The 56,710-nt window shown below is 64.4% G+C and carries 55 protein-coding genes and 1 pseudogene (1 of these 56 cut by a window edge); 32 read left to right on the forward strand and 24 right to left on the reverse strand.

Annotated elements, in window-relative coordinates; translation table 11 throughout:
- Positions 1 to 152: 152 nt before the first annotated feature.
- A complete protein-coding gene (locus AB0P23_RS12920) occupies positions 153 to 1,295 on the reverse strand; it encodes an acyl-CoA dehydrogenase family protein (RefSeq protein WP_363797883.1) in 1,143 nt (380 codons plus the stop codon).
- A gap of 93 nt (positions 1,296 to 1,388) precedes the next feature.
- On the opposite strand from AB0P23_RS12920, the gene AB0P23_RS12925 reads away from it, so the two are divergent.
- From AB0P23_RS12925 to AB0P23_RS12950, 6 genes are all read left to right on the forward strand, one after another.
- Positions 1,389 to 1,970: a TetR/AcrR family transcriptional regulator gene (locus AB0P23_RS12925; RefSeq protein WP_230074079.1), complete on the forward strand. Its 582-nt coding sequence runs from the start codon at positions 1,389 to 1,391 to the stop codon at positions 1,968 to 1,970.
- 81 nt (positions 1,971 to 2,051) lie between these two features.
- Positions 2,052 to 3,071 (forward strand): LLM class flavin-dependent oxidoreductase, encoded by a 1,020-nt coding sequence (locus tag AB0P23_RS12930; RefSeq protein WP_027496194.1) that lies wholly within the window; start codon positions 2,052 to 2,054, stop codon positions 3,069 to 3,071.
- Positions 3,072 to 3,155: 84 nt separating this feature from the next.
- Positions 3,156 to 3,962 carry a transglutaminase family protein gene (locus AB0P23_RS12935; RefSeq protein ID WP_027496193.1) on the forward strand — a complete coding sequence of 269 codons (807 nt, stop codon included), beginning with the start codon at positions 3,156 to 3,158 and terminating at the stop codon, positions 3,960 to 3,962.
- A 114-nt stretch (positions 3,963 to 4,076) separates the two neighbouring features.
- Positions 4,077 to 4,247 (forward strand): CsbD family protein, encoded by a 171-nt coding sequence (locus AB0P23_RS12940; protein WP_027495724.1) that lies wholly within the window; start codon positions 4,077 to 4,079, stop codon positions 4,245 to 4,247.
- A gap of 88 nt (positions 4,248 to 4,335) precedes the next feature.
- Positions 4,336 to 4,593, forward strand: coding sequence for a lipopolysaccharide assembly protein LapA domain-containing protein (locus AB0P23_RS12945; RefSeq protein WP_174557318.1), 258 nt, complete (start codon positions 4,336 to 4,338; stop codon positions 4,591 to 4,593).
- A gap of 28 nt (positions 4,594 to 4,621) precedes the next feature.
- Positions 4,622 to 4,837, forward strand: a complete 216-nt coding sequence (locus AB0P23_RS12950) for a hypothetical protein (RefSeq protein ID WP_027496191.1) — start codon at positions 4,622 to 4,624, stop codon at positions 4,835 to 4,837.
- A gap of 11 nt (positions 4,838 to 4,848) precedes the next feature.
- Here AB0P23_RS12950 and AB0P23_RS12955 read toward each other — a convergent pair whose 3' ends face one another.
- From AB0P23_RS12955 to AB0P23_RS12965, 3 genes are all read right to left on the reverse strand, one after another.
- Positions 4,849 to 6,354, reverse strand: a complete 1,506-nt coding sequence (locus AB0P23_RS12955) for a UDP-N-acetylmuramoyl-L-alanyl-D-glutamate--2,6-diaminopimelate ligase (RefSeq protein WP_363797792.1) — start codon at positions 6,352 to 6,354, stop codon at positions 4,849 to 4,851.
- Positions 6,351 to 6,656, reverse strand: a complete 306-nt coding sequence (locus AB0P23_RS12960; RefSeq protein WP_027496190.1) for a membrane protein — start codon at positions 6,654 to 6,656, stop codon at positions 6,351 to 6,353. Before AB0P23_RS12960 ends, AB0P23_RS12955 begins: the two co-directional genes overlap by 4 nt.
- Before the next feature lie 154 nt (positions 6,657 to 6,810).
- Positions 6,811 to 7,602, reverse strand: a complete 792-nt coding sequence (locus tag AB0P23_RS12965; protein ID WP_032401220.1) for a hydroxymethylpyrimidine/phosphomethylpyrimidine kinase — start codon at positions 7,600 to 7,602, stop codon at positions 6,811 to 6,813.
- Positions 7,603 to 7,839: 237 nt separating this feature from the next.
- Here AB0P23_RS12965 and AB0P23_RS12970 point away from each other — a divergent pair, with 237 nt between their 5' ends.
- From AB0P23_RS12970 to AB0P23_RS13000, 7 genes are all read left to right on the forward strand, one after another.
- The gene (locus tag AB0P23_RS12970) at positions 7,840 to 8,277 is read left to right on the forward strand and encodes an SRPBCC family protein (protein ID WP_027496188.1); all 438 of its coding nucleotides are present in this window, start codon (positions 7,840 to 7,842) and stop codon (positions 8,275 to 8,277) included.
- 171 nt (positions 8,278 to 8,448) lie between these two features.
- Complete coding sequence (locus AB0P23_RS12975; RefSeq protein ID WP_094623313.1) at positions 8,449 to 9,819, forward strand: APC family permease; 1,371 nt, start codon at positions 8,449 to 8,451, stop codon at positions 9,817 to 9,819.
- Positions 9,816 to 11,405, forward strand: coding sequence for an NAD(P)/FAD-dependent oxidoreductase (locus AB0P23_RS12980; RefSeq protein WP_363797793.1), 1,590 nt, complete (start codon positions 9,816 to 9,818; stop codon positions 11,403 to 11,405). The genes AB0P23_RS12975 and AB0P23_RS12980 overlap by 4 nt, the downstream gene beginning before the upstream one ends.
- Positions 11,406 to 11,562: 157 nt before the next feature.
- Positions 11,563 to 11,913 carry an STAS domain-containing protein gene (locus AB0P23_RS12985; RefSeq protein WP_363797795.1) on the forward strand — a complete coding sequence of 117 codons (351 nt, stop codon included), beginning with the start codon at positions 11,563 to 11,565 and terminating at the stop codon, positions 11,911 to 11,913.
- A 31-nt stretch (positions 11,914 to 11,944) separates the two neighbouring features.
- A complete protein-coding gene (locus AB0P23_RS12990; RefSeq protein WP_027496186.1) occupies positions 11,945 to 12,334 on the forward strand; it encodes an STAS domain-containing protein in 390 nt (129 codons plus the stop codon).
- Positions 12,331 to 12,765 (forward strand): ATP-binding protein, encoded by a 435-nt coding sequence (locus AB0P23_RS12995; RefSeq protein ID WP_032368860.1) that lies wholly within the window; start codon positions 12,331 to 12,333, stop codon positions 12,763 to 12,765. Before AB0P23_RS12990 ends, AB0P23_RS12995 begins: the two co-directional genes overlap by 4 nt.
- A 17-nt stretch (positions 12,766 to 12,782) precedes the next feature.
- The gene (locus AB0P23_RS13000; RefSeq protein ID WP_072692246.1) at positions 12,783 to 14,063 is read left to right on the forward strand and encodes a SpoIIE family protein phosphatase; all 1,281 of its coding nucleotides are present in this window, start codon (positions 12,783 to 12,785) and stop codon (positions 14,061 to 14,063) included.
- Here AB0P23_RS13000 and dctA read toward each other — a convergent pair.
- From dctA to AB0P23_RS13030, 6 genes are all read right to left on the reverse strand, one after another.
- Positions 13,985 to 15,415, reverse strand: a complete 1,431-nt coding sequence (gene dctA / locus AB0P23_RS13005; protein WP_363797797.1) for a C4-dicarboxylate transporter DctA — start codon at positions 15,413 to 15,415, stop codon at positions 13,985 to 13,987. The two genes, AB0P23_RS13000 and dctA, sit on opposite strands and share 79 nt — an antisense overlap.
- A 154-nt stretch (positions 15,416 to 15,569) precedes the next feature.
- Positions 15,570 to 16,349, reverse strand: a complete 780-nt coding sequence (locus AB0P23_RS13010) for an ABC transporter ATP-binding protein (RefSeq protein WP_027496184.1) — start codon at positions 16,347 to 16,349, stop codon at positions 15,570 to 15,572.
- Complete coding sequence (locus tag AB0P23_RS13015) at positions 16,346 to 17,335, reverse strand: iron chelate uptake ABC transporter family permease subunit (protein WP_080729059.1); 990 nt, start codon at positions 17,333 to 17,335, stop codon at positions 16,346 to 16,348. Before AB0P23_RS13015 ends, AB0P23_RS13010 begins: the two co-directional genes overlap by 4 nt.
- Before the next feature lie 59 nt (positions 17,336 to 17,394).
- On the reverse strand, positions 17,395 to 18,441 hold the full coding sequence (locus tag AB0P23_RS13020; protein ID WP_363797800.1) for an ABC transporter substrate-binding protein: 1,047 nt from the start codon (positions 18,439 to 18,441) through the stop codon (positions 17,395 to 17,397).
- A gap of 114 nt (positions 18,442 to 18,555) precedes the next feature.
- Positions 18,556 to 19,491, reverse strand: coding sequence for an MBL fold metallo-hydrolase (locus tag AB0P23_RS13025; protein WP_363797801.1), 936 nt, complete (start codon positions 19,489 to 19,491; stop codon positions 18,556 to 18,558).
- A complete protein-coding gene (locus AB0P23_RS13030) occupies positions 19,488 to 21,152 on the reverse strand; it encodes an FAD-binding dehydrogenase (RefSeq protein ID WP_363797803.1) in 1,665 nt (554 codons plus the stop codon). The genes AB0P23_RS13025 and AB0P23_RS13030 overlap by 4 nt, the downstream gene beginning before the upstream one ends.
- A 128-nt stretch (positions 21,153 to 21,280) precedes the next feature.
- On the opposite strand from AB0P23_RS13030, the gene AB0P23_RS13035 reads away from it, so the two are divergent.
- On the forward strand, positions 21,281 to 22,483 hold the full coding sequence (locus AB0P23_RS13035; protein ID WP_363797805.1) for a helix-turn-helix domain-containing protein: 1,203 nt from the start codon (positions 21,281 to 21,283) through the stop codon (positions 22,481 to 22,483).
- Between the two features lie 113 nt (positions 22,484 to 22,596).
- Here AB0P23_RS13035 and AB0P23_RS13040 read toward each other — a convergent pair whose 3' ends face one another.
- The gene (locus AB0P23_RS13040) at positions 22,597 to 23,496 is read right to left on the reverse strand and encodes a 3-hydroxyacyl-CoA dehydrogenase (RefSeq protein ID WP_082079232.1); all 900 of its coding nucleotides are present in this window, start codon (positions 23,494 to 23,496) and stop codon (positions 22,597 to 22,599) included.
- A 159-nt stretch (positions 23,497 to 23,655) separates the two neighbouring features.
- On the opposite strand from AB0P23_RS13040, the gene AB0P23_RS13045 reads away from it, so the two are divergent.
- A complete protein-coding gene (locus tag AB0P23_RS13045) occupies positions 23,656 to 24,021 on the forward strand; it encodes a DUF1330 domain-containing protein (RefSeq protein WP_032372979.1) in 366 nt (121 codons plus the stop codon).
- Between the two features lie 41 nt (positions 24,022 to 24,062).
- Here the strand turns inward: AB0P23_RS13045 and AB0P23_RS13050 are convergent, their stop codons facing one another.
- The 4 genes from AB0P23_RS13050 to AB0P23_RS13065 form a co-directional block, all read right to left on the reverse strand.
- Positions 24,063 to 24,887: a dienelactone hydrolase family protein gene (locus AB0P23_RS13050; RefSeq protein WP_032364700.1), complete on the reverse strand. Its 825-nt coding sequence runs from the start codon at positions 24,885 to 24,887 to the stop codon at positions 24,063 to 24,065.
- A gap of 30 nt (positions 24,888 to 24,917) precedes the next feature.
- Positions 24,918 to 25,253: a DUF2834 domain-containing protein gene (locus AB0P23_RS13055; protein WP_135046238.1), complete on the reverse strand. Its 336-nt coding sequence runs from the start codon at positions 25,251 to 25,253 to the stop codon at positions 24,918 to 24,920.
- Between the two features lie 70 nt (positions 25,254 to 25,323).
- On the reverse strand, positions 25,324 to 26,616 hold the full coding sequence (locus AB0P23_RS13060; protein ID WP_032372980.1) for an MFS transporter: 1,293 nt from the start codon (positions 26,614 to 26,616) through the stop codon (positions 25,324 to 25,326).
- Entirely contained in the window at positions 26,613 to 28,250 is a 1,638-nt protein-coding gene (locus AB0P23_RS13065; protein WP_045842015.1) for an AMP-binding protein, read from the reverse strand. The genes AB0P23_RS13060 and AB0P23_RS13065 overlap by 4 nt, the downstream gene beginning before the upstream one ends.
- A gap of 153 nt (positions 28,251 to 28,403) precedes the next feature.
- On the opposite strand from AB0P23_RS13065, the gene AB0P23_RS13070 reads away from it, so the two are divergent.
- From AB0P23_RS13070 to AB0P23_RS13080, 3 genes are all read left to right on the forward strand, one after another.
- Positions 28,404 to 29,033 (forward strand): TetR/AcrR family transcriptional regulator, encoded by a 630-nt coding sequence (locus tag AB0P23_RS13070; protein WP_032373097.1) that lies wholly within the window; start codon positions 28,404 to 28,406, stop codon positions 29,031 to 29,033.
- Positions 29,034 to 29,115: 82 nt separating this feature from the next.
- Entirely contained in the window at positions 29,116 to 30,324 is a 1,209-nt protein-coding gene (locus AB0P23_RS13075) for an acyl-CoA dehydrogenase family protein (RefSeq protein ID WP_206498284.1), read from the forward strand.
- Positions 30,321 to 31,340, forward strand: coding sequence for a phosphotransferase family protein (locus tag AB0P23_RS13080; RefSeq protein ID WP_206498285.1), 1,020 nt, complete (start codon positions 30,321 to 30,323; stop codon positions 31,338 to 31,340). Before AB0P23_RS13075 ends, AB0P23_RS13080 begins: the two co-directional genes overlap by 4 nt.
- A gap of 14 nt (positions 31,341 to 31,354) precedes the next feature.
- Here AB0P23_RS13080 and AB0P23_RS13085 read toward each other — a convergent pair whose 3' ends face one another.
- Together AB0P23_RS13085 and AB0P23_RS13090 are read right to left on the reverse strand one after the other, a co-directional pair.
- A complete protein-coding gene (locus AB0P23_RS13085) occupies positions 31,355 to 32,257 on the reverse strand; it encodes an arabinofuranosidase (RefSeq protein WP_206498327.1) in 903 nt (300 codons plus the stop codon).
- 112 nt (positions 32,258 to 32,369) lie between these two features.
- Positions 32,370 to 33,977 (reverse strand): diguanylate cyclase, encoded by a 1,608-nt coding sequence (locus AB0P23_RS13090; protein ID WP_206498286.1) that lies wholly within the window; start codon positions 33,975 to 33,977, stop codon positions 32,370 to 32,372.
- Positions 33,978 to 34,168: 191 nt separating this feature from the next.
- On the opposite strand from AB0P23_RS13090, the gene AB0P23_RS13095 reads away from it, so the two are divergent.
- Complete coding sequence (locus AB0P23_RS13095; protein WP_032368854.1) at positions 34,169 to 35,326, forward strand: beta-ketoacyl synthase N-terminal-like domain-containing protein; 1,158 nt, start codon at positions 34,169 to 34,171, stop codon at positions 35,324 to 35,326.
- Between the two features lie 56 nt (positions 35,327 to 35,382).
- On the opposite strand, the gene AB0P23_RS13100 is transcribed toward AB0P23_RS13095, so the two are convergent.
- Together AB0P23_RS13100 and fdhA are read right to left on the reverse strand one after the other, a co-directional pair.
- Entirely contained in the window at positions 35,383 to 35,589 is a 207-nt protein-coding gene (locus AB0P23_RS13100) for a zinc-ribbon domain-containing protein (protein WP_032368853.1), read from the reverse strand.
- Between the two features lie 108 nt (positions 35,590 to 35,697).
- Positions 35,698 to 36,915, reverse strand: coding sequence for a formaldehyde dehydrogenase, glutathione-independent (gene fdhA / locus AB0P23_RS13105; RefSeq protein WP_363797808.1), 1,218 nt, complete (start codon positions 36,913 to 36,915; stop codon positions 35,698 to 35,700).
- A gap of 207 nt (positions 36,916 to 37,122) precedes the next feature.
- Between fdhA and AB0P23_RS13110 the strand changes: the two genes are divergently transcribed.
- The 9 genes from AB0P23_RS13110 to araA all read left to right on the forward strand — a co-directional run bounded on the left by AB0P23_RS13110 (position 37,123) and on the right by araA (position 47,904).
- On the forward strand, positions 37,123 to 38,133 hold the full coding sequence (locus AB0P23_RS13110; RefSeq protein ID WP_206498288.1) for an aldose epimerase family protein: 1,011 nt from the start codon (positions 37,123 to 37,125) through the stop codon (positions 38,131 to 38,133).
- Positions 38,134 to 38,249: 116 nt separating this feature from the next.
- Complete coding sequence (locus tag AB0P23_RS13115) at positions 38,250 to 39,251, forward strand: ABC transporter substrate-binding protein (RefSeq protein ID WP_027496166.1); 1,002 nt, start codon at positions 38,250 to 38,252, stop codon at positions 39,249 to 39,251.
- 10 nt (positions 39,252 to 39,261) lie between these two features.
- Positions 39,262 to 40,893, forward strand: coding sequence for a sugar ABC transporter ATP-binding protein (locus AB0P23_RS13120; RefSeq protein WP_283542419.1), 1,632 nt, complete (start codon positions 39,262 to 39,264; stop codon positions 40,891 to 40,893).
- Complete coding sequence (locus AB0P23_RS13125; protein ID WP_206498289.1) at positions 40,890 to 41,954, forward strand: ABC transporter permease; 1,065 nt, start codon at positions 40,890 to 40,892, stop codon at positions 41,952 to 41,954. Before AB0P23_RS13120 ends, AB0P23_RS13125 begins: the two co-directional genes overlap by 4 nt.
- Before the next feature lie 8 nt (positions 41,955 to 41,962).
- Positions 41,963 to 42,988, forward strand: a complete 1,026-nt coding sequence (gene yjfF / locus AB0P23_RS13130; protein WP_080731055.1) for a galactofuranose ABC transporter, permease protein YjfF — start codon at positions 41,963 to 41,965, stop codon at positions 42,986 to 42,988.
- The gene (locus AB0P23_RS13135; RefSeq protein ID WP_283542418.1) at positions 42,985 to 44,046 is read left to right on the forward strand and encodes a LacI family DNA-binding transcriptional regulator; all 1,062 of its coding nucleotides are present in this window, start codon (positions 42,985 to 42,987) and stop codon (positions 44,044 to 44,046) included. Before yjfF ends, AB0P23_RS13135 begins: the two co-directional genes overlap by 4 nt.
- A complete protein-coding gene (gene araB / locus AB0P23_RS13140) occupies positions 44,036 to 45,709 on the forward strand; it encodes a ribulokinase (protein ID WP_206498290.1) in 1,674 nt (557 codons plus the stop codon). Before AB0P23_RS13135 ends, araB begins: the two co-directional genes overlap by 11 nt.
- Entirely contained in the window at positions 45,706 to 46,383 is a 678-nt protein-coding gene (locus tag AB0P23_RS13145; protein ID WP_032368851.1) for an L-ribulose-5-phosphate 4-epimerase, read from the forward strand. The genes araB and AB0P23_RS13145 overlap by 4 nt, the downstream gene beginning before the upstream one ends.
- A 36-nt stretch (positions 46,384 to 46,419) precedes the next feature.
- Entirely contained in the window at positions 46,420 to 47,904 is a 1,485-nt protein-coding gene (gene araA / locus AB0P23_RS13150) for an L-arabinose isomerase (protein ID WP_363797811.1), read from the forward strand.
- A gap of 18 nt (positions 47,905 to 47,922) precedes the next feature.
- Here the strand turns inward: araA and AB0P23_RS13155 are convergent, their stop codons facing one another.
- The 4 genes from AB0P23_RS13155 to AB0P23_RS13170 form a co-directional block, all read right to left on the reverse strand.
- Positions 47,923 to 48,861: a TAXI family TRAP transporter solute-binding subunit gene (locus AB0P23_RS13155; RefSeq protein ID WP_206498292.1), complete on the reverse strand. Its 939-nt coding sequence runs from the start codon at positions 48,859 to 48,861 to the stop codon at positions 47,923 to 47,925.
- A gap of 25 nt (positions 48,862 to 48,886) precedes the next feature.
- The gene (locus AB0P23_RS13160) at positions 48,887 to 50,251 is read right to left on the reverse strand and encodes an MFS transporter (RefSeq protein ID WP_283542416.1); all 1,365 of its coding nucleotides are present in this window, start codon (positions 50,249 to 50,251) and stop codon (positions 48,887 to 48,889) included.
- Between the two features lie 123 nt (positions 50,252 to 50,374).
- Positions 50,375 to 51,790: a HAMP domain-containing sensor histidine kinase gene (locus AB0P23_RS13165; RefSeq protein WP_231578259.1), complete on the reverse strand. Its 1,416-nt coding sequence runs from the start codon at positions 51,788 to 51,790 to the stop codon at positions 50,375 to 50,377.
- 1 nt (position 51,791) lies between these two features.
- Positions 51,792 to 52,451 (reverse strand): response regulator transcription factor, encoded by a 660-nt coding sequence (locus AB0P23_RS13170; RefSeq protein WP_032368848.1) that lies wholly within the window; start codon positions 52,449 to 52,451, stop codon positions 51,792 to 51,794.
- Positions 52,452 to 52,623: 172 nt separating this feature from the next.
- Here AB0P23_RS13170 and AB0P23_RS13175 point away from each other — a divergent pair, with 172 nt between their 5' ends.
- The 3 genes and pseudogenes from AB0P23_RS13175 to AB0P23_RS13185 all read left to right on the forward strand — a co-directional run bounded on the left by AB0P23_RS13175 (position 52,624) and on the right by AB0P23_RS13185 (position 55,330).
- Positions 52,624 to 52,911: a hypothetical protein gene (locus AB0P23_RS13175; RefSeq protein WP_032372989.1), complete on the forward strand. Its 288-nt coding sequence runs from the start codon at positions 52,624 to 52,626 to the stop codon at positions 52,909 to 52,911.
- Between the two features lie 69 nt (positions 52,912 to 52,980).
- Positions 52,981 to 54,378, forward strand: a pseudogene (locus AB0P23_RS13180) (LLM class flavin-dependent oxidoreductase); the annotation flags it as partial.
- A 478-nt stretch (positions 54,379 to 54,856) separates the two neighbouring features.
- A complete protein-coding gene (locus AB0P23_RS13185) occupies positions 54,857 to 55,330 on the forward strand; it encodes a hypothetical protein (protein ID WP_032372991.1) in 474 nt (157 codons plus the stop codon).
- A gap of 25 nt (positions 55,331 to 55,355) precedes the next feature.
- Here AB0P23_RS13185 and AB0P23_RS13190 read toward each other — a convergent pair whose 3' ends face one another.
- Positions 55,356 to 55,922, reverse strand: coding sequence for a TetR/AcrR family transcriptional regulator (locus AB0P23_RS13190; RefSeq protein WP_032372992.1), 567 nt, complete (start codon positions 55,920 to 55,922; stop codon positions 55,356 to 55,358).
- Between the two features lie 79 nt (positions 55,923 to 56,001).
- On the opposite strand from AB0P23_RS13190, the gene AB0P23_RS13195 reads away from it, so the two are divergent.
- Positions 56,002 to 56,710, forward strand: the 5' portion of a protein-coding gene (locus tag AB0P23_RS13195; protein ID WP_032364794.1) for an SDR family oxidoreductase. 86 nt of this gene lie beyond the right edge of the window; 709 of the gene's 795 nt are visible here — the first part of the coding sequence; it begins with the start codon at positions 56,002 to 56,004; its stop codon lies beyond the right edge, outside the window.

Raw genomic sequence — 56,710 nt, forward strand, 5'->3', positions numbered from 1 at the left:
CCCGCTCCACCGCCGCCTCACCCGACGGCATCTCCGCAGCCCCCAGACGTTTACGAAGATCGGCCAATTTACCCGCAGTGGTATGGATATCGGGTTCGGTTGTCGTCATGCAGATGTCCCCTACGTGTGTGTGGAAAGCAAGGTGCGGATGGTCAGTTGGTCGCGAGTGATCGGGCGATGACGAGACGCTGAATCTGGTTGGTGCCCTCGAAGATCTGCGTGATCTTGGCGTCGCGCATGTAGCGCTCGACGCGGAAGTCTCTGGTGTAGCCGTACCCGCCGAACACCTGCACGGCGTCGGTCGTCACCTTCATGGCCGCATCGGTAGCGATCAGCTTGGCCACAGAAGCGTTGCGGGAGTAAGGAAGTCCGGCGTCCCGACGGCGAGCCGCGTCGAGATAGGTCGCGCGTGCGGAGTCGACTGCGGCGGCCATGTCCGCCAGCACGAACCCCAGACCCTGATGGTCGATGATCTTCTTGCCGAACGCAGTGCGTTCCTGCGCGTACTTCACGGCATCGTCGAGTGCAGCCTGGGCGATTCCGACTGCGACAGCGGCGATTCCGAGCCTTCCGGCGTCCAGCGCACTGAAGGCGATCTGCAGTCCTTGACCTTCCGCTCCGATGCGCCATTCGGTGGGAACGTGCACGTTGTCGTAGTGCGCCGACGTGGTCGGGATCGCATGCAACCCCATCTTCTCCTCGGGCTTGCCAAAACTGAGGCCTTCGGTCCCGTCGGGAACGAGAAAACACGAGATCCCTTTGGAGCCTTCGCCGGTGCGGGCGAACAGGTTGTAGAAATCAGCAACACCGCCGTGGGTGATCCATGCTTTGGACCCGTTGACCGTGTACCCACCGTCGGCCGCGCTCGCCTTGCAACCCAGGGCCGCTGCGTCGGAACCGGCCTGCGCCTCGGACAGCGAATAGGCACCGATCTGCGACCCGCCGAGCATGTCGGGAAGCTTCTCGGCCTTCTGCTGATCGGTACCGAACGCCATTACGGGATAGCAGGCCAAACCGTGCACGCTCACCGCGACTGCAACGGCCGCCCATCGTGATGCCAATTCCTCGAGTACTTGGAGGTACACCTCGTACGGCTGACCTCCGCCGCCCCATTCCTCCGCGTACGGCAGGCTCAACAGTCCGGCTTCGCCGAGAGTGGCGAACACTCCCGTCGGATAGGTCTCGTTGCGCTCGTGTTCGTCGACGATCGGGTCGAGCACCTTGTCTGCCACATCGCGGGTCAGCGCGAGAAGGTCGCGCGCTTCGGCGGTGGGCAACAGACGAGCGACGGGCACTAGAACCTCCGGGATGTTCGGCATCAGTACTGAAGAATGATCCGCAGTACTGATGCACAGTACTGCACAAGACGATGCAGTACCATCCTGGATGTGAACGCACCCGTGACCTCGCATGCCACGGCTCGCCGTTCGGAATTGTTCGACCAACTCGTCAGCCTGTTCTTGGCCGAGGGGTTCGCTCACCTGACGCTCGACACCATCGCGGCTCGCCTCCGCTGCTCCAAATCCACCTTGTACACGTTGGCGTCGAGCAAGGATCAGCTGGTGGGCGGCGCAACCGTGCACTACTTCAAGTCCATGACCACCCAGGTCGAGAATGCGGTCGCCGAGGTCGACGGAACCCGCAACCGCATCACCACGTATCTCACCGCAGTCGGTGCCGCTCTGGAATCGGCGTCCGAGCAATTCATGACCGATCTCGCGTCGCTCGAATCGGCCCGTTCGGTGTACGAACGCAACACCGCAATCGCGGCACGACGGGTCCAGGAGCTGATCAGCGAGGGTGTGGCGAGTGGCGAGGTACGCGACGTCCATGCGGCATTCGTCGGTGACGTCGCATCCTCGGTCATGGTGCGCATCCAGACGCGCGAGGTGTTCCGCCTGACCGGTCTGAGTGACGGCGACGCCTACCTCGAACTGGCGAAGTTGTTGACGGCGGGTATCGGGGCGTAGTGCCGGCACCGGGGAATGAATCGACCCGGCTGAGCGCTGAGTCGTACGAACATAGTTGATCCTTCAACGAAAGAGCGCACGATGAAGAAGATCGGATTTCTGTCCTTCGGACACTGGTCACCGTCCCCGCAGTCGCAGACCCGATCGGCATCGGATGTGCTGTTGCAGTCGATCGACCTCGCGGTCGCGGCCGAGGAACTCGGAGCCGATGGCGCGTACTACCGCGTCCATCACTTCGCCAATCAGCTCTCGTCACCGTTTCCGCTGCTCGCCGCCGTCGGAGCCAGGACGAGCACCATCGAAATCGGTACCGGCGTCATCGACATGCGGTACGAGAATCCCTTCTACATGGCCGAGGATTCCGGCTCTGCCGACCTCATCTCGGGCGGGCGGTTGCAACTCGGCGTGAGCCGGGGATCGCCCGAACAGGTCATCGAGGGGTACCGCCACTTCGGATACTCCCCCGCGGAGGGCTCCGACCACGCAGACATGGCTCGCGAGCACACCCGCATCTACCTCGACCTGCTGGAAGGCAAGGGCTTCGCTCAGCCGAACCCGCGGCCGATGTTCCCCAACCCGCCTGGCCTGCTGCGCCTCGAACCTCACGCACCGGGTCTGCGCCAACGCATCTGGTGGGGCGCAGGCACCCGCGAGACGGCCGAGTGGACGGCGCGCCAGGGCATGAATCTGATGAGCTCCACACTTCTCAGCGAAGACACCGGGGTGCCTTTCCATCAGTTGCAAGCCGAACAGATCGAACGCTTCCACAAGACGTGGAGCGACGCGGGCCACGACTTCGCTCCTCGAACATCCGTGAGCCGCAGCATCTTTCCGATCGTCAACGATCTCGACCGCGCCTACTTCGGCCGAGAGGGCAGCGGCGACGACCAAGTCGGCTACCTCGACGGCGGCAAGGCTCGTTTCGGCAAGACCTACGCGGGTGAGCCCGATCGGCTGATCGAAGAACTGGCAGCGGACGAGGCGATCGCCGCCGCGGATACTCTGCTGCTCACCGTCCCGAACCAGTTGGGTGTGGAGTACTGCGCACACGTTCTGGAGACGCTGCTGCGCGACGTGGCCCCCGCACTGGGGTGGCGTTGATCACTCGGTGACCAGGGGCGATTGGTTTCGGCGGATACGGGTACTGGCAGCTCGTTCACCCGCCCCCACCTGCCAGGAGTCCTCATGCTCAAACGCGACGTATCCGCGCGCCTCGATGTAGACATCACCGCCGCCACCACTCTCGAATTTCAGATCGCCATCGCACCGCATCCCGGTACGACGGTCACCGAGTCACTCTCCTTTGTTCTCGACGGCAATCCCGTCGAGGCGAAGGAGGTCAGCGGACCGCACGGCAACCGCATTCACGTCATGCCCGCCGACGTCGGCAACTTGCAGGTCTCGTACGACGCCACCATCCTGGGCAACACCACCCCGGCCCCCGTCACCGACTACGACATGTCGCTCTACCTTCGGCCCAGCCGTTACGCCGAGGCCGACAAGTTCTACGGTTTCGCCGCAACAGAATTCGGCGACTACGCCGATTCCGAGGAACTGCTGGCCAAGATCTCCGCCTGGGTGGGCGCGCGCCTGAATTACGTTCCAGGAAGCAGTGATCCGATCGACGGAGCCGTCGACACGCTGCTTGCAGGCCAGGGAGTGTGCCGCGACTACTCGCATCTGGTCGTCGCGATGCTCCGCGCTGTCAATGTTCCTGCCCGCCTCGTGGCCGTGTACGCGCCCGGATGCGATCCGATGGATTTCCATGCCGTCGCCGAGGCGTTCGTCGGCGGCCAGTGGCGTGTCGTCGACGCCACGTGCCTGGCACCGCGGTCCACTCTGGTTCGCATTTCGGTAGGCCGCGATGCCGCCGATACCGCATTCCTGGACAACCACAAGGGTGCCATCACGCTGAACAGTTCCGTCGTCACAGCCGTGGTCGACGGCGAGCTTCCGCACGACGACATCACCGAGCTGGTCTCCCTCACCTGAACGCCGCGGTCGCTCGAGTGATGTAGATCACTTTCCCGTGACGTTTGCTTTCGGCGTCGAAAACCGACTAAGTATCCGTTACCAACAATCACAGCCACCCGAAAGGTGCACACCATGAGCTTCATCGACAAGGCCAAGAACGCAGCAGAAGACGCCATCGGCAAGGCGAAGGAAGTTGTCGGCGACGCAACCAACAACAAGGACCTCGAAGCCGAGGGCAAGAAGGATCAGGGTTCGGCCGGCGTCAAGAAGGTCGGCGAGAACATCAAGGACACCTTCAAGTAACCAGCAGCCCCGCATCGAGTGCCGCCGGTCACCGCGATCGGCGGCACTTGGTTTCTGCTCACCCCCCACTTCTCGGAACGGAACCCTCATGATTGCAACATCGGACACCACAACCACCAAGCGCCGCGGCGGATTCGCCTCGAAGTTGGCCCTCCTCGTCACGGTCGTGCTCGTTGCGGCACTGGTCATCTTCGTGCTGCAGAACACCGTTCACAGCACGATCAACTTCCTCGGCTGGAACTTCGATCTCGGGCAGGGCGTCGCAATGCTCGGTGCAGCCGTCGTCGGAGCGATCATCGCGCTGACGGCAACAGCAGCAGTCAAGGTTCGACGGGCCGTCCGCTGACAACCTCCCCCACGACAGGACTTCCCGCATGATCCCGCTGCTGGCCCGCAAGTATCTTTACCGCTACCTTGTCGTCGCGATCGGCTTGCCCATTGCTGCCCGGCTCCTGGCATTTGCCGGCGTGAGCCTCGAAAAGCGAACGGGCAGAGCCAATGTCGTATCCAAGGCCCTCAAGTCCGCCGGCAGGTTCGCGCAGCGTCGAGCAGACAAATCCGCTCGGAAACGTACGTCCGCAGCGCAGTAGCGGTAACGCGTTCAACTCCGCGCGACGTGGGCGGCGAGGACGTCGCGCAACACCTCACGGTCGTCGAATCGCAGGATGTGGTCGCCGTACACTTGTTCGGCATCGCAGCCCCGGCCCGCCACGACCACGGCATCCCCGGGCTGAGCAATGGCCACAGCATGCTCCACGGCACGCCGGCGGTCGGCTTCGACTACCACCACCGCTGAGCGTGCAGCCCGAGCGCCCTCTTCCACTGCGGCTCGGATGGTGCCGGGGTCCTCCGACAGCGGACTCTCGTCGCTGACGATCACCACATCGGCCAACGTGGCTGCCGTTCGCCCGAGTGGAAACCGCTTACCCGGGTCACGTTCGCCCGTTGCCCCGACGACGACGATCAGTCGACCCGAGACCACGCTGCGGACGAACGGCAGCAGCGCCCGCTGACCTGCCGTGTTGTGCATGTAGTCCACGACGGCCAGGAAAGGCTGTCCGACGTCGACACGTTCGAGGCGGCCGGGAACGGCGTCGAGGCGTTCGAGTCCTGCCGCGACTGCTGCGATGTCGCGGCCGGCCGCCAATGCCATGGTCAGTGCGGCCAGAGCGTTCTCGGCCTGGTGCGGACCCAGCAGAGGTAGGCGGATCTCGACATCGCCCATCGGGGTTCGCGCTGTCAGGGACGTTCCGACGTCGGTGCACTCGATGTTCTCGCCGCGAACATCGGCACCGCGATCGGCCGTGGACCACGTCCAACAGGGAATATCGAGGCGTCCCGCCAGGATTTTGCCGTGCGGATCGCCGACGTTGACCACAGCGCGTGTCGATCGGTGCGCCGAGAACAGTTCGGCCTTCGCGGCGAAGTAACTGTCCATGTCTCCGTGGTAATCCAGGTGATCCGGCGTGAGATTGAGGAACCCCATTACCGCGAAACGGAGGCCGTCGACGCGGTGCTCGGTGACGGCGTGAGAGGACACCTCGAGGGCAACCGCCGTGGCACCCTCGTCCCGGAAACGGCGCAGAGTCCGATGCACGGTGGCGGCCTCGGGTGTGGTTCTGGCCGATTCTTCCGCGCCGCGCGGGCCCGCCAAACCGATTCCGGTCATGGTCGCCACGGAGTCGCCCGCCGCAGCGAGCCCGGCTCCGAGCAGCAGGGTGGTGCTCGTCTTGCCGTTGGTCCCGGTGACCCCGTACAGATCGAGGTCTCGGTGCGCGAACCGATGAATTCGAGCGCACACCTCCCCGACCCGGCGGCGCGGGTTCGGCACGACGAGTGTCGGCAGAACCGTCGAGGCCCGGTCCGACAACGCCGCCACTGCCCCTCGGGCCTTGGCCTCGAGCTCGAAGTCGAGGCCGTGCGCTCGGCGGCCGGGCAACGCCACGTACAGGTCACCGGGACGAACCGTTCGCGAGTCGTCGCTTGCCCCGGTCACTCGCACGGAACGAATCGACGGCGCAGCGCCGATCGAGAGTGCCAGCTCGTCCAGTTCCACGCCGACGCCGATCGACGACGTGCCACCCCTGCCGAGATCGGGCTCGATCAATGCCCCGCAGGGTCGGTGAGGCTCTTGCCTTCCTGTGCCTTGACCCGGCGACGCTCGAGCAACACCAGAACCGTGCCTGCGACGAGCAGAACGGGCGCGAGGACCGCGCCCGTCCACGCCCACCCCTCGAAACCGTAGCCGGCCGCAGTCAAGGTCAGACCGAGGCTGACCAGCGCGAGACCGATACAGATGTAGCCGGGCCAGTTGCGCGCGTCGACGATCGCTTCCCCGGCGTGCCCGCGCATCGTGCGGTCGTCGTCGTTCGCTTCGGCACCGGAGCCGGCGGGGTCATGTTGGGCCATGGTGTCTCCTCGACTGCTGTTCGCTTCACCGGCGACGCATTCCGGGCCTGCAGGAACACGTCGATTACGTCAGTGTCCCCGCGGCGAACCCGTCCAAACATGAAGCCTCGCAGCACTCGAGGCAGACCCGTGATCGATATCCGGGCCGGCGGGCTCAGTTCTGCCAGGCGACGGCAGCGAACGGAGCGTGGCTCGACAACCGGCCGACGATGCCGGCATGCGCGAAGTCCTTTGCCGTGGCCACTGCGTCGAGCACGCCGGATCCCTTGGCCAGCTCGGCGGTGATGGCAGCTGCGAACACGCATCCAGCGCCGGACACCCTCTCGTCGCCGATCTTCGGGGCGCGCAGGACGGTGAGGTCCTGTCCGTCGAACACGACGTCGACGGCTTCGTCTCCGGGTAGGCCGGCACCACCCTTGACCACGACGTACTGGGGGCCGAGGTCGGCGATCCTCCTGGCTGCCTCACCGAGATCCTCGACGGTGTCGATGGAGTCCATTCCGGACAGCGTCGTCGCCTCGAACAGGTTGGGTGTGATGACGGTGGCCAGCGGAAGAACGTCGCGACAGAGCGCATTGTCGGTGTCGAGAGCCGCACCGGGTTCCTGCCCCTTGCAGATCAGCACGGGATCGACCACGACATGACGCCACGGCTGCAGGCGCAGTGATTCCGCGACCGTGGCGACGGTGGCGGGGGTGCCCAGCATGCCGATCTTGACGACATCGAGATCGTGAGCGGCGGTGGCCACTTCGATTTGATCTGCGATCACCGAACTGTCGATCGGCACGAAGCGGTGGCCCCATTCGGCCTTCGGATCGAAGGACACGATGCACGTGATGGTGCCGACCCCGTAGACCCCCAACCGCTCGAACGTCTTGAGATCTGCTTGCAGACCGGCCCCGCCGGTGGCTTCCGAACCTGCGATCACGTAAGCGATTGTCGACATCGGCCCATTATGGCAACCGACGCCCCATACCGCGCCGGGTGGTCGAGAAGCCGCGTGCGCCGGGCCCGCTGCCGCGTTGTGCCCCGGCTCAGCGGCAGGTAGCGTCACCGATATCCGAGTCGAGTCCAGGCCGGTCCCCCACTGCGCAACCGCCGTACGTGTGCCCCGAGAACGGCGGCATACCAACGCTTTTCGTTCGGCGTAGCGGCGTACCGAGATGACGACGGAGGTCCGAGCGTGACGACGAAACGCGACACCACAGCTCGATGCGAGGACGTGTGGAACGTTCTTGCCGATGGCTGGTCCTACGCAATGTGGGTGGTCGGTGCATCCCGAATCAGAGCGGTCGACGCGGCGTGGCCTGCTCCTGGCAGTGTCATCCACCATTCGGTCGGGGCCTGGCCGCTCGTGCTCAGCGACGTCACGCGCTCGGTCGCCGTTCACGAGAACCGCGAATTACAGCTGGAAGCCAGGGCCATGCCGTTCGGACGCGCCTCCATCACCGTCCGGTTGCACCCGACAGCGACCGGCTGCACGATCGAAATGATCGAGCACGCGAGCACACCGCCGTTCGAGCTCGTGCCCAACCGGGTTCAGCATGCTCTGTCTCACCCCCGAAATTCCGAGGCACTGAGGCGTCTCGCACTGTTGGCGGAGCGCGCATCGAACCCGTAGAACCTGCCGGGTCGGGCACGGCCCGCTCACCGAAACGTCTGTGCCGCAACGGAACGGCCGAACACGGTTGAAGACCGAATGCAGCGGGCATGCGATTGCCATGACTCCCCCACTTCGTCGATCGATTCGATCTGTCTCCAGCACCGGCCCCCGAAGCGGGAATCGGCACTGATGGCGTCCGACCACAGTCCGAGCGTCCACCCGGACGGCTCCGAGTCCGACGGGTCGTCGACGCCACTGCGCCGGGCGATCTCGGGCAAGTTGTTGTTCGTCTTCATTCTCGGTGACGTGCTGGGTGCCGGGATCTACGCTCTCGTCGGGGAAATCGCGGGTGAGGTCGGCGGAGCGATCTGGCTGCCGATGCTTCTCGCTCTCCTGATGGCGTTGCTCACTGCGGCGTCCTACGCCGAATTGGTGACCAAGTACCCCCGAGCGGGCGGGGCGGCGGTGTTCGCCCAGCGAGCCTTCGGGCGACCGATAGTGTCGTTCCTCGTCGGATTCTCGATGCTCGCGGCTGGCGTGACGAGCGCGGGAGGTCTGGCGCTGGCCTTCTCGGGCGACTACCTCGCAGTGTTCCTCGATGTGCCCGCCGTGCCTGCGGCGGTCGTTTTCCTACTTCTCGTCGGACTTCTCAATGCCCGCGGGATCACCGAATCTCTTCGGGCCAACCTCGGTATGACGGTGATCGAGGTGTCCGGTCTCGTCGTGATCATCGCCCTGGCCGGGCTCGTTCTGAGCCGCGGCGACGGCGCGCCGTCACGGGTGCTCGAATTCACCGACGACACCACGCCGACGCTGGCAGTGCTGGGGGCGGCTCTGCTCGCCTTCTACTCGTTCGTGGGGTTCGAGACTTCGGCCAACATCGCCGAGGAGGTCGAGGATGTGCGGCGGGTGTATCCCCGGGCTCTGCTCGGAGCCGTCACGACGGCCGGAGTGGTCTATGTGCTGGTCGGTCTGGCAGTCTCGACGGTCGTTCCGGCGGATACGCTGGCCCAGTCCACCGGTCCGCTGCTCGAGGTCGTCGACGCCGCCGACGCCGGAATCCCACCGTGGGTCTTCAGTCTGGTCGCCCTCGTGGCCGTCGCCAACGGTGCCTTGCTGACGATGATCATGGCGTCGAGATTGACCTTCGGCATGGCCCGCGACGGATTGCTTCCGGTCGCCCTGGCCAAGGTGCTGCCCGGCCGCCAGACTCCGTGGGCGGCCATTGTCGCGACCACTGTGGTCGCAATGGTGTTGTGCACCACCGGCTCCGTGGCCGCACTCGCCGAAACGGTGGTGCTGCTTCTGTTGTTCGTCTTCATCAGTACCAACATTGCTGTGCTCGTGCTGCGTCGAGACCGACCCGACACCGACCACTTCCGAACGCCGACGGCGCTTCCCGTCCTGGCGTTGATCACGTGCGCCGTGCTGCTCACTCAGCAGTCCGCGGCCACGTGGCTCCGCGCCGGGCTGCTGCTCGCAGTCGGAATCGCGCTGTACTACGTCGGTAGGGTTGTGAGCAACAAGACCGCGACCGAGCCCAGGAGCATCACCCGATGACCACAGAGGTCGACGCAGTCGTCATAGGTAGCGGTCACAACGGATTGGTCGCCGCCGCGGCGATGGCCGACGCGGGGTGGGACGTCGTGATTCTCGAGGCGGCCGAACTACCCGGCGGTGCCGTCCGCAGTGCCGAACTGGTTCCTGGATTCACCAGCGACCTGTTCAGCGCGTTCTATCCGCTGGCTGTGTCCTCGCCCGCCATGACAGCACTCGAGCTCGAGCGTCACGGACTGACGTGGTCTCACTCTCCGACGGTCTACGGCCACGCGCGATCCCCGGAGGACACCGACGCTCCGGTCGTCCATCACGACGTCGAGGCGACCGCTGCCCTGTTGCGTGAGCACGACGTACGCGACGGTGACACGTGGCTGCGCCTGTTCGAGCAGTGGGAACGTATTCGCACTCCCCTGCTCGGTTCGCTCTTCGGGCCGTTTCCACCGGTACTGCCGGCAGCACGATTGGCGCGCACTCTCGGCGTCGCCGAGACACTGCGCTTCGTCCGGTTCGCTGCGTTGCCTGCACGGGTGATGGCCCACGAGCTGTTCCACAGCGAGGCCGCGCGGTGCCTGCTCCTGGGCAATGCGATGCACGGCGACGTACCCACCGATGCGCCGGTGAGCGGAATGATGGGATATCTGCTGACGATGCTCGCGCAGGACGTCGGGTATCCGGCACCCGTAGGTGGATCGTCGGCATTGACCGACGCGTTGATTCGCCGGGCCCAGGCCTCGGGTGCTGTGCTGACGTGCAGTCGACCCGTCGAGTCCATCGATGTGCGGGGCGGTCGTGCACGCGCCGTGCACACGACAGGTGGCGAGACGTTTCGCGCTCGTCGAGCGATCGTTGCCGACGTGTCGGCCCCCGCGCTGTACGGGTCGTTGCTGCCCTTCGATGCGGTCCCGCGTCGCGTGCACGACGACTTACGTACGTTCGAGTGGGACACCCCGGTGGTCAAGGTCAACTACGCTCTCGACCGTCGAATACCTTGGCGCTCGGCATCTTTGGCCGACGCAGGCACCGTCCACCTCGGTGCGGACGACAACGGCCTGGTCCATTGGGCGGCCGATCTCACGACCGGGGTTCTCCCGCAGAGCCCGTTCATGTTGTTCGGCCAGATGACCACAGCGGACCGGTCCAGATCGCCCGAGGGCACCGAAAGCGCTTGGGCCTACACACATCTGCCGCGCGGCGTCGTCGACGACTCGGCCGCCGAGACCGTCGCCGACCGCGTCGATCAGGTGTTGGAACAGCACGCCCCGGGATTCGCCGATTCGGTGGTGGGACGGGTGGTGCAGAGACCGAGTGATCTGCACGGCGCCGATGCCAACCTGCACGGCGGTGCGGTCAACGGTGGTACCGCACAACTGCAGCAGCAGTTGATCTTTCGTCCCACGCCAGGATTGGGGCGCGCGGAGACCCCGGTGGAAGGATTGTTCCTCGGGTCCGCGTCCGCCCACCCCGGGGGCGGAGTCCACGGTGCGGCCGGGGCCAACGCCGCTCGGGCCGCACTCGGCCAGCGAGGGGCGCGCGGATGGGCGCGAAAGAAAGTCACCAGTGCACTGATCGAATTCCTGACCCGATGACGGCGTTATCGAAACGAGATCTTTCGTTACCGACTCGAGATCGTCGACATCACCGTCCGACATCTCGCACTGGCATCGTTGACTACACAACAAACCAGCGAGCAGGCGGAGACACCAGCCGGCCGCGCACTTCTCCGGAAGAGGTCTCGACATGTCGATGAGCATTTCCACCATGGACAACGCCGTTCGCGACGACGAAGCCGAGTTCCGACTCGACACCATCGTCCGTTCCGACGGGAACAACATCCTGCGCGCCTTCGGTGAACTCGACATGTCGACCCGGGCCGAGTTCGTCCACGGCCTCGATCGCCTGGCCGCCGTTTCCTCCGTGGTCACGATCGACTTGTCCGAGGTGTCGTTCGTCTACTCGGGAGTCGCGAATGCCATCGTCGACGCGACATACACCCACCCGGGCAAGATCGTCATCCACGCACCGGCCCGTTCGGTGCGCATGGTCCTCGCCGTACTGGGTGCAGGCGACCTGTTCGTCGACGCGCCTGGATCGTGAATCGGACACGATGACAGGTAACCTCGGCCGTATGTCTGACGACCCGACCGGAGGACAGTTCGAGATCGTTTCGGATGTGCACGACGCGACAACCGTCATCACAGTCAGAGGCGAACTCGACCTGGATACCATCCCCCACTTGTCCGCCGCTGCGTTCCCTGCGGCCGACGCCGCGGAACGCGGACTGGTGGTCGACATGACCGATGTGAGCTTTCTGTCGTCGAGCGCCATCACCGTGTTGGTCCGAGTGTCCGACCGGCTGCCCGAATCGTCGCGAATGGCACTGGTCGCCGTCGACGGGGTGGTCGTTCGCCCGGTTCAGCTCAGCGGAATCGACCGGGTGATGGCCACCTTCACCACCGTTCCCGAGGCTGTGGCGCACGTGCAGTCGAGCGCGGTCGACAGTGAGGGTGGCCGATGACGTCCCACTCACAGCCCGCCAGTCGGTGGAGTCACACTGCGACCGCTGAGGCTGCTGCTGCCAGCGCCGCTCGGCGCCGACTCCAGGGTTGGGCGCTCGACCTGGGAGTGCATCGGACTCTCGTGGACGACATCGCTCTCGGGGCCTACGAAGCCCTGGCCAACGTCGTCGAACACGCCTACAGCTCCGCGCCCGAACCGGGGACGATGACGATCACGGCAGCGTACGAACGCGAGACACTGACCGTCACCGTCTCGGACACCGGCACGTGGCGTCCGCCGGCACCGACGACCACACGAAGCCACGGGCTTCAGCTCGCCGAGGCAGTGTCCGACGACCTCACCGTCGACCACCGTCCAGGTCTGGGCACCGTGGTCACCGCAGTGTGGCGGAACCCAGTCACGGCCGAATCAACCGGCCGCCCCTCGTAATCTTGGTAGGAGAAGCCATGACCGCCTCGGCTGCCGAACTACTCGACTCCGCACCGTGCGGGGTTTTTTCGATCGACGTTGCGTCCGGCGACATCCTTTACGCCAACGCGGCGGCCGCTCGCATCACGGCACTGAGTCGGGACGATCTGGTCGGCACCGCAGTCACGGATCTTTTCAGCCCCGAGTTCGCACCGGTTTTGCGCGAACTGCTCGCGGCAGCCACGTCGTCCGACTCCGACTCGCCCATCGGAGTGACGGCGCAACTCACCGGCGCACCCGCATCGGGCTCACAGACGGCGGTGTCGATGCTCGCCAACAGTTTGCGAGCGGTGTCCGGTGCGACGACGGTGACCATGACGCTGCACAACGAGACCGAGCGCCGAGTCCGCGAGCAGCACCTGATGGATGCGCGGATATATGCCGAGGCAGCTCAGGACGACGCCGAAGCAGCTCTCGACCGATCTCAGGATGCATTGGGCGCGTCGGAGGAAGCCCGCAAGTTGGCGGAAGCAGAGAAGACTCAGGTACAGATTCTGGCGTCGACTCTGCAACGCACACTGTTGCCGCCGATCCTGTCCGCGCCGACGGGCATGCAGGTGGCGGCCCATTACCACCCCGCGTCCATCGACGAAGTAGGCGGCGACTTCTACGACGTGTTTCCCCTCGACAACGCGACGTGGGGTTTCTTCCTCGGCGACGTGAGCGGAAAAGGAGCGGGCGCGGCTGCCGTCACGTCCCTGACTCGATACACGCTGCGGGCCGCAGCGGTCTTCGATCGGGATCCGATCGCCGTACTCGAGAACCTCAACACGGTGCTCCACCACGAGTTTCACGGCGACGATCCGCGTTTCTGCACCGTGGTCTTCGGTACCGTCGCGCCGGGACCCGACGGTGCCGTGGTGCACCTCGCCAGCGGAGGCCACCCGCCGGCTCTTCGTATCGCGCACGACGGCGTCGTCGAATTCGTGGACACCACCGGGGGGCAGTTGGTCGGAGCCCTCACCGAACCGCACTTCGCCTCGGCGACGGTGACGATGCAGCCCGGTGACGTGTTGGCGTTCTACACCGACGGGCTGACCGAGGCGATCGTCGGCCCGGGCCGAACTCGTTTCGACGACGACGGCAGTCTGCACGCATTCGCCGCCGAACGAGGCCGGACCTCCGCGGCGAAGATCGTCGACGATCTGACCGAATTGTTGGCCTCGTTCGGTGACGGACTTCAGGACGACGTGGCGTTGCTCGCCTTCGAGGTTCCCCCGATCGATACCGATTCCGGCTCGGATCCGACCGGTTCGTAGTCCTTCGACTCCTCGATCGCCTCCAACGGCGGTACCTCCTCACCGTCGAGCACTCTGCGCATTCGGTCTTTGTCGAGTTGGCCCTCCCAGTTCGCCACGACGAATGTCGCGACGCAGTTGCCGAGAAGGTTCACCGATACTCGCATGTAGTCCATGATCCGGTCGGCACCGAGCAGCAACGCCACGGCCGCAACCGGGATGGACCCGTGCCCGATGGCCGCAACGGTCGCCGACAATGCGAGGAACGACGAACCCGGTACTCCGGCCATGCCTTTGGAGGTCAGCATCAGGATCAACACCGCAGCGATCTGCTCTCCGAGTGTCAGGTCGACGCCGAGAGCCTGCGCGAGAAAGAGAATGCAGATCGACAGATAGAGGGTTGCTCCGTCGAGGTTGAACGAATATCCCGTCGGAACCACCAGACCGGTGGTCGTGCGGGAGCACCCTGCCTCGGTCAGCTTGACCATGATGCGCGGCAGTACCACCTCCGTCGACGCCGTTCCGAGGGCGAGGAACAACTCGTCCTTGATGTACCGCAGGAACTTCCAGAGGTTGACTCCGGCGAAGTACCGCGCGACGGCCGCGAGAACGAGAATGAACAACACGGCAGCCAGATAGCAGCACGCGATCAGTTTCCCGTAGCTACCGAGCGACGAAATGCCGTACTGGCCGACGATGTATGCCATCGCCCCTAAGGCACCGATGGGTGCCAGGCGCATGATCCAACCGATGATGGTGAAGAAGATGTGGCTGATGTGATCGACGAGTTCGAGCACGATCGGCGGGCCCTTCTCACCGAACTTCGCCAAGGCCAAGCCGAACAGCACGGCGAAGAACAGCACCTGCAGTAGCGCGTTCTCCGCGAATGCCGACACCACAGAGGTCGGAATGATGTTCAGCAAGAAGTCCACGGTGTGCGGCAATTCGCCGCTGCCGGTCTTCTGGTCGACGGCCTCGGCACCGGTGGCCAAGGTCTGCGGGTCGATGGAGAACCCGGAGCCCGGCTTGACGATGTTGCCGACCACCAGGCCGAACACGAGCGCGAACGTCGTGATCAGCTCGAAGTAGACCAGGGCCTTGACGCCGATGCGGCCGACGGACTTGAGGTCGCCCACATGGGCGATGCCGATGACGACGGTGCAGAAGATGATCGGGGCGATCAGCATCTTGATGAGCTTGATGAAGCCGTCGGCCAGTGGTTTGAGGTCTGCACCCAGGCCCGGCCAGAGCCACCCGATCGCAATGCCTCCGACTATGCCGATCAGTAACTGCACGAAAAGCGATGCATACCAAGGCTTTCGGCGTACACCGGGTTCGGCTTCCCGGTCCGTTGCGGTCGGTCGTTCTGTCATGCGCTCACCGTTCGATCGAGTTTCCGTCGTGCTCGGCGACATCTCCGTCGCATCGCACCATGTTTCGGCGCGACCATCGTGCGCGAGAAATGTTTCGGCGATGTTGACGGTGATGGTCGATGGTGAAACCAGTCGACTCGATCGGCAGGTCGAGTTACACGTGCGCCCCGAGGCCGGGCTCGAATCGGATCGACGGACTGTTGTTCGGTCCATCGAGGGTCACATGGGCACGCACGCGGTACACCCGCGCGATCAACTCCTCGGTGAGTACGTCGGCGGGTGCGCCTGCTGCCACCACCCGGCCCTCGGACAACACCACGAGTTGCGTGCAGAACATCGCCGCCAGGTTCAGATCGTGCAGTGCGATGACGCTCGTGATGGGTAACCGTGCGACCAGCGCCAGCAATTCGAGCTGATGATGGATGTCGAGATGGTTGGTCGGTTCGTCGAGCAGCAGTTCCCGCGGCTCCTGAGCCAGGGCGCGCGCGATCTGCGCGCGCTGCCGTTCTCCGCCGGACAGCTGATGCCACAGACAATGAGCCTTCCCTGCCAGACCCGTATGCCGCAGTGCAGAATCCACGGCCGCCGCATCTGCAGCTGCGTCTCCGCCGAACGCTCCTCGATGGGGAATGCGGCCGAGCCGTACGACGTCGGCGACGGTGATGTCGAAGTCGGTGTCGGCGTGCTGACTCACCACGGCCACGATCTTCGCGACGTCCTTGCGCCGCATCGCGGACAGCTCGGTTCCGTCGAGGGTCACCACGCCCGACGTCGGCCTGACGGCACCGTTCATCAGATGCAGCAGCGAGGACTTGCCGGATCCGTTGGGCCCGAGCAGCCCGACGGTATCGCCCGGGCCGGGCTCGAGGGACACCCCGTCGACGACCAGCGCACCGCCGCGACGCCACGTGACATCGGTTGCCGAGAGTGTCATGACGCCTTCTTCCGTCTGGACAGGATGGCGATGAATGCCGGGACGCCCACCAGTGCGGTGCCCACGCCGACCGGCAGCGGCGTCGGCGCGAACGCGACGCGTGACACCGCGTCCACCCAGACCATGAAGACCGCCCCGATCAAAGCCGTGACCGGAACGAGCCGACCGTGCCTCGAGCCGACGAGGAACCGCGCTGCATGCGGCAACACGAGCCCGAGGAATCCGATCGCCCCTGCCACACTCACCAAGGTGGCCGTGATGAGGGCGGTCACGACCAGAAGTGCGATGCGAGCCTTGCGTACCGGGATGCCCAGTGAGGACGCCACCTCGTTGCCGAACGAGAACGCGTCGAGCACGAATGCATAGTAGAAGCAGACGGCTGTCCCGACCGCGACGACTGCCGCGCACAGAATCACGTCGTCCCAGCGAACACCCTCGAGCGAGCCCAGCAGCCAGAACATGACGCCGCGGGTCTCGTCGGAATCGGCGAACGCGAAGATCACCAACGATGTCAATGCCGAGAACAACTGGGTCGACGCCACTCCGGCCAGAATCACGCGGTCGTTGTTGCCGCCGGAGAGTTGAGCGAGCAGCAGCACCAGTCCGAATGCCACCAGTGCCCCGATGAACGCGCCACCGGACAGTCCGAGCGCGGCCCCACCGACTCCGAGGATCCCGACCAGCACCGCTCCCGTGGACGCGCCGGAACTGATGCCGAGCACGAACGGGTCGGCGAGCGGATTGCGGAGCAGCGACTGCATGATGACCCCGCAGATCCCGAGGCCGCTGCCGCATGCAGCTGCCACGAGGCTGCGGGGGAGACGTTCTTCCCACACGATCGCGTTCTTGGACACCCGGACGGGGATGTCCGCCAGTCCCAGGTGGTTGAGCACGACGTCACGCACGTTGACCAACGAGATCTGCGCCGGCCCGAGCGTCATCGCGATCGCCACGGAGACGACCAGAAGAAGAACCCCGCCGATCATGACGGCGGGCAGGCCGATCTGTCGTTTCGCCGAGACGCTCGGCTCGGCCGTGGTGGCGCTCAGGACCGAGGCCCGATCTGGTTCAGTCCTGCGGTCAGCTTCTCGACGGCGTCGACCAGCCGAATCGAGGGGTTCATCTCGGCGCCGTGCAGCGAGATGTACCGCTTGTTCTTCACCGCGTCCATCGTGCTGGTGACCGGGTCCGATTCGAGGAACGCAATCTTGTCCTCCAGCTTGTCCCCGGGGAACCGATTGCGGAGTAGGTCTCCGAGCACCAGCACGGACGGATCGCGGTCCACCACTGTTTCCCACCCGACCGCTTCCCAGTCGTCCTGCAGATCGGAGTAGACGTTGGTGGCACCGACCTGATCGGCGAGGAGGGCAGGCGCTCCGGAGCGGCCGGCGAAGTACGGGCTCTTGGTGTCTGCGAACCAGAACGCGATGCTCTCACCGGTCTTGTCGTTGCCCGATGTGGCCGCGCCCAGACGGCCTTGCAGTTCGCTGATCAAGCTCTCACCGCGTTCCTGGACGTCGAACACCTCGGCCGTTTCGCGAATGGTCTGATACAGCGCGTCCATGGTCAACGGGGTCGTCCGGGGATTGCCACCGTTGACGCTCAGGCCGTTGTCACAGTCGGTGGGTGCGAGATACGTCTCGATGTTCGATTCGGCGAAGCGGCTACGGTCTGCGACACCGCCCTGCTTGTAATGGCGGCCGAACGACGCGGTCACGAAATCCGGGTCGGTGTCGAGCACCACCTCGTAGGTCGGCGCGTTGTCTGCCAACCGCGGAACGGATGCGTTCGCCTCGGCGAGATTCTCGCGGATCGGATCCGTCCACGACGCTGTCCCGACCATGCGATCCTGCAGACCGAGCGACAGCAGGATCTCGGTGGAATCCTGATCGAGAGACACCACTCGCTGCGGCGGAGCATCGACGGTCACCGACTGGCCACAGTTGTCGAGTACGAGCGGGTAGACGGTCTTGCCGTCGCCGCCCGTGGCCGCGGTCTGCGACACCTCCTCGGACTCACCACATGCGGTGATCAGACCTGCAGCAAGAACCAGCGACGAGAGGGCAGCGACGCGCCTCGTACCTTTTTTCACGGGGTGACCGAACTTTCTCGACGTACTGAGCGGGAGGACGAACAAGAGGAGAGGATACCCTGCCCTATCTTGCTCGACGACCGCCGCGCATTTCGGTCGCTCCCGTTCGGTGCCTCAGACCATGTCTGCCCAGGGGTCCGCACGCCGCCACAGCGTCGGCAACTGCAGTTCGACCCCATCTCTGCGTGCACAGGCGGTCAATACGTCGAGCGAGGTGCGCATGTCGTCGAAGGCGTAGGGCAGCGGCCGCAACGGCCTGTCGAGGGGCCGGAAGAAGTCGTCCCAATGCGTCAGCACGACGCGCCGAGCCACCACCGACAACACCGTCTCCCGCCAATACTCGTCGATGTACTCGCGTGTTCGGTGCCCCAGCTGACCGATGGACAGGTACACCACCTCGGCGGAAAGGCCGTCGAGCATGCCCGCTCGGAACCCGGCGCTGCTGTGGACGAGAGCTCGCCTGCCGCTCGGACGGTGTTCGACTGCCATCGACCACGCCTCACCGCACCGGAACGCTCGCACCCGAGCAGGCTGCCGCAGTGGCCGGTCGATCGTCCCGTGAGCTCGGTCGGGATACGAGTGAACCGACTCGACGAACGTGACGGTGAAATGACCCAGCTCGACTGCGGAACCGTCGGCGACGACGGTGATGCGACCCTCGGGCATCTGCGCGCCCCGCCCGATCTGTGCGGTCGAAGCACCACCGACCAGGGCAGCGCCGGTGCGCAGTGCCACCGCTGCGGAGTCGAGGGCATGATCGAAATGAGAATGCGCGCACACCACCGCGTCGAGCGTCCCGATGCCCGCCCTACGCAACGCACTGTCGATTCTCGGGCCGTCCGAACGTAGCGGCAGCAGAAGGGTTTTCGGCAGGGACGGACGCGAGAAGAAGCCGTCGGTCAGGATCGCCGACTCGCCGTCGTCGAACAGCAGCGTGCTCACCCCGAGAAACGAGACCGACACCGGGGAGCGGGGATTCGCCGATGCCGTGGTGGCGATGTCGGCCGCACCGGGCAGTGGGGGTCTACCGAGCGAACGCGGCACTCTCACGCCTGCGCCGCCAGGGCTCGCCCTGCCTGCCGTCCGCCGAAGATGCATCCACCGAGGAAGGTTCCTTCCAAGGACCGGTAGCCGTGCACACCGCCGCCGCCGAATCCGGCGATCTCACCGGCAGCCCACAGCCCCTCGACGGCATTGCCCATCGAGTCGAGAACGCGACCGTCGAGATCGGTTTGAATGCCGCCCAACGTCTTTCGAGTGATGATGTTCAACCGCACCGCGATCAGCGGACCCGACTTGGGATCGAGAATCTTGTGAAGTGCAGCGGTCCGCGCGATGCGTTCACCGCGCGAGCGCCGGGAATTGTGGATGGCAGAGATCTGCAGGTCCTTGGTGAAAGGATTGTCCACCTCACGGTCTCGCGACTCGATCTGACGCCTGAGGTCGACACCGTCGATCAAGTCCTCGCCGGTGATTCGGTTCATGCCCTGGACCAATTCTTCGAGAGAATCTGCGACGACGAAGTCCTCGCCGTTCTTCTTGAATGCCTCCACCGGTTCGCTGGCACCGGGCAATACCCGCCCGAGAACGAGCTTGAGGTTCTTGCCGGTGATGTCCGGGTTCTGTTCCGACCCGGACAACGCGAATTCCTTCTCGATGATCTTCTGGGTCAATACGAACCACGAGTACTCGAAACCGCTGTCCTGGATCGCTTTCAGCGTTCCCAGCGTATCGAATCCGGGGAAGTTCGGAACCGGAAACCGTTGCCCGCGGGCATCGAACCACATCGACGACGGGCCCGGAATGATTCTGATGCCGTGGTTCTTCCAGATCGGATTCCAGTTCTTGATGCCTTCGGTGTAGTGCCACATTCGGTCCTTGTTGACCAGGCGGCCGCCGGCCTTCTCGGTGATGCCGAGCATTCGGCCGTCGACGTGTTCCGGCACTCCGGAGATCAACGACTTCGGCGGCGTCCCGAGCCGCGCCGGCCAATTCTCGCGCACCAGATCGTGATTGGCCCCGATTCCACCTGCCGTCACCAGCACGGCACCGGCGCGGAGCTCGAACTCACCCACTTCGACGCGGGTACTTCCTGCCCCTCGCTCCGCTGCACTGGCTTCGAGCATCGCACCGCGAACTCCGACCACCGCTGCCCCGTCGACGACGAATCCGTCGACCCGATGCCGAAAACCGAAGCGCACCAGTCCTTTGTCGGCAGCCTCACGTACGCGGCGCTCGAACGGCGCGACGACACCCGGCCCGGTGCCCCACGTCAGGTGGAATCGCGGAACCGAATTTCCGTGCCCCTCGGCCAGGTAGCCGCCGCGCTCGGCCCATCCGACGATGGGGACCCATCGCATTCCCTGAGCGTGGAGCCACGACCGCTTCTCACCTGCCGCGAAATCGAGGTATGCCCTGGCCCACCGATGACCCCAGTAGTCTTCCCCTGCAGGGTCGTCGATGCCGCGATCGAACGTCGCTGTGCCGAGCCAGTCCTGCCACGCCAGCTCCGCAGAATCCTTGATGCCCATTCGACGCTGTTCGGGCGTGTCGACCATGAACAGTCCGCCGAGGGACCAGAAGGCCTGACCACCCAGGTTCTGCTCGGGTTCCTGGTCGAGGAGCAGCACGCGCTTTCCCGCGTCGGCCAGTTCGGCGGTTGCCACCAGTCCGGCCAAGCCGGCCCCCACCACGATCACGTCTGCGTCCATTGCCCCACTCTTCTGCTCGACCCGGGTGTCTCCCTCGACTGTGCTGTCGTCGGCGTCGGAACTCAAGGAAATCGAGTCGAATGAGTATAGGATTTATCAGGTGCTGATAAAGAGTGCGAGGTAGATCGATGTACCCGGCGCGGGTCGCCGTGGTCGCGAAGATCGAATCGGATCTGGGCCCCGTCGTCGCATCCGCAGTACACGCGATTCGCGACGCGATCCCGGTCTACCAGTCACTGCAGGGTCCACAATTGGCCGATGTCGAGGCCATCGCGTATTGGTCACTGAGGCGGCTGATGGCCCTGTGGGCGCACGGCGATCGGACGATCGACGACCGCGACCACAAGAGATTCCGAGCCATAGGTTCCGCACGCGCGGCAGACGGGCGGCCGCTGGCCGATGTGCTGCGCGCGTATCGAGTCGCGTCGAGCGTGTTCGTTCGGCACGTGACAACGGAGTATCTGGAAGTACTCGACCCGCCGGACATCGCCGAACTCGGCCTGGGCGTGCTCGACGCGATCGACGCCATATCCGAGGAGATCATCGGTGCGTATGTCATTGCGCGCGAACAGCTCACATCCAACCGTGCGCAGGCGCACGCCGCGTTGCTCGACGACTTGCTGGCTGCCAGACACAACTCACCCGGGACGGTGTCGGACCGTACTCGCGAACTCGACCTGAAGCTGCCCACGCAACCGAACCTGCTCGTGGTGCAGTCCACCGATCCGGGCCGACCCATGTCCGACGACACCGTCGAGTCTCTGGTGCTTGCGATGGGCCTCGTCCCTCCGGACCGCACCACAACGGCGGATCAACGGACGCACTTGTGCACTCGGCGCGAACAACGCGCGATCGCGCTGCTGCCGCCGTCGATCCATCGCGCCGAGGTCGACCTCGCGTGTCGGGATCTGCTGCTGCGCGGATGCCTCGTGGAGAGATCGACCGTTACCGATATCAGCAGTTCGTGGCGACTCGCCTCGGAAGCGCTCGAGACCGCACCGGATCACGCGTTCGACGGCCGGGCACTGCTCGATCAGGGCGACGGTCAGCTGTTGGCACTGTTGACAGCGCGCCCGACCGCCGACACGAGCGAGGTGGTGCGTAGCGTGCTCGGCCCGCTGACCGAGGCAGCGAACGAGCATATCCTGCACGGCCTTTCGGCCTTCATCTCCACCGGCACAGCAACGGCTGCAGCCGCCCGACTGCAGGTGCACCCGCAGACTTTGCGCTATCGACTGCGCCGGGCTCAAAAACTGACCGGACGGGATCCGCGTTCGGCGTGGCATCGGTTGGCGCTGGACACCGCGATACAACTACGCCAACTCGGTTGACCCGGCTCGGCTGAATTCGGCGTCGCCGGTGGTCATGCGCACATGCGCCCATGTCCGATTACTCGAGCCCGGGTCGTCGATCCCAGGATCACCGACAGGCGGGATCGAGCGATTCAGTTGATGTTCCACGACTCGACAACATCGAGTCGCCGGCCTTCGGAGTCGTACGTGTAAAAGCCTTCACCGTCCCCGAGACCGGTCTTTCCCGCGTCGATACCCTTTTGCAGTATGTCGGCAAATTTGACCTGATCCTCGCCACCGTGTGCGCGCGCGATATGTGCTGCGACGTTGAAGCCGACAGTGTCGTATATCTGGAACGGACCGGCGGGTGCCCCGGTGGCTATGCGCCACACGTTGTCGATGTCCGCCGGATTGGCAACCCCGCCGACGTAGAGGTTGGCTCCCGCTTGCAGCAGCGGGATCAGCAGACTGTTCAGCACGTATCCCGGAATTTCCTTTCGGACCGGAACGGGAACGAGACCGATCTCCGAAGCAAAGCTCAATACGACATCGAAGTAGACAGGATCTGTTGCAGCAGTTGCCATCACCTCACCGGTGTTGTATCGCCACACGAGATTGGCGAAATGCAATGCGAGAAACTTTTCCGGCCGCCCGGTGGCCTCGGCGAAACTGCTGGGCAGTAGCGATGACGAGTTGGTCACGAAGATAGTTTTCGGCGGGGCGGACGCGCCGATATCAGACCAGACCTTCTTCTTCAGGTCGAGATCCTCCGGAACTGCTTCGATCACCAGGTCGGCGTCCGAAACAGCCTCCGCGACGCTGGTGGTGGTCGTGATGGATTCGATGGCCTTGTCGAAGCGCGCCTCGTCGAAAGTCTTCAGGTCACGCTTGTAGTATCCGCGCATCCATTCCCAGCGGTCCGGCAGCTTGGCTAGAAGTTCGTCGGAAATGTCGTATCCCACAACGGTTTTTCCGTGGTAGGCAGCCTGCATCATGATCTGTGAACCGAGCACTCCGGTTCCGAATACGGTCACGTTCTCAACATCGGTCATGGACGACACACTTCCCTTGATGGAGTCATTGGTTTCGCGCTCTCCAAGTTCTACCGCTGAGCGCGGAGCGACCGCCTCGTGGGGTCCAACAGTGGATCGACTCGACCGACGACAACGCTTTACACTCCACAGGATCCACGGTTCACGCATACTCGAACGATGGCTGTCGATCCCCGTGGAAGAGACCTGAAGCGCTACCTCGAAGAAGACCCCGGTGGTCCGGTGGTGATGCTCAACCTGCTTCGTTTCGCCGAGGGCGGTCGCGACTCCTACGCAGAATATGCGAAAGCACTGGACGAGACTTTCCTCCCGCGCTACGGCGCGACGGTGCTGTACGCGGGCGACGGTTCGACCGCACTTGCCGCCGAGGACGGGCAGGCCTGGGATGCAGTCCTCATGGTCCAGTACCCGTCACGTAAGGCGTTCAGCGAGATGGTGGCCGATCCCGAATATCAGACGGTGACGGCGTTACGGACCGCCGCGCTGAAGGAGGCGGTTCTGCAGGCCACGATTCCGTGGTCGTGAATTCGACCTTCGGCTTCGCATCGTGTTCGCGCCGCGGGGCTTCACGGCGTTGCGAGCAACTTACTGCGGAACAGATCGAGTACCTGGTCCAGTGCCTGCCGCGTCGGCTGACCCGGCTCGTCGATGAGTCCTTCCGTCACGACGGAGTGCGGCGGTCCGAAGGCTTCCGGATTGAACGAGGAGTCGGGCAATTCCACGGAGACGAATGCGTCGCCGAGTTGTTCCCTCAGAAACTCGAACCGTGCAGGGGGACACATCGTGTCGCCCTGGAACCGCATACCGAGAACAGTGAGATCTCCCGCAGCACAACGGCTTTTCACCTTCGAAAGGTCGCCGGCACTGATGTCGATGGAACGACTGCGTGACTTCGATGCCGCGAACGGAAGTGACGGTTGCGACAGCACCGGTGCGATCAATCGATCGTCGGCGGCCATGGCCAGGGCGAACCCGCCCGTGAAGCACATTCCGATGGCACCGACGCCCGGTCCGCCGCACCGCTCGTGTTCCTCGGCCGCCAGAGCACGCAGCCACACCACGACTCGCGACGACTTGCCGGTGGCCAGGATGGTGAATTCTCGACTGATACACGCCGGCACGATGGCGCGAGAGATCGTTGCCACCGTCCCGAGCACGCCCAGGGGCGCGGTCGAAGGATCTTTACCGTCGACGCCGAACAGGTGCGGCACGATCGCGGTGCATCCGATCCCGGCGACGGTGCGCGCGAAATCCGCCACTCTCGGCGTGATGCCCGGCATTTCGGACATCACGATGACCGCCGGCCCGGTGCCGATTCGATAGACAGGCGCCGTGCGCCCGTCTGCGGTGAACTCGGTTCGCTCGAAGTCGGCAAGGGCGTCATCTGTCATCGAAGCGGTCCTCTTTCTCGATCGGCGACATCACTGCGAATACTCACGCAGCAACAGGTACAGCGGAAGCGCGAAGCAAATTCCCACCGAGCCGGTACCGACGGGAACCAGCCACCAATGTTTGACGCCGTGATCTTTCGCATCCCCTCTGGACCAGATCCCGAAAGCGATACTGGTGATACCGAGATCGGCGGTCAAGGCTCGCGTCGGCGTGGACGCCACCCATTCGGAGAAGAACTTCGCTGCGCTGCCCGCGCTCACCCCGTGCTCGCGAAAGTAGCCGACGACGTAGGCATTGGGGACGACGAAGCCGATGACGGTCAGCAGCAGCAGGAGGCGTCGACGAGTGGCGTCTGCGGTTCTCATGACCTCAACGTAGAGCACCGCGCAACACTACCGGCGTGTCGTTCGATTCGACCGAGTCGGCCGGTCCGAGTCAGACGTCCTCGAGCCGGATGCCTTTGGTCTCCTTCATGTAGAAGCAAGCGACTCCGGTCAGGGCAGCGAGGAACATGATGTACACGCCGAAGACCCAGCCCAGATCCAACCCGAGGAACAGCTGGTTGAGATACGGTGCCGTTCCACCGAACACCGCAACCGAGAACGAGTAGGCGAATCCGATTGCCTGCGTTCGGAGTCGGGTGGGAAAGCTCTCCGACAACGTCGACGACAGAATCGAGGCCGGGACGGCGATGACGAGCAGGGCCACCGTCGACGGCAGCAGCAATGACCACCACTGCGTGGAGATCAGCATCGTCAGCGGGATCTGCAGCACGAACATCAGCACTGCGAATGCCGCCAGCATCGGCCGCCGACCGATCGAATCCGAAAGGCGACCGAAGAACGGTAGCGACACCAGCGCTATCAACTGCGCGACGACGAGCATCCAGTAGGCGGTGTCCGGGTTCATCCCGCGCTGCGTGATGGCGAACGTCGAGACGTAGGAGGTCCAGGTGTAGTGCGCCGCCGTGATTCCCGACGTCATTCCGATCATCAACACGATCGCTTTGACGACGGTCTTACGCGCGATCGGTTCTTGTTCGACCTTGTTCTGCTCCGAGTCGAACACCTCGCTCTCGTCCATGTTCTTGCGCAGGTAGAGAGCGAACAGCGCGAGGAGCGCGCCGAGGAGGAAGGGGATGCGCCAACCCCATTGCCCGACAGCAGAGTCCGACAGGGTGGAGGTGATGACGCCACCCACGGTGTATGCCAGAGCCGATCCACCGAAGATGGCGACGAACGCGACGCTGCCCCACATGCCACGTCGGTTCGGTGGTGCGATCTCGCCGACGTAGGAGTACGCCGTTGCCGACTCGCCGCCGTGCGCGAAACCCTGCATGACGCGTGCGAGCAACAGCAGTACCGAGGCCCACGCCCCGATCGCACCGTAGGTGGGCATGATGCCGATCAGCAAGCTGCCGGTTGCCATCATCAGCATCGTGGTGACAAGAACGAACTTGCGGCCCTTCTTGTCCGCGATGCGTCCGAACACGATGCCGCCGAGAGGCCGCATCAGGAATCCGACGGCGAACACCGCAAGCGTGGACAGCAATGCCGAGACAGGATCGGCCTGGCTGAACATGGCCGCCGCGATGAACGGCGCGAACACTGCATAGGCACTCCACTCGTACCATTCGAGTACGTTGCCTATCGTGCTGGCGAACAACGATTTCTTCCGTGAGGAAATATCCGGTGTCGAGCGGGTGTCGTGCGATGATCCGACAGTCATGGAGTGCCACTTTCGATCGAATTTTTTTTCACAGGAACAGGTTTGAGTGCTGCACGTCGAATCTTCCCGGTTTGGGTTTTGGGAAGTTCGTCGATGATGTGGATGGATTTCGGACGCTTGTACGCGGCCAGTCGTTCACGCGCGAAGGCCATCAGTTCATCCGGCGTCGTGGTAGCGTCGCGCCGGAGTGACACGTACGCAACCACCGATTCCCCTTGATAGTCATCCGGCCTGCCCACCACAGCGGCCTCGAACACCGCTGAATGTTCGTAGAGTGCATCTTCGACCTCTCGGGGCCACACTTTGTATCCCGACACGTTGATCTGGTCCTTGAGCCGGTCGACGAGATACACCCAGCCGTGTTCGTCGATGATCGCCACGTCGCCTGTGCGCAGACGTCCCTCTGGCATCGTCGACTCGGACGCGTCCGGATTGCGCCAGTAGCCCGACACCACCTGCGGACCCGAGATCTCCAGTTCCCCTGCAAGTCCTGGGGGTGTCGGCCGGCCCGAAGGGTCGAGCGTTCGTAACGTCACGCGCGGAAGAGGCAACCCGACGGACAGTGAACCGCTGGCCGCGTCCACCGGCGCGCGCACGCCAGGTGGCACGGCAATGACTCCCGCCGTGGTTTCGGTCATCCCGTATGCGTTGTGGATGTAGCAACCGAATTGGGACTCGAACGCGGCGACGGTGGCGGGCGGAATAGGTGCGCCTCCGGAATACAACGCCTTCACCGACTCGAAGTGGGCCCTCGTCGCACCCTCGGTTGCGGAGATCGCGTTGAACACCGTGATCGAACCGATGGTGTAGGTGACGCGATGCTCGACGACAGCGTCGAGAGTGACTGCCGCGTCGAAACGATGCGCGAACACGAGCATGCAGTCGCGGATCAGGGCCACCGCCGCGTCGAGCATCGCGCCGGTGATGTGAAACAGCGGTGCGACGGCAAACACGACGTCGCCGTCGTCGAGACCGGCCCGTTCCCCGAAATCGAGGGCAGTCGCGAAGGCGTTCGCGTGCGAGATCTGCGCGCCTTTCGGCGGACCCGTGGTTCCTGACGTATAGGCCAGTAGCGCCAGATCGTCCGGCTCGGGATCGATTTCGGGGAAAGATCGACCACGGTAGCGGTCGATCAGACCCATCAGATCGTCGTCGGGCCGGGGTGTCACGCGTGACGTCGACGCAAAGACTCGTGGGTCGTCGCGTGTCTGCAGGTCCAGTCCGCTGGTGCTCACGAGCAGTCGAATCGAACTGCCGCGCAACGTCGCCCCCACAGAATCGAGATCGTGTTCGTCGCAGACGAGCGCGACAGGTTCTGCATCGTCGATCAAGGTGCGAAGTTCACGGTTGCGGTACATCGGGTTGAGGATCAACGCGACCGCCCCGATCTTCCACAACGCGAGGAACGTCAAGGCGTACTGCGGAATGTTCTGCAGATAGATGCCGACGCGATCGCCCTGTGACACTCCTCGATCGAACAGTGCGGCGGCAAGTGCATCGGACGCCTCGTCCACCTCGCGCACCGTGAGCACGGCGTCGAAGTACGCCAGCGCCGGCCGGTCCGGGGTGTCGGCGACTCGGCTACGCCAGGCGTCGAGAACAGTCGCAGGCCCGGTCGCGCTGTCGAGGGTCATGAACGGCCCTTCCGCTCGAGCAGACTTTCGGCCCACGTGGACCGACCGAACACTCGTTCGGTCTGCTGTCTCGCTAGTGTTGCGGATCACAACTTTGGTGTCAACCCGGTGCGAACGCCCGGCCCAGTTCGCTCTGCCCTCTACGGTGATCGCATGACCTCGATCGGCGACTGGCGAACATACGAGGGCGCGGCACTGTCCCCAGCGCTGGCGTCGGCCTTGCGCATCTTCGTCGAGCAGGGCTACCACGGCACGTCGGTGCGGCAGATCGCCGCGGGTGCCGGCTTGTCGGTTCCCGGTCTGTATCACCACTTTCCGTCGAAGCAGGCCCTCCTGGTCGGCATCATGAATGCGTCGATGGACGAACTGTTGCACCGGACTCGATCGGCCATGGACGGGGCCGGTTCGTCGCCGAAGGACCGATTCGACGCGGTGGTGGAGTCCTTGCTGCTGTTCCATATCCATCGCCGCGATGCCGCGTTCGTGTGCTCCACCGAGATTCGCAGTCTCGAGCCGGCCAACCGCACCGCCTACATCGCCAAGCGCGACGAAGAGCAACGACTGCTCGACGCCATCGTCACCGACGGAGTCGAGTCCGGGGTCTTCGACACCCCGCACCCCGCGGATGCCAGCCGGGCCGTCACCACGATGTGCATCGGAGTGGCCACCTGGTACCGACCCGATGGCCCGCTGACGCCGGCCGAACTGGTCGAGGTGTACCTCGATATCGCACGCCGAACGGTCGGTGCTGCTACCGGCCGAGGCACTGTACAGAGGACGTGAGTTCCTTGACCGAAACCTGCGTGTATGCCAGTCTTCAAGAGACCGAGCGAGTGTTCGGTCGGTATCGACCAGGGAGTGCAGAATGGCCATCGACCTCACCTTCGACGCAGACGTCGAGAAGCTGATCGACCGAACGCGTACGTTCACTCGCGAATACGTGCTCCCGATCGAGGATCGATTTCTGGGCAATATCGCCGACGCAGGCGGCGACGGCCTCCGGGTCGAGATGCAGTCCGCAGCCAAGGAAGCGGGCGTGTTCGCACCGCACGCACCCGTCGAATACGGTGGGCACGGTCTGTCGATGAGCGACCGCGCACCGGTGTTCGAGGAAGCGGGCTACTCCCTGTTCGGCCCCATCGCACTCAATCTCGGCGCACCCGACGAGGGCAACGTCCACATGCTGGCGCACATCGCATCGCCGGCACAGAAGGATCAATTCCTCGCCCCTCTCGCCCGCGGCGATCAACGATCTGCATTCGCGATGACCGAGCCGGCACCGGGTGCCGGCTCCGATCCCTCTGCCCTCACCACTGCGGCCGAACGGACCGACGGTGGATGGAAGATCAACGGACACAAGTGGTTCATCACCGGAGCCGACGGCGCAGGGTTCTTCATCATCATGGCCCGTACATCCGGAAAGCCGGGTGACCGAGGCGGAGCCACGATGTTCCTGGCCCCGGCCGACACACCGGGCATCACGGTCGGCCGTCATATCGGCACCCTGGACAAAGCCATGATCGGCGGGCACTGCGAGGTGTTCTTCGAGAACGTCTTCGTGCCAGACGAGAACGTTCTCGGGGCCGTCGACGAGGGCTTCGCCTACGCCCAGGTGCGATTGGGACCCGCCCGCATGACCCACGTGATGCGGTGGCTCGGAGCCTCGAGACGGGCGCACGACATCGCCGTCGCCCAGGTGGCCCAGCGCGAAGGGTTCGGCGACAAGCTCGGCGATCTCGGCATGATCCAGAAGATGGTCGCCGACAACGAGATCGACATCGCCGCATCCCGTGCCCTCTTGATCAAGGCCTGCTTCGAGCTGGATCGCGGCGGCCACGCGAGCAACGAAACCTCCATCGCCAAGACGTTCGCAGCCGAGGCCATCTTTCGCATCGTGGACCGCAGCATCCAGATGTGCGGCGGGCTCGGGGTATCGGACGACCTGCCACTGGCACGGCTTTCGCGCGAAGTACGTCCGTTCCGGGTCTACGACGGCCCGTCGGAAGTGCATCGCTGGGCCATCGCAAAACGAGCGGTCGGGGCAGCGAAGCGCGCCGCACAGGAGCAGTCATGAGCGACCTACCGGGCATGAACCGCGTTGCTCTGGAACGATTCCTGCGTGCCGAGGGCATCGATGTCGACGGTGAGCTGACGGTCGAGATGATCAGCGGCGGTCGCTCCAACCTGACGTACAAGGTGTACGACGACACCTCGACGTGGGTGGTTCGTCGGCCCCCGACCAGTGGCCTGACCCCGTCGGCGCACGACATGGCCAGGGAGTGGGCAGTGACCGACGCGCTCGCGTCCACCGCGGTGCCGGTGGCCGAGACCGTGGCCTTCGACCGAGAAGGTGACGTACTCGGTGCTCCGATGACGGTGGTCCGTTTCGTTCCCGGGCACGTCGTGCGCACACGCGAGGATCTGCGCGATCTGACCGACGAGCAGGTCACAGACAACGCCGCCGAATTGGTGCGAGTGCTCGCCGAGCTGCATGCCGTCGATCCTGCGGCCGTGGGTCTCGAAAAGTTCGGTCGCCCCGACGGTTTCGTTGCTCGACAGGTAGCCACGTGGGCGCGTCAGTGGCAGACGGTGAAGACACGGGAACTACCCGACGTCGACCGACTTCACCGCGCCCTCGAAGCCGCGGTGCCCACCCGATCGGCGGCGTCCATCGTGCACGGCGATTTCCGAGTCGACAACACTATTCTCGATGCCGAGGACGTGAGTTCTGTTGCAGCCGTGGTGGACTGGGAGATGTCCACACTCGGCGATCCGTTGACCGATGTGGCGCTGATGTGCGTGTACCGGCAACCCGTGTTCGATGCCGTTCTCGGTGCCGACGCAGCCTGGACGAGCGACCGCTACCCCTCGGCGGCGGATCTGGTGCAGCAGTACGCTGTTCGATCGGGCCGCGAGGTGGACAACTGGGGCTTCTATGTGGCGTTGGCCAACTTCAAGCTCGGTGTGATCGGTGAGGGCATCACCCACCGCGCACTGTCGGGCTCCGATACCGGTGCCGGAGCACGCAACGCCGCCGAAGCAACTGGAGAATTCATCGCGGCCGGCCTCCGAGCACTGTCGGAGGCCTGACCGCAATACTGTTGCTACGCAGCTTCTCTCATGATGCCGATGTGGCGAACGATTCCGGACAGCGCCGGAAGCTCCTGAGGTGCGGACCAGCCGCTCAGGTCGGCGCTGTCGGAGTAGAAGTACTTCTGGTTCGTGTAGTCGTCGTAGTACAACCGCCAGGTGCCGTCGGGCAACTCGACGACGGCGGGCCCTTCCTTGAAGGGACCGAAATCGCGGAAGGTGAGGTCCCGAACGTAGGGACCGCCCAGAGCGGGCGCGATCCAGTGTTCGATGACCTTGTTGCTCTCACCTTTGGTGAATGCGTGGTAGATCGACCCGTCCTTCACCACCGTGGTGTCGATGTGGTCGTTGACGATTCCCACCAACGGAACCGGCGAACTCCACGTCGTCAGGCCGGGATCGGTCGCCGTCATGAGATACGGCACGAACCCTCCGCCGGCAGACAACGACACGATGATGCTGACGCGGTCGCCCTCGACGAACCACTCCGGTGCCCACGCCTTGGTGGTGAACGGGGACAGAGACGGGAGTTCCGAGGACCCGGCCGAGCCGGTACCCGCCCCGGTCCCGGGCAGAAGCAGACAGCAGAACGGGATCGGAAGGTTCTGCAAGAATTCCCAATCCACCCGATTTGCGCTGCGCGCAAAGCCGATTTCCGCGCCGCCGCCCGTCGTATATGTCACGTAGTACATACCGTCGGCGGCTCGAAAGATGCTGGAGTCACGAACCACACCGGAGGGCGGCGTGTACGCGGCAGTCTCGACCGTGGTGAAGTCCGTTCCGTTGCTGGACTGGTACACGTCCATGTTGCGATCACTGTCGTTGCTGAAGGCCACCATGGTGTACGTGACCGCAGGCGCAGCGCTACCCGTACCTGCTGCGCCGAACAGCAGTCCGACGGCGGCGACGAGCGTCATGGGAATGGCGAGGGCGTGCTTGCGCAGGGTCCTGATCACCGCTGAAGTATGTACGACGCACGAGCCCCACGAGTAACAACAGTGCACAGTCGTGCCTGTTCGTTACCGAACGCTACGACTGCGCCGAGTATTGCGACACCGGCTTGGCCTGATACATCTCGTGGTCGGCATCGTCGAGAATGTCCAAGGCAGTGCGAGGATCACCACTGCCGACGGTCACGCAACCGATACTGGCGGTCACCGTCAGTTCTCGGTCTGCCGTCGTGATCGGGGTTGCGAGTTCCGCCCGGACGTCGTCCGCCTCCGACCCCACACTGCACGGCACCACAGCCACGAATTCGTCACCGCCGATGCGTCCGACGAATGCGTCGTCCGGCAGAGCCCGCGTCAAGCGCGCGGCCACGATACCGAGTACGGCATCACCGACCGTATGTCCGTGCAGGTCGTTGATGGTCTTGAAGTTGTCGAGGTCGATGAACAACACCGCCATGGCATCCTCCCGACTCGACCGGGACAGCTCCTGGTCGAGCCGCGCCAGAATCAGCGGGCGATTGGGAAGCCCGGTGAGGTCGTCGTGTGTTGCAGCGTGTTCGAGCTTCATGCTCGTCCGATAGGCATCGGTGACGTCGACGAACGTTGCCACGATCGAGGGTGACGGGCCGCCGAAGTTGAGCATGGTCGCAGTCAGAGACAGCCAGAAATGTCGTCCGTCCCGACGACGTTCGACTCCGATCACCGACTGGCTCGGCTTCCCGGTTCTGCCGGTGACGGCCACGGGGTGCTCGAGTCGCCGAATGGGTTGCTGATCGGTGCCGTACACCCGGAACGGCAGCACAGCGGACTGTCCCGTCGTCGCCGATCCCACCTTGATGTCGAGGATCGTCTTCGCCGCGAGGTTCGCCGACGTGATGCGACCGGCGTGGTCGAGTACGACGACACCTGCCTCCAGCGATTCCACCACGGCGGTGTAATGCTCCTCGGCCCGGCGGACGGCACTCTGGTCGGCGCAGACCAACACGTACCCGTCGGGCATCTGGGCCGCGGCGACCACCATCGCCAACGCCGTCCCGTCCGCGCGCAGATGCGAGTCCCACAGCCGACCGCCGGCCGCGAGAATGGCCACCGGGTCGCAGGGCACCCCCACCGCATTCGATACGGAGAGGCCGAGCACATCTGCTGCGCGCCGTCCGTAGACCGACTCCGCGGCAGGATTCCAACTGGACACGACCCCGTCGGAGGACACCCCCACGATGGCGTCGCTGACGTGCTCGACCAACGCGGCTTGATAGTGCAGCGCCTTCTGTGCGGCCTTGTGTTCGGTGAGGTCGCGAAGGATGACCTGAAATGCAGGTTCTCCGTTCCACACCGTGCGGACCGAGACCGCCTCCATGGTCAGAGTCGATCCATCGAGGGCGAGTACCTCCGCCTCGGAGGCCGAACTGGCGGTTCCGTGCACGTCCAGGGCGGCGATGCGCTCGAGCATCGGCCCGATCGACGCGGCCGCGATGAAGTCGGTGATCGGACGGCCCACCACCGCACCGAGACTGTCGGCGCGCAGATACCGGAGCCCCGCAGGGTTGACGTAGACAAGGTTGCCTCGCCTGTGGACGACGATCGCGTCGGGCGAGTGTTCGATCAGAACCCGATAACGATCTGCGAGACCGGGCGACCCGGGATCGGCTTCGGGGTCGCCGACGACGTCGCGCTCCCCTGGGGCCATCTGCGGTCCTCGCGTTCGTAGGCGGTCTGTCGACACTCGATTCAACCACTTTTGTGGGCCGAGCCGGAATCTTCTGCACGGTTCGATGCTTATGTCCGTTTTCCGACTGGACCCAGTGCTTGTTTGCGGGGCTAAATCGAGGAACCAGCCGAAAACGGCTCGTACAACTCGAGAAGGAACGGGAATCGATCATGACATCTCACGGCATCGACATCAGTGGGATCGGCGCAGTGTCCGGCTACGGCTGGGGTACGGCCGCATTGTGGACCGGTCTGGCCAGCGGTAAGGCTGCCGCCACCTTGCACCACAACCGGTCACACCCGGGCCGCAACCCGGTGTGGCTTGCCAAAGTGCCCGACGGCGGGCAGACCGACGACGGCACCAGCCGCTTCGGCCGCGCACTGCGCGGCGCCGCACGCGAGGCCATCGACGACGCACTCGCTCGTGGCTGGCGTCCCGGTCGGCGGGTCGGTCTGGTCCATGCGGTCGTCCTGGGTGAAGTGGACGAGTGGCGCAACTTCTATCTGGAGGACGGCGGTGTGCGGCGGGTGCGCGACTACCTGACGCTGATGCCGTCGACCCCGGTATCACTGCTGATGCAGGAGCACGGCTTTCACGGCCCGGCGATGAACGTCTCGGCCATGTGCGCGTCGGGCAACGCCGGCCTTCTCACCGCCAAGATGTGGCTCGATACCGGCTTCGTCGACGACGTCGTCTTCGTCGCCACCGACCTGTCTCTGACGCCGGAGAACATCGACCATTTCGTCGCGCTCGGCGTCGGGGTGGTCGACGTGGAACCTCAGGAGGGCTGCCGACCGTTCCAGGAAGGTAGTCGTGGGTTCGGAATGGGCGAAGCAGCAACAGCTTTCGTACTCACCAACCGTAGCGATGCTGCGTACGCGCGGGTACTGGGCGGTTCGATGACTCACGACGCGTTCCACGCGACGTCCATCGACCCGGCCCTGACGCAGGTACGAGACTGCTTCGAAGCCGCCTTGACGGACGCCGGTGCCACGGCGCGCCAGGTGCGCTACCTCAATGCGCACGGGCCAGGCACCGCTCAGTGCGATGCCGCAGAAACGGAAATGCTGGAGACGGTGCTCGGCTCACACGCGCAGGTGTATTCGGTGAAGCCGCTCACCGGGCATTGCCAAGGCGCGGCGTCGGCCGTCGAAACCATCTCTGCCGTCATGGGATTCGATCGCGGACTGGTTCCTGCGGCCCCACAGGTCTCCGACGGACACCCGCAGTTGCTCGACGGATTCACCGCAGCCGAGCCAGGTCTGACGATGAAATCCTCACTGGGAATGGGAGGACACAATTCGGTGGTGGTGCTGGCTCCTGCGTGAGCGACGGTCTGCCGGATGGTTCGCGCGCCCGCACCGTCACGGGCGCGCGAGCCCGTTCAGATCGACACCCCAGCCCCGCAGATCCCGCATTCCTCGAACTCGACGCGTTTCCACCGCGCAACCGGGACGAAGAACAGCGTGAATTGCTGGTACTGCTTCATTCTCGCCCACTGGGTCGTGTTGTGGCACCGCGGGCAGTTTCGCGTTGCGCCAGGGCCGACGTGTTTGCGCTTGCTGCCGAAACCGAAGAGGAGGAACATCATCCCAGCATAGGTGGCTCGAACAGGTGCCGGACTCGGCGCAGCAGTCGTTCGAGCCACCCTCGCGTTTCGAGACGTCGGTGGCTCGAACGAGTGCTGGGCCGAACGCCGTCAGCTCGAGATCATGCCGTGCGGGTCGATGACGAATTTCTGAGCGACTCCGCTGTCGAATTCCCGGTAGCCGCGTGGTGCGTCGTCGAGAGTGATGACCGTTGCGTTCACCGCTTTCGCAATCGAGACTCGTTCTTTGAGAATGGCATTCATCAGTTCTCGGTGATAGCTCATCACCGGGCACTGCCCGGTGGCGAACGAGAGCGACTTCGCCCAACCGGTGCCGAGGCTGAGCGAGAGAGCGCCACGTTGTGCGGCCTCGTCCACGCCGCCCGGATCACCGGTGACGTAGAGCCCGGGAATTCCGATGCCACCGCCCGCGGTGGTGATGTCCATCAGCGAATTGAGCACCGTGGCCGGTGCTTCGTGGGACGAGTCTCCGCCGTGGCCGCGAGCCTCGAATCCCACCGCGTCCACCGCAGCGTCGACCTCCGGGACACCGAGGATCTGTTCGATCTGATCTTGCGGCGCGCCCTTGCCCACGTCGACGGTCTCGCAGCCGAACGTTCGTGCCTGCGCCAGCCTGTCGGCGTTCATGTCGCCGACGATCACCACCGACGCGCCCAGCAATTGTGCGCCGACCGCGGCCGCCAGACCGACCGGGCCCGCACCCGCGATGTACACCGTCGCACCGGGTTTCACTCCCGCGGTGACCGCGCCGTGATATCCGGTCGGGAAGATGTCGGAGAGCATGGTCAAGTCCAGGATCTTCTCCATCGCCTGATCCCGGTCGGGGAACTTCAGCAGATTGAAGTCCGCGTACGGTGCCATGACGTATTCGGCCTGGCCGCCCACCCATCCGCCCATGTCCACGTAACCGAACGCAGAACCGGGTCGATCCGGGTTGACGTTGAGGCAGATACCGGTCTTGCGCTCCTTGCAGTTTCGGCACCGTCCGCAGGCGATGTTGAACGGAACGGAGCAGATGTCGCCGACCTTCAAGAATTCGACGTCTCGTCCGACCTCGACGATCTCGCCGGTGATCTCGTGGCCCAACACCAGACCCTCGGGTGCCGTCGTGCGTCCACGGACCATGTGCTGGTCGCTGCCGCAGATGTTGGTCGAGACGACCTTCAGGATCACGCCGTGTTCGCATTTGCGGCCGACATTGGCCGGATTCACGCCGGGGCCATCGGTCAATTCCAGGCCCGGAAAAGCGATGTCCTGAACCTCTACACTGCCTGGTCCGGCGTACGTCACTGCTCTGTTGCCTGCCACGATTTCTCCTGTTCGACGGTGTCCGGCTGCGTTCGACAGACCGAGATCGACTGCGCGATAGCTATTTTCATCTCATCGAGACGATCAATGCGCAGTGACGTGGCCTGCATCACACCATAGTATGCGCACCTACGAATACACGGTGCGTCGCCCGCCGCACGAAGCAATCCGGGGACCGATCTCACTCCCCGGAGCTATCGTCGACCGGTGCCCACCGACGACGATCACAACGAGACCATCACCATCGGACGTTCGCCCGGGGTGGAGGTGGAGGTACTCCCCTACGGCGCGACCCTGCAACGAATGTCGGTGACCGGAGGAGACGGCGAGCGCCGCGACGTTCTCGTCGGCGTGGCGGGCGAGCGTGAGCTTCGTTCGTCCACCGCCTATTTCGGCTCCACCGTCGGCCGGTACGCGAACCGGATCGAGGACGGCCGGTTCGAGATCGACGGGCAAGCGGTGCAACTGACGATCAACGACGGCACCAACCATCTGCACGGCGGAACCGACGGCTTCGACTCACGACACTGGACAGTGGTCGGCCGATCGACGGATTCGGTCGAATTCGAGTTGATCAGCCCCGACGGCGATCAGGGCTACCCGGGCGAAGTCCGTGCGCGGGCCCAGTTCTCCGTCACGCCCGATCGCGTGCGGTTGGAGTCGACGGCAACGACCACCGCGCCGACGGTGGTGAACCTGACGTCGCACGCATATTTCGACCTCGACGGCCATGGCATCGACAATCACACCCTGCAGGTGTTCGCCTCGACGTACACCCCGGTCGACACCGAGGGAATCCCGACCGGTGCCATCGAATCCGTCGACGGCACCGCGCTGGATCTGCGCAGGCCCGGACGAGTCGGAGACCTGGCCCGAGCCACTCATCCGCAGTTGCTGACCGCCCGGGGTGTCGACCACAACTTGGTCGTCGACGGTACGGGGCTTCGGCGTGCGGCGATCCTGAGCTCCGAACGCAGTCGAACGACACTGGAATTGTGGACCGATCAGCCCGGAGTGCAGGTCTACACAGGCAACTTCCTGGACGGCAGCGATGTGTCTCGACGCGGCTCGATGCTGCGCCAAGGCGACGGCATCGCACTCGAACCCCAGCTGTTCCCCGATTCACCGAATCACCCGAACTTTCCCTCTGCGGTGCTGCGACCGGGCCAGACGTACCGGTCCGTGATCGAGTGGAGATTTTCTGCACTTCACGCTTGAGTGAGCGCTCACAAAATTTTGGAATTCAAACGTGTCAAGTCTTGACGCGGCCCGATGTTAACGCTCACACTGTGTTGCACACGTCACAGTGGAGTGGCGACATTGAGGAGATCACCATGGCGTCGAAGACAATTTTTGCGGCGAGCGCGCTCATTTTGAGTGGTGCGATCGTCCTGAGTGCGTGTAGTAGCGGAGGCGGCGGCGACGCGTCCGGCGGCGGTGACGGCGCAACGGTGCTGGGCTTTTCCCAGGTCGGTGCCGAGAGCGGATGGCGCACGGCCAACACCATCTCCATCCAGGACGCGGCCAGCGCTGCCGGCATGGAGTTGAAGTTCTCCGACGCTCAGCAGAAGCAGGAAAACCAGATCAAGGCGATTCGCACCTACATCCAGCAGAAGGTCGACGTCATCGCTTTCAGCCCCGTCGTCGAGACGGGATGGGAGCCGGTCCTCCAGGAAGCCAAGCGCGCGAACATCCCGGTGATCCTCACCGACCGCTCCGTCGACACCACCGACGATTCGCTGTATGCCACGTTCCTCGGCTCCGATTTCGTGGAAGAGGGCAAGAAGGCAGGCGATTGGCTGGTGCAGAACAGCGCCACTGCGGACACCACCGGCGACGGAAAGATCAACGTGGTCGAACTGCAGGGAACCACCGGAGCCGCTCCCGCCATCGACCGGGCCGAGGGATTCCGCGACGCCATCGGGGGCCAGTCGAACATCGCGATCACCGCTTCACAGACCGGCGATTTCACTCGTGACGGCGGCAAGCAGGTGATGGAGTCGTTCCTCAACTCCAACCGAGGCCAGATCGACGTCGTCTTCGCCCAGAACGACGACATGGGCCTGGGCGCAATCCAAGCCATCGAAGCAGCCGGGCTGGTACCCGGAAAAGACATCAAGATCATCACCGTCGACGCCGTCAAGGACGGAATGCAAGCACTGGCGGACAAGAAGATCGACTTCATCGTCGAGTGCAACCCACTTCTCGGACCGCAGCTGATGGAGCTCACGGACAAGGTCGTCAAGGGCGAGGACGTTCCCAAGAGGGTCGTCACCGAGGAGACCACCTTCACGCCCGACCAGGCGGCAGCAGTACTCGCCGACCGCCAGTACTGAGAGTCGACGCATGCGTACCGACACCGTTCTCACCGCGGAGCCGATCCCCAGCACAGAGCCGACTCCGCTCGTGGAGATGAAAGTAATCTCGATCACCTTCGGTGCCGTCCGAGCCCTCGACGGGGTGTCGTTGCGGCTCTTCCCCGGCGAGGTGCATTCGCTGATGGGTGAGAACGGTGCCGGTAAATCGACGTTGATCAAGGCACTGACCGGGGTCTACTCGATCGACAGCGGAACGGTCACGATCGACGGAACCGAACACGAGTTCGCGACGCCGAGCGCGGCCCAGGCTGCAGGTATCAGCACCGTCTACCAGGAAGTGAACCTACTTCCGAATCTGACTGTCGCAGAGAACATGCTCCTGGGCCGCGAGCCCCGACGCCTACCCGGAAAACTGTTGGGGGCCATCGGCGGTATCGACACGCGAGCGATGAACCGCCGTGCCAGAACGACTCTCGACCGGCTGGGGCTCGACATCGAGCCGTCGTCGGTCCTCGGGGACCATCCGATCGCCGTGCAACAGCTCGTCGCCATCGCCCGTGCAGTCGATGTCGACGCCCGCGTACTCATCCTGGACGAGCCGACCTCGAGTCTGGACAAGGACGAGGTCGAAACCCTGTACTCCGTCATCGAACGGCTGAGGGAAGACGGAACCTCGATCGTCTTCGTGTCGCACTTCCTCGACCAGATCTACCGGATCTCCGACCGAATGACGATCCTGCGCAACGGAAAGCTCGTCTCCGAGCGCCTGGTCGCCGACACTCCGCAGTTCGAGCTGGTCGAGTTGATGATCGGTCGGGAACTGGACACCTTGCGCGAACTCGACAGCCGCGAGCCGGTCATGGTTTCCGACGAACAGACGCCCGTCGTGGAAGTATTGGGCATCGGACGCAAGGGCGCACTGGAAGCAACCGATCTGCGTCTTCATGCGGGACAGGTCGTCGGCATCGCCGGTCTGCTCGGGTCCGGCCGTACCGAGCTTGCTCGCCTGCTCGGTGGAGCCGATAGATCGGACTCGGGATCGATCGAAGTGCATGCGACCAAGCACCGCATTCGCAGTCCACGCCAGGCCGCCGATCAGCGCATCGCCCTCACCAGCGAGGATCGCAAGGCCGACGGTGTGGTGGCCGATCTGACGGTGGCCGACAACATGCTGCTCGCTCTGCAGGCCAAGCGTGGATGGCTTCGTCCCATCCCCCGTGCCACCCGCACCAAGCTCGTCAAGCAGTACATCTCTGCACTCGACATCAGGCCCGCCGATCCGAACGCGTTGATGCGCAACCTGTCCGGCGGCAACCAACAGAAGGTGCTCCTCGCCCGCTGGCTCATCACCGAACCCGAACTTCTGATTCTGGACGAACCGACACGCGGAATCGACATCGGTGCCAAAGCGCAGATCCAAACCCTGGTGGCCGATCTGGCCGCGCGCGGAATGTCGGTGGTGTTCATCTCCGCCGAGCTCGAAGAGATCCTGCGCCTCAGTGACCGCATCGTGGTCATGCGAGATCACCGCAAGATCGACGAACGTATCAACGACGGTGTGTCGGTCGGCGACGTGCTCGCCACCATCGCAGCCGGGGTGCGCACCGACGAACCCGTCGCGGCCGCCACTTCGACCACCGACAGGAATGTCGCATCATGACCGAAACCCTCGAACCACCGGCCGGCGCGCCCGCTCGCGCACGTGCCGCCCTCGCCCAGCCGGTCGTCTGGCCGCTGCTGGCTCTGATAGCTCTGATCGTCGTCAATGTCGTTGTGACACCGGACTTCCTCGACATTCGAATCGAGAACGGTGGCCTGTTCGGAAACATCGTCGATATCGCACGCAACTCCGCGCCGCTCATTCTGGTGGCCGTCGGCATGACGCTGGTGGTGGCAACCCGCGGCATCGACCTCTCCGTGGGCGCAGTGGCAGTCATCGCTGCCGCCGTTGCGTGTACTCGCATCGTCGCGGCACCGGACGAGGGTGCCACCACGACGATGATCATGGCTGTCGTCTGGGCACTGGGAGTATGTCTGCTGCTGGGTCTGTGGAACGGCCTTCTGGTGTCGGTCTTCGGGATTCAACCCATCATCGCGACGCTCATTCTGATGGTCGCCGGACGTGGCCTGGCCATGTTGATCACCGACGGAAACATCACGACAGTCAACAACCCGGCCTTCAGCACGCTCGCGTCGGGCACGCTTCTCGGACTTCCACTGGCACTGATCATCGCCCTCGTGGTCGTGGCAGCAACCGCACTGTTGACCCGGCGGACCGCACTGGGGATGCTCGTCGAAGCCGTCGGAATCAACCCGGAGGCAAGCAGATTGGCAGGCGTCCAGTCGCGGACGATCGTCTGGACGGTCTATGTGTTCGCCGCGGTGTGCTCGGGAATGGCTGGTCTGATCATCGCTGCGAACACCAACTCGGTGAACGCGAACAGTCTGGGCCAGTGGATCGAGCTCGACGCCATCCTCGCTGTCGTCATCGGCGGCACTGCTCTGACCGGTGGTCGATTCTCCATCGCCGGCACCGTCGTCGGTGCCCTGCTCATCGGCACACTCACGCGCACCATCACCAATGTCGGTATCCCCTCCGAGGCCAACTACCTGTTCAAAGCGGTCGTCATCATCGTGGTCTGCCTGTTGCAATCACCACGAGCCCGCGCATCACTGCGGACGTGGTTCCGCACCGACTCCACCAAGGCGGTACGACCGTGAGCGACCTCATGACTGCTCCCCCCACGACTACCGCGGCAGCACCGGGCCCCGCGCCCTCGACCTGGGACCGCGTGAAGCGGTACTCCCCACCGTCTCGGTTTCTGCCGGTCATCGCCACGTTCGCGCTGTTCGTCGGTCTGTTCGGACTCGGCGAATTCCGCTACAGCGGCTTCGCCGATCCACAGGTGTTCCTGTCACTGCTGATCGACAACTCGTTCCTCATCGTCCTCGCGGTAGGGATGACCTTCGTCATCCTCACCGGCGGAATCGATCTCTCCGTCGGGTCCGTCGTCGCACTCTCGACGATGATCGCCGCGCGCACACTGCAATTGGGCTGGCCACCGCTGCTGGTCATGGCCGTGGTGTTGCTGTGCGGTGCCGTGCTCGGCACCGTCATGGGTGCCCTCATCCACTATCTGCAGATTCAGCCGTTCGTCGCCACACTCGCGGGGATGTTCCTCGCCCGGGGCCTGTGCTACATGATCGGTGTCGAGTCGATCCCGATCACCGACGACACGTTCTCCTCGATCGCATTCGCCGTCATCGAACTTCCCGGCGGCTACACCATCACCTGGAGCGTGGTGATCGCGCTGGCCACGGTGGCGATTGCTGCATACGTGTTGGCCTGCACTCGTTTCGGACGTTCGGTCTACGGCATCGGTGGCAACGAGGCGTCCGCGCTGCTGATGGGGCTCAAGGTGGCGGCCGTGAAAGTCGGCGTCTACACGATCAGCGGATTCTGCGCGGCGCTCGCCGGCCTACTGTTCTCCTTCTACGCACTGTCGGGCTACAGCCTCAACGCCGTCGGCATGGAGCTCGACGCCATCGCCGCGGTGGTGATCGGCGGAACGCTGCTCACCGGCGGGCGCGGGTACGTCCTCGGCTCGCTGGTGGGAGTCCTGATCCTCGGTGCCATACAGACTTTCATCGCCTTCGACGGAACCCTGAGCTCGTGGTGGACGCGAATCACGATCGGAGTGCTGCTCCTGGTGTTCGTTCTCGCCCAACGTCTGCTGACGGCGAGAAAGAGGTGACCAACACAGGGATCGACGGTAAGGCACCGGTCATGACCGACGTCGCCCGATTGGCCGGGGTATCCCATCAGACGGTCTCGCGGGTCATCAACGGTCAGAACAACTTACGCCCCGAAACCCGCGACCGGGTACAGAATGCCATCGACCAACTGGGCTATCGTCCCAATCGTGCCGCCAGGGCACTGGTCACCAAACGGTCCGCCTCGATCGGAATCATCGGCTCCAAAGGCGGGTTCTGGGGGCCGAGCACCACGCATCGCACCGTGCAGAGCGCGGCACGTGATGCCGGATTCTCCGTCAGCGCAGTCAGTCTCGCAACGCTGACACACGACGAACTCGTCGGCGCACTGCATCACCTGCACGACCAGGGCGTCGAGGGCATCGTGTTGATCGCCGCCACCGACGACGCTGTGGCAGCGGCTCGATCCGAGGAGTCCGTCGTTCCCGTCGTGGTCGTCGAAGGTGACCCCACCACCTCGACCTGGACCGTGGGCATCGATCAGGTCGGCGGCGCTCGATTGGCCACCCGACACCTGATCGAGGCAGGTCACGAACGCATCGTGCATCTGTCCGGACCGCAGGGATGGACCGAATCCCGCGGCCGTGAACAAGGGTGGCAGGATGCGCTCGACGAGGCCGGGCTGGCGTGGACACCGGTCCTGCGCGGCGACTGGTCCGCACGCAGCGGCTACGAGAACGGGCTCCGCCTCGCCGAGGACCACACCGTCACGGCCGCGTTCTGCGCCAACGACCAGATGGCCCTCGGCTTGCTGCGCGCCTTCCACGAGAGCGGCCGCCGTGTGCCCGAGGAGTTCGCCGTCGTCGGATTCGACGACATCCCCGAGGCTGCTTTCCTGATCCCACCACTGACGACGGTCCGCCAGGACTTCACCGAAGTCGGCAGACGCGCGATCGACGTCCTGCGCGCGGCACTGGACAACACTGCCGCACCCGAGGCGCTCATCGATCCTGAACTCGTCGTTCGATCGTCCAGCACCACTGCACCCAAACCGACCACAACCGTTGCACCGCAACAAGGAGAATCGCATGTCCAATGACCGCTACACGGTAGGAGTGGACTACGGCACTCTCTCCGGCCGTGCCGTAGTCGTCCGTGTGTCCGATGGTGCCGAAATTGCATCTGCCGTACACGAATACCGCCACGCCGTACTCGAGGAGACTCTGCCCGGCAGTACCGTACGACTACCCGACGCGTGGGCTCTGCAGGTGCCGGACGACTATCGCGACGTCCTACGCCGCGCCGTCCCCGCTGCGATGGCCGCCGCGGGCATCGCGCCGGAGCAGGTGGTGGGTATCGGGACCGACTTCACCGCATGCACCATGGTGCCGACCTACGCGGACGGCACGCCGCTCAGCGAAGACCCGCGGTTCGTCGATCGCCCACACGCCTACGTCAAACTGTGGAAACACCATGCGGCGCAGGGACAGGCCGACCGCATCAACGAATTGGCCGCCCGACGCGGCGAGAGCTGGCTCCCCCGCTACGGCGGCTTGATCTCCTCGGAATGGGAATTCGCCAAGGCGCTGCAGATTCACGAGGAGGACGCCGAGATCTACGAGGCCATGGACCGGTGGGTCGAGGCGGCCGACTGGATCGTCTGGCAACTGTGCGGAAACTACGTGCGTAATGCCTGCACCGCGGGATACAAGGGCATCTATCAAGACGGCAAGTACCCTTCCGTCGATTTCCTCACCGAGCTCGCGCCCGGGTTCGGTGGGTTCGTAGCCGAGAAGCTCGACCAACCGCTGGGCGAATTGGGCTCGCGTGCAGGCACGTTGACCGCCGAGGCGGCGGCATGGACGGGATTGCCCGAGGGCATAGCCGTCGCGGTCGGAAACGTGGATGCCCACGTCACGGCCCCGGCTGCGGGTGCCGTCGAATCGGGCCGCATGGTCGCCATCATGGGAACATCCACCTGCCACGTCATGAGTTCGACCGTGTTGAACGACGTTCCGGGTATGTGCGGCGTCGTCGACGGCGGCATCGTCGCGGGGTCGTACGGGTACGAGGCCGGCCAGAGCGGGGTCGGCGACATCTTCGGGTGGTTCACCCGCACCGGAGTTCCCGCGTCCTACAGCGAAGCGGCAACTGCCGCAGGCGAGTCCGTGCACGAATACCTGACGCGGCTCGCGTCGGCCCAAGAGGTGGGCGAGCACGGTCTGGTCGCGCTCGACTGGCACAGCGGCAATCGGTCGATCCTGGTCGATCACGAACTGTCCGGCCTGGTCATCGGATCGACGCTCGCGACGCGGCCCGAGGACACCTACCGCGCACTGCTCGAGGCAACGGCGTTCGGTACCCGCGTCATCGTCGAGACGTTCCGCGGCAGCGGCGTTCCCGTCGAAGAATTCGTCGTGGCGGGAGGGCTGGCCCGCAACCCACTGCTGATGCAGATCTACGCCGACGTGCTACGAATGCCGCTGTCCGTCATCGCGTCCGCGCAGGGCCCCGCCTTGGGCTCCGCCATCCACGCGGCAGTGGCCGCAGGCTGTTACCCGGACGTGCCGGTGGCGTCGAAATCGATGGGCAAGGTTCGCCGCGGTGCATTCGTTCCGGACGAGTCCCGGTCGAAGGCATACGACTGGCTGTACGAGATCTACCTGGAACTGCACGATCGCTTCGGTCGGGACGTACCGACCATGCGCCGGCTGCGATCACTGCGTCGCGCAGCCCTGACGAGGAAGCTGGAAGCGAAATGACAGTTGTCGACGATGTTCGCGAGGTCGTCGAGGAGATTCGCAAGGACGTGTGCGCACTGCATGCGGAACTGGTGCGCTACGGACTGGTCGTGTGGACGGCGGGCAACGTGTCCGCGCGCGTTCCCGGTCGAGACCTCATGGTCATCAAGCCGAGCGGCGTCTCCTACGACGACCTGACACCGGGCAACATGGTGGTGTGCGATCTGCACGGTCGAGTGGTCGAAGGAGACCACGCGCCGTCCTCGGACACCGAGGCGCAGGCATACGTCTATCGGCACCTCGACCACATCAACGGTGTGGTGCACACTCATTCGCCCTACGCGGTGGCGTGGGCCGCGCGAGGAGAACCCATTCCGGTCGTGACCACGATGTGCGCCGACGAATTCGGCGGCGACATTCCGGTGGGTCCGTTCGCCGTGATCGGCGACGACTCGATCGGGCGCGGCATCGTCGACACCCTCGCAGACAGCCGCTCTCCGGCAGTACTCATGCAGAACCACGGCGTCTTCGCGGTTGGCCCGTCGGCCCGATCTGCGGTGAAAGCGGCGGTCATGTGCGAGGACGTGGCCCGATCGGTGCACCTGTCATATCAACTGGGACAACCACTTCCCATCCCCCGCGCGTCGGTCGACGCACTCTACGACCGCTACCAGAACGTCTACGGCCAGCGCTGATCAGCGCCACATTTTTCCACGGAAGGTACATTCTCCATGTCCGAAGTATGGTTTCTCACCGGCAGTCAAGGCCTCTACGGTCCCGAGACGCTCGAGCAGGTGGCAGTCCAATCACGGGAGATCGCAGACAAACTCGACGGCGCACTACCGGTATCCGTCGTCTGGAAGCCGGTGCTGCTCGACGCGTCCGCGATCCTGCGGTGCATGCGCGAGGCCAACGCCGCCGAGGACTGCATCGGCGTCGTCACCTGGATGCACACTTTCTCGCCGGCCAAGATGTGGATCGCAGGCCTGGACGCGCTCGATGTTCCACTGCTGCACCTGCACACGCAGGCCGGAATGTCGTTGCCCTGGTCCACGATCGACATGGAGTTCATGAATCTGAACCAGGCTGCGCACGGTGATCGCGAGTTCGGGCACATCGAGTCCAGGGTCGGCGTACTGCGCACCACCATCGCGGGCCACGTCGACAATCCGTCGGTACGGACGCGGGCGGAGCAGTGGGCGCGCGCGGCACTCGGCCGGGCCGAATTGCGTTCGCTGAAACTGGCCCGCTTCGGCGACAACATGCGCGACGTCGCGGTCACCGAGGGCGACAAGGTGGAGGCGCAGCTGCGGTTCGGCGTCTCCGTGAACACCTACGGCGTCAACGATCTCGTGGACGTTGTCGACAGCGTCAGCGAGTCGGCCGTCTCGGAACTCGTCGACGAGTATCGGTCGCTCTACGACATCGCACCGAGCCTCGACAAGGACGGGGCTCGTCACGACTCCCTCCGCTACGGCGCACGCGTCGAAGCGGGAATGCGGCAGTTCCTCACCGACGGCGGGTTCAAGGCGTTCACCACCAATTTCGAGGACCTCGGCGGCCTGCGTCAGTTGCCGGGATTGGCGGTGCAGCGACTGATGGCCGACGGTTACGGCTTCGGCGGCGAGGGCGACTGGAAGACGTCGATGTTGTTGCGCGGTATGAAGGTCATGGCCGAGGGACTGGAGGGCGGTACGTCCTTCATGGAGGACTACACCTACCACCTCGTCCCCGGTGAGGAGAAGATCCTCGGTGCACACATGCTGGAGGTGTGCCCGTCCATCACGACGTCCCGCCCGACACTGGAAATTCATCCACTCTCGATCGGCGGCCGCGAGGATCCGGTGCGGCTGCGATTCACCGCCGATCCGGGGCATGGCGTCGTCGTCGGACTGTCCGACGTCGGTGAGCGATTCCGATTGACGGCCAACGTGATCGACGTGGTCGAGCCCGACGAGGCGCTGCCGAAACTACCCGTGGCATGCGCAGTGTGGGAACCGCAGCCCTCGCTGTCGGTGTCGGCCGAATCGTGGTTGACTGCAGGCGCACCCCACCACACGGTGTTGAGCACCGCCATCGGTCTGCCTGTGCTGGAGGCATTCTCGGACATGATCGGTGTCGAGCTGCTCGCCATCGATTCCGGCACCACGACGCGTGGGTTCCAGCAGACTCTCCGATGGAACGCGGCGTACCACCGACTCGCAGCGAGGTTGTGAGCTGGTAGTGCCCGCCGTCTAACCGTGTCGAGCGCGGTATTCCTCTTCGGCCCCGGGGTGCAGAGGAATACCGCCCGTCATGACCAGTGAGCGTGCGTCGAGAAATTGGCTGCCGATCGCTTGCCCGGGAACCAGGGCCGACGATCGGTCGAGCAGAACGCTCACCAGTGCGGCGACAACTCGGTTCGGCACATCGGGGTGGGCCAACAGCAGATTCGGAATTCCGACGGTCGTCACCTCCGGGTGCGAGCCGTACACGTTCGCCGGAACCGGGACCGCCTCGTACGCGGTACCGAACGCCCGACGCAGGTTCGGAACGAGACTGCCCAGTTCGAGCAACCGGATCTCGCTGCGCGGCTCGGCGAAAGCCGGGGTCGGCAATCCACCCGCCCACATCACCGCGTCGATCTCGTTGTCGGACAACGCGGTCGCAGCCGCCTTCATCGACAATTGAACTTCACGAACTGCATCCGGTCCCGAGACGCCGGCCGCGTCGAGGATCCGATGCGAGAGAACCGTCGCCCCCGATCCGGGCGCGCCGGTACTCACTCGTCGTCCCCGTAGATCACTCGCTGCGAGGATGGTCGAGTCCGCCCGCACAGCGACCTGAAAGTAGTTCTCGTAGACACATCCGACCGCGGCCAGGTCGGTACTCGGGTGGCTGTATGCGGCGTCGATCAGCGTCATCGCCAGTTCGGCACGACCGGAGATCAACGCGTAGAGGTTGTCGAGAGAACCGGATGTCGTGAGCGGCACTACCTCGACCTCCGACATTCCGGCAGCCGCGTCGGACAGCAGGCCGGAGAACTCCCAGAAGAAGCCGCCCACCTCGCCCGCCGCCAGGCGCAGTTGCATCGGCGGGTCCGTGGCGCAGGCTCCCATGGCCACTGCGGTCAGCGACACGACACCGGCCCGCAGAGCTGTTCTTCGAGAGAACAACGCAGCGGGCCGGAGCATGTCACTCACTGTAAGTCGTCACAGGTCACGCGAAGGCCTTGCCCTGCTCCCTGTCGAGGACGGTCTCGGTCTTGTTCCGCAGCACGAAGATGTACACCAGGAGCGAGATGCCGATGACGACGGTCACGTACAGGATGAACCACCCGACGTGCCCACCGTTCTTCGCGGCCTGGTAGATCAACGGAGCGGTACCACCGAACGCGGAGTTCGCCAGCGCGTAACCGAGGCCGACTCCCAATGCGCGGATGTGCGAGGGGAACAATTCCGCTTTGACGATCGCGTTGATCGAGGTGTAGCCGGTGAGGATGACGTAGCCAACGCAGACCAGCGCCAAGGACTGCACCACCGACGTCGCCGACGGCAGGTATGTGATGAGCACGTAGGTGTAGAGCACGCCGCCAACGCCGAAGAAGACGAGCAGAGGCTTGCGTCCCACCTTGTCGCTGATCAAACCGCCGATGGGCTGCAGCAACATCAGGAAGATCAGCCCGAACAGGTTGATCCAGGTACCGGTCATTCCGCGGTCCTCGTACGCTGCCTTGATCATCGAGGGTGCATTGACGCTGTAGGTGTAGAACGCGATGGTGCCACCGGCGGTCACCATGAAACAGATCAGCAGAGCGCGCCAATGCTTTCCGACCAATTCCTTGAGAGATCCGGACGCCTGATCGGCACCGCTACGAACTGCCTCGAGCTGATCCTTCGTCAACGACTCGTCCATGCTGCGGCGCAGCCAGAAGACAACCACTGCGGCGACGCCACCGATGAAGAACGCTATGCGCCAACCGAAGTCCTCGATCTGCTCCCTCTGGAAGAAGACCTGCATGAGCAGCAGTGTGACCTGCGCCAGAACGTGGCCACCGATCAGCGTGACGTACTGGAACGAGGAGAAGAATCCGCGACGCTCACGAGTGGCGGCCTCGGACATGTATGTCGCCGACGCTCCGTACTCACCACCGGTGGCGAAGCCCTGCACCAGACGGCACAAGATCAGAATGACCGCGGCCCATACACCGATGCTCTCCCGGCCGGGGGTGAACGCAATGACCATCGAGCAGGCCGCCATCAGCGAGACGCTGAATGTCAGTGCGGCTCGGCGACCGTTCCGGTCTGCGTAGCGTCCGAAGAACCACGAACCGACCGGACGCATCAGGAACGTGACCGCGAAGATCCCGTAGACGTAGATGGTCGAATTCTTGTCCGCCGAATCGAAGAACTGATTCTCGAAATACGTCGCGAAGACGGTGTAGACGTACACGTCGTACCACTCGACGAGGTTGCCCGACGACCCACGCAGTGTGTTGTAGACGGCGCGACGGGTGGCTGCGGGAGACGAGACCGGCGGGTTCGCACGAGACGAACCAGCGGTCGAAGTGGCCTCGTTGGCCATGGGCAGGTCCTTCCACAGATAGCTTGCGGGTGGGTCGCCGAACGCGTGACGGCAACCGAAGTCCTTCTACTGTGACCCCCAGCACAGCCAGAACCAAGCTGTTTCGCGTTTCCTAACACTCCCTTAGGACAAGGACCCGCTCGAGCCGTGACGCGGGAGCAGAATTCGGACGATCAAACCGGACGGTCGATGAGCGTCGACCTCGAGGCGTCCTCCCACTCGTTCGATCAGGGCCGCGACTATTGCCAGGCCGAGCCCCGTTCCGGCCCCGTGAGCACTTGATGCCCGAAAGAACCGGTCCGCGATCATCGGCAATTCGGCAGCGGATACACCCGGGCCGGTGTCGGTGATCGACACCACGACGTGATCGTCGCCGGCTCGGCAGTCGATGTCGACATCCGCTCCCGAACCGGCGTACTTGGTCGCGTTGCTCAGGATCGCGTCGAGCATGCGCACCAGGTCTTCCTCCGGTACCGCAGCAGTGTGATCGGCTACCGGGTCGGGATCCGCGACATGGACGGTCAACCCGGCCACTGTCAGTGCGCTCGACCAGAATCGGACTCTGTCGGTGAGCACGAACAGTACGTCGCACGCGGTCTCGCGATGCAGGACCGGCGTCTCGGCAGCAGCGAGAACGAGAAGATCCTCGACGACGGAGTCGAGCCGATCGACCTCCAGTGTCGTTCGCTGGTGCGCTTCGGCGACCGATTCGGGCACCCGCATTCCCAACACGTCCAGTCGAATCCGTAATGCCGCCAGCGGGTTACGCAACGCGTGAGCGGTGTCGGCCACCAGACGACGCTGCGCAGCGGTCGCGTTCTCCACATCCTCGGCCATCGCGTCGAACGCACGCGAGAGCGCTCGAACCTCGGGCGGACCGACGTGTACATCCGACTCGAGACGTGGTGCGTCGTCGAGAGGCCGACGATCGTGAAAGGCGTCGCCGAACGATTGGACCCGCATCGACAACGACGTCAGTGGACGAACGACCCAGCGCGACAACGCAGCAGCGATCAGCGCCACCGTGGCCAAGATCAGCAGCGCACCGACAGCGATCACCGCCCACCCGATCGTGACATCCCGGCGGGCCGCGTCGGTGGAGGCTGCGATCACGACGGCACCGTCGACCTGCGTTCCCCCACCGATCGGTGCAGCCACCAGTACCGACGACGGCGACCACGGCGTCACACTCGACGGAAGGCCACCGCGTTGATTGCGTAGCGCACCGGCCACCGCCTGTTGCACGTCCGTACGCGTCGTATCCAGACCCGATGCAGCACGCACCGCTCCGGTGCGGTCGACCACCACGATCCCCTCGCCGTACAGATCGTTGTAGCGCTGCACCGACTCTCGGATTCGAGAATCACCCGACTCGTCCTCCCGGGAGCTCAGTTCCGCGAAATACGTTGCAGCGGCAGCTCGATTCTCACCGAATCGTTGGGCGCGTTCGCGACCCAGCAACAATCCCAGCGGAACCGACAGCGCGAGAACGACGACGGCCGAGTAGACCATCAGCACCACGAGAACCCGGCGCCGCACGTCAGCTGTCCCAGCGGTAGCCGAAGCCGCGGATCGTGGCGATGGTCCCGGGTCGGCCGAGCTTGGCACGCAACGTCGTCATGTGCACGTCGAGCGATCGCGAGATCGCCACGTACGCATCGCCCCAGATCGCATCCATCAGCTGTTCGCGGCTCACCGCTTCACCACGCCGAGTCGCCAGGTGCGCGAGCAGGTCGAACTCTTTGGTGGTCAGCCCGATGTCTCGCCCGTCGACTTCGACACTGCGCCCGACGAGATCGACGACCACGTCGCCCAACTCGAGCCGATCCACCGCCGCATCACTCGTTGCGCTCCGTCGCCGCGCCGCCACTTCCAGCCTTGCGTGCAACTCCCCCAACCGAGCGGGCTTGACGACGTAGTCGTCCGCGCCCGCGCGCAGAGCTCGGACCACCGACCGCTCGTCGTCCCGCGCGGTCAGCACCACCACGGGCACCGAACTCAGGGTCCGCAGCTTACGAAGCGCCTCGAGGCCGTCCATGTCGGGCAGGCCGAGATCGAGGAGAACGACACCCATGCCGTGGTACCCGAGCAGTAGGTCGGCACCGCGGCGCATCCGGACAGGGTCGTGCCCCACCTCGGTCAGCGCATCCACCAACGCGTCGCCGACGCCGTCGTCGTCCTCCACCACCGCTATTCGCATCGCCTCGAGATTAGGCCACCATCCGCTCTCGCACGCTCGGCGACCGTTGGCCAGGCTTCGAATCAGGGTGATTCGAACCGTCGCTGCACGGACTCGGACGGGTTAGCTTCGGTAACGATGCTCGATTCGTGGTGGACGTCGGTCTGCCCAACAGTGAGGACAGTCGCACCGCATGGCGCTCAACAACGGAACTCTGATCCACCTGGTCGCACGAGAGGGAAAGCAGGACGAGGTCGCCGCGATCCTGGGCGAAGCACTCGGATCGGTGGCGCGGGATCCGCAGACCGCGACGTGGTACGCGTATCGAATCACCAACACCGAGTTCGGAATCTTCGGTTCGTCCGAAAGCAAGGCGCCCCTCGGCCAGGACGGCCATCCGGTGCTCACCCGACTGTCCGACGACCTGCTCGCGCACGCGCCGTCGATGCAGTCGTTCGACGTGCTCGCCTCCAAGGTCTGATGTCGACCGACCTGCGATGAGCAGCAGGTTCACCCCACTACTCCGACCAGCTGATCGAAAGAGCCGAACATGAACGCAGGGCCCGACACCGCACGCAAGCAGCTGGTACTGAGCGCTTTCGACATGGCGTGCGTGGTGCACCAGAACCCCGGCATGTGGACCGACGCCGATGACCAGACTCACCGCTACACCGACATCGAGTACTGGGTGGAATTGGCCCAGACGCTGGAAGCGGCGGGTTTCGACATCCTCTTCCTGGCCGACGTCCTGGGGTTCTACGACGTGTACGGCGGCAACCGAGACGCCGCACTGCGTACCGCTGCGCAGGCACCCGTAGCCGATCCGCTGTTGACGATCTCGGCCATGGCCGCGGCGACGAAGACGCTGAGTTACGGTGCGACGGTCTCGTCCACCTACGAGCTGCCGTACAAGTTCGCCAAGACCATGACGACACTCGACCACCTCACCAAAGGCCGGGTGGCGTGGAACGTCGTGACGTCCTACCAGCAGAGCGCGGCAGTCAATCTCGGCCTGACGCAGCAGATCTCGCACGACGAGCGGTACGAGATCGCCGACGAGTTCATGGAGGTCTGCTACAAGCTGTGGGAGGGCTCGTGGGAAGAGGACGCGGTGGTGCGCGACCGCGCTCGTGGCGTCTACACCGAGCCGTCCAAGGTGCACGACATCGACCATGCCGGTAAGTACTTCACCGTTCCCGGTGCGCATCTGGGCGAACCGTCCCCGCAACGCACGCCGTTCCTGTTCCAGGCCGGGGCGTCGGCCCGGGGGCGCAAGTTCGCCGCCAAGCACGCCGAAGCGGTCTTCCTCGTCGGAGTCAACCCCCACGACGTTCGCCCCATCGTCGACCAGTACCGCATGTTGGCCGCCGAGCAGGGACGCGATCCGCGAAGCCTGAAGATCATCATGATGCTCACTCCCATCGTCGCCGAGACCGACGAGGCCGCGCACGAAAAACTGCTGCAGGTTCAGAAGCACGCCCAGGTCGACGCCGCTCTGGCACTGTGGGGCGGATGGACCGGAGTCGATCTCTCGGGAGCCGACCCCGACAAGCCGTTGGACCAGTTCCGAGGCGACGGCATCCGTGCGTTCAGCGACATGCTCACTCGGGTCGACAGCGAATTGGTATGGACACCACGCAAACTGGCGGAGTGGCTGTGCGTGGGCGGCATGAGCGCGAGCATCGTGGGCTCACCGAAGACGATCGTCGATCACTTCGAGGAGTGGATCGAGATCGCCGACGTCGACGGCTTCAACATCGCTCGCGTCACCAACTTCGAAACCTTCCGCGACTTCGGTGAATTGATCACCCCCGAACTCCGTCGCCGCGGATTGATTCCCGACACCAACCGAACCGAGGCCACCTCCCTGCGAGAACTCGTGCTGGGGCAGCCGCGTCTGCGTGACGACCATCCCGGCGCGGCCTTTCGGCCCGCCGCGACGACCGGTCCCCGTCCGGCCCCGCCGACGACCATTCGCGTCGCACCCCGCAACGTCGGACTCCTGGTCACCCTCACCGCGAAACCCGACACGGCAGACGCCCTGGAAAACTGGCTCACCGAGATGCACGCGCACGCAATCGACGAGCCGGGCACCACAACCTGGTACGCAATCAAGTTGAGCGAGCACACGTTCGCGATCTACGACACGTTCCCCGACGAGGACGGCCGACAGGACCACCTGCACGGCAGCATTGTGAAGTCCCTCCGCGAACGCCAGCAGGAGCTTCTGGCCGAGCCGCCGACCATCCGTCAGGTGGACCTGCTCGCAGTGAAATCCTTGTTGACGGTCTGATCGACGAACGTCAGCGGCTCATCTCACCTACTGTTCTTCGAGGGGGAGCACCGGGTTTCAGGGCCGCGGGTCTGCGGGGCGGCCGAACATAATTCGGTATCGCCCCAGCGCGCTCGTATGCCAGCCTGAAGCGATGGAATGGCAGGCTTTCGAATGCGTCGAGGAGTGGCGTCTTCCGTTCGTCCCGGACTCCGGTCACGGCGCACCCACTCGGATCGTCGACGCGTGCGGTGCCGTGGGGCGTGATCTGTACTGCCGCAAGCACGGCAGCGAACAGCACATCGAGCGGTCGGAATGGACGATCGCACTGATGGAGACCGGGCACTGCCATGTCGGGCTCGAACCCGTCCCGCATCACCGGAGGCCCGCCCTCGAGCAGTTCCGAGGCTTTTCGTTCGGCGCGTTGCATATCGATCAAACGCTCGCCGAGGCCACGGTCGTCGTTGCCGACTCGGTGCAGGGCGAACTCGCAGGCTATTACCCGTTCATCCAGTGGCCGATCCAGGAGAAGCGACTGCTCCTGCCGGTGGTGCGCGACGGAACGGCCGTGTGGCGGGACCCGCGGACCGACCTGACAGTTGCCGAGATCGGCCTGCTGACCGACTGACCACGAGATCCACAGCGCACCAGAGTCATTCGGTAGAGCTGGTACGCGAAACAGGCGGTATGGTCGCGACCAATCGATCGATCACCGAACGGACGACCTCCGGAGCCGGGGCGTGCGTCAGCAATCCCTCCACGACGAACGTCCCGATGCGCAGCATCGCATCGGCTTCGGACCCGGACAGTCCAGCCTTCTCGATATCGGAAGCGAACAACGATTCCGCGAAGTGGTGGAAACCGTTGTGCCAGTGTTCGATTGCTGCCGACTTGGCAACTCGGTCGTGCACCGTCGATACCAGAGGGCCCACCCTCTGCAGTTGCTCCACGAGCCAGACCAAACGGTCGGCCAGGGATCGATCCGCGACGGTCGCATAATCTGCCGCGTCCTCGGCCGCGATAGCGGTCAGCACTGCGACCAGGATGTCGTCCTTGTCGTCGAAGTACCAGTACACGGTGTTCGGGGTGATCCCGACAGCTTTCGCCAGACGGCTGATCGATGCGCGCTCGAAACCGTCGGATACGAACATCTCGCGGGCAGCGGCGACGATGTCGTCGCGCTTGCTCTCTCTGTCGTGTAGTCCGCGATTCTTGGGCATGTCCCGGAGTTTATCTTGAATGCCATTCAAGACTCTGCTACCGTTCTTGATGACCGTTCAAGAGATGGAGACGTGGCAGATGTCGAACACCGGACGCACAGCCCTGATCACCGGCGCATCCGCAGGCATCGGCGCGGCCTTCGCCCGTCACCTCGCCGCCGAGGGACACAACCTCGTTCTGGTAGCCCGTCGCGAGGATCGGTTGACTGCACTGGCAGACGAGCTCACCACGCGCCACAGCGTGCGGTGCGACGTGGTGGCCGCCGACCTGGCCGATCGCGACGCTCCCCGCGCGATCATGGAGCGCACGCGAGCCCTGGGTGTCGACATCGACATACTCGTCAACAATGCTGGAATGTCGGGGAATTCGAAGTTCGCCGACGCTCCATTCGAGTCGCTGGCCGCGGAGATCCAGGTGATGATCACGGCGGTGACCGAACTTGCTCACCTCACTGTTCCTGGCATGAAAGAGCGAGGATACGGACGCATCGTCAACCTCTCGTCGCTGGCGGCCCTCCTTCCGCCCGCAGCCAGTCTGCTGTACACCGGCATCAAGTCCTACGTACTCGACGTGTCGCAGTCACTCGACATGGAGCTGCGTCCCCACGGCATTCACGTCACCGCGCTCTGCCCGGGCTTCACGCACAGCGAGTTCCACGACGTCATGGGAACCAGGGAGGCGGCCACATCCAAGCTCCCCTCGATCCTGTGGCAGAACCCCGAGGACGTCGTTCGCGAGGGATGGCGCGCGGTCGAGAACGGCACTCCGGTGTGCGTGCCCGGGTTGG

It is taken from the genome of Rhodococcus sp. NPDC077669 (genome assembly GCF_040686915.1).
Classification (GTDB): Bacteria; Actinomycetota; Actinomycetes; order Mycobacteriales; family Mycobacteriaceae; genus Rhodococcoides; species Rhodococcoides fascians.

Coding starts and splice junctions, on each gene's coding strand:
- AB0P23_RS12930 (WP_027496194.1), top strand. CDS start 2,052: ATGAAGAAGATCGGATTTCTGTCCTTCGGACACTGGTCACCGTCCCCG.
- AB0P23_RS12935 (WP_027496193.1), top strand. CDS start 3,156: ATGCTCAAACGCGACGTATCCGCGCGCCTCGATGTAGACATCACCGCC.
- AB0P23_RS12940 (WP_027495724.1), top strand. CDS start 4,077: ATGAGCTTCATCGACAAGGCCAAGAACGCAGCAGAAGACGCCATCGGC.
- AB0P23_RS12945 (WP_174557318.1), top strand. CDS start 4,336: ATGATTGCAACATCGGACACCACAACCACCAAGCGCCGCGGCGGATTC.
- AB0P23_RS12950 (WP_027496191.1), top strand. CDS start 4,622: ATGATCCCGCTGCTGGCCCGCAAGTATCTTTACCGCTACCTTGTCGTC.
- AB0P23_RS12960 (WP_027496190.1), bottom strand. CDS start 6,656: ATGGCCCAACATGACCCCGCCGGCTCCGGTGCCGAAGCGAACGACGAC.
- AB0P23_RS12965 (WP_032401220.1), bottom strand. CDS start 7,602: ATGTCGACAATCGCTTACGTGATCGCAGGTTCGGAAGCCACCGGCGGG.
- AB0P23_RS12975 (WP_094623313.1), top strand. CDS start 8,449: ATGGCGTCCGACCACAGTCCGAGCGTCCACCCGGACGGCTCCGAGTCC.
- AB0P23_RS12980 (WP_363797793.1), top strand. CDS start 9,816: ATGACCACAGAGGTCGACGCAGTCGTCATAGGTAGCGGTCACAACGGA.
- AB0P23_RS12985 (WP_363797795.1), top strand. CDS start 11,563: ATGAGCATTTCCACCATGGACAACGCCGTTCGCGACGACGAAGCCGAG.
- AB0P23_RS12990 (WP_027496186.1), top strand. CDS start 11,945: ATGTCTGACGACCCGACCGGAGGACAGTTCGAGATCGTTTCGGATGTG.
- AB0P23_RS12995 (WP_032368860.1), top strand. CDS start 12,331: ATGACGTCCCACTCACAGCCCGCCAGTCGGTGGAGTCACACTGCGACC.
- AB0P23_RS13000 (WP_072692246.1), top strand. CDS start 12,783: ATGACCGCCTCGGCTGCCGAACTACTCGACTCCGCACCGTGCGGGGTT.
- dctA (WP_363797797.1), bottom strand. CDS start 15,415: ATGACAGAACGACCGACCGCAACGGACCGGGAAGCCGAACCCGGTGTA.
- AB0P23_RS13010 (WP_027496184.1), bottom strand. CDS start 16,349: ATGACACTCTCGGCAACCGATGTCACGTGGCGTCGCGGCGGTGCGCTG.
- AB0P23_RS13015 (WP_080729059.1), bottom strand. CDS start 17,335: ATGATCGGCGGGGTTCTTCTTCTGGTCGTCTCCGTGGCGATCGCGATG.
- AB0P23_RS13030 (WP_363797803.1), bottom strand. CDS start 21,152: ATGGACGCAGACGTGATCGTGGTGGGGGCCGGCTTGGCCGGACTGGTG.
- AB0P23_RS13035 (WP_363797805.1), top strand. CDS start 21,281: ATGTACCCGGCGCGGGTCGCCGTGGTCGCGAAGATCGAATCGGATCTG.
- AB0P23_RS13040 (WP_082079232.1), bottom strand. CDS start 23,496: ATGACCGATGTTGAGAACGTGACCGTATTCGGAACCGGAGTGCTCGGT.
- AB0P23_RS13045 (WP_032372979.1), top strand. CDS start 23,656: ATGGCTGTCGATCCCCGTGGAAGAGACCTGAAGCGCTACCTCGAAGAA.
- AB0P23_RS13050 (WP_032364700.1), bottom strand. CDS start 24,887: ATGACAGATGACGCCCTTGCCGACTTCGAGCGAACCGAGTTCACCGCA.
- AB0P23_RS13055 (WP_135046238.1), bottom strand. CDS start 25,253: ATGAGAACCGCAGACGCCACTCGTCGACGCCTCCTGCTGCTGCTGACC.
- AB0P23_RS13060 (WP_032372980.1), bottom strand. CDS start 26,616: ATGACTGTCGGATCATCGCACGACACCCGCTCGACACCGGATATTTCC.
- AB0P23_RS13065 (WP_045842015.1), bottom strand. CDS start 28,250: ATGACCCTCGACAGCGCGACCGGGCCTGCGACTGTTCTCGACGCCTGG.
- AB0P23_RS13070 (WP_032373097.1), top strand. CDS start 28,404: ATGACCTCGATCGGCGACTGGCGAACATACGAGGGCGCGGCACTGTCC.
- AB0P23_RS13075 (WP_206498284.1), top strand. CDS start 29,116: ATGGCCATCGACCTCACCTTCGACGCAGACGTCGAGAAGCTGATCGAC.
- AB0P23_RS13080 (WP_206498285.1), top strand. CDS start 30,321: ATGAGCGACCTACCGGGCATGAACCGCGTTGCTCTGGAACGATTCCTG.
- AB0P23_RS13085 (WP_206498327.1), bottom strand. CDS start 32,257: ATGACGCTCGTCGCCGCCGTCGGACTGCTGTTCGGCGCAGCAGGTACG.
- AB0P23_RS13090 (WP_206498286.1), bottom strand. CDS start 33,977: ATGGCCCCAGGGGAGCGCGACGTCGTCGGCGACCCCGAAGCCGATCCC.
- AB0P23_RS13095 (WP_032368854.1), top strand. CDS start 34,169: ATGACATCTCACGGCATCGACATCAGTGGGATCGGCGCAGTGTCCGGC.
- AB0P23_RS13100 (WP_032368853.1), bottom strand. CDS start 35,589: ATGATGTTCCTCCTCTTCGGTTTCGGCAGCAAGCGCAAACACGTCGGC.
- AB0P23_RS13115 (WP_027496166.1), top strand. CDS start 38,250: ATGGCGTCGAAGACAATTTTTGCGGCGAGCGCGCTCATTTTGAGTGGT.
- AB0P23_RS13120 (WP_283542419.1), top strand. CDS start 39,262: ATGCGTACCGACACCGTTCTCACCGCGGAGCCGATCCCCAGCACAGAG.
- AB0P23_RS13125 (WP_206498289.1), top strand. CDS start 40,890: ATGACCGAAACCCTCGAACCACCGGCCGGCGCGCCCGCTCGCGCACGT.
- yjfF (WP_080731055.1), top strand. CDS start 41,963: ATGACTGCTCCCCCCACGACTACCGCGGCAGCACCGGGCCCCGCGCCC.
- araB (WP_206498290.1), top strand. CDS start 44,036: ATGTCCAATGACCGCTACACGGTAGGAGTGGACTACGGCACTCTCTCC.
- AB0P23_RS13145 (WP_032368851.1), top strand. CDS start 45,706: ATGACAGTTGTCGACGATGTTCGCGAGGTCGTCGAGGAGATTCGCAAG.
- araA (WP_363797811.1), top strand. CDS start 46,420: ATGTCCGAAGTATGGTTTCTCACCGGCAGTCAAGGCCTCTACGGTCCC.
- AB0P23_RS13155 (WP_206498292.1), bottom strand. CDS start 48,861: ATGCTCCGGCCCGCTGCGTTGTTCTCTCGAAGAACAGCTCTGCGGGCC.
- AB0P23_RS13160 (WP_283542416.1), bottom strand. CDS start 50,251: ATGGCCAACGAGGCCACTTCGACCGCTGGTTCGTCTCGTGCGAACCCG.
- AB0P23_RS13170 (WP_032368848.1), bottom strand. CDS start 52,451: ATGCGAATAGCGGTGGTGGAGGACGACGACGGCGTCGGCGACGCGTTG.
- AB0P23_RS13175 (WP_032372989.1), top strand. CDS start 52,624: ATGGCGCTCAACAACGGAACTCTGATCCACCTGGTCGCACGAGAGGGA.
- AB0P23_RS13185 (WP_032372991.1), top strand. CDS start 54,857: ATGGAATGGCAGGCTTTCGAATGCGTCGAGGAGTGGCGTCTTCCGTTC.
- AB0P23_RS13190 (WP_032372992.1), bottom strand. CDS start 55,922: ATGCCCAAGAATCGCGGACTACACGACAGAGAGAGCAAGCGCGACGAC.